The organism is Rhizobium sp. 57MFTsu3.2 (genome assembly GCF_012932765.1).
Lineage (GTDB): Bacteria > Pseudomonadota > Alphaproteobacteria > Rhizobiales > Rhizobiaceae > Rhizobium > Rhizobium altiplani.
Map to the genome: position 1 here is coordinate 57,672 of NZ_JDWI01000020.1, position 55,643 is coordinate 113,314.

Genomic DNA, 55,643 nt, shown 5'->3' on the forward strand with positions numbered 1-55,643 from the left:
ATCAGCCGGGCAAGAACGCCTTCACCCGCGGCCAGCCCGAGCATGGCGGCGACTTGGCGACCGAGCTCGAGCGCATCGTCACGCTACACGACGCTTCGACGATTGCCGCCGTCATCGTCGAGCCGATTGCCGGTTCGACCGGCGTGCTGATCCCGCCGAAGGGCTACCTGCAGAAGCTCCGCGAAATCTGCACCAAGCACGGCATCCTGTTGATCTTTGACGAAGTCATCACCGGCTTTGGCCGCCTCGGCGCGCCGTTCGCTGCCCAGTACTACGACGTCAAGCCGGACATGATCACCACCGCAAAGGGCCTGACCAACGGTGTGATTCCTATGGGCGCGGTCTTCGTGACCGCAGAGATCCATGACGCGTTCATGAGCGGCCCCGAGCACATGATCGAGTTCATGCACGGTTACACCTACTCCGGCAACCCGATCGCCTGCGCCGCAGCACTCGGCACGCTCGACACATACAAGGAAGAAGGCCTCCTGACCCGCGCCGCCGAGCTCTCGGATTACTGGGCCGACGGGCTGCACTCCCTGAAGGACTGCCCGAATGTCATCGACATCAGAAACACCGGCCTGATCGGCGCGATCGAGCTCGATCCGATCGCCGGCGAGCCGACCAAGCGCGCCTTTACCGCCTTCCTGAAGGCCTATGAGAAGGGCCTGTTGATCCGCACTACCGGCGACATCATCGCGCTCTCGCCGCCGCTCATCATCGAAAAGCACCACATCGACGAGCTCTTCGGAAAACTGCGCGAAATTTTGCAAAATAACATCTAAACGACGCGTTTTCGGGGCCCGCTTTTGTCAAATCAGGCAAAAGCGGGCCCTATTTCTTTATCTTCTTGCGAAATCGACGGTAAATTCCTAAGAAACTTGCAAAGCGTCCGTCGAAGCCAAATATGGAGGGCGGGTGTTTCGGCGCGCGGCTGCTCATCGTCTCTTGGCGCATCCCCCTGCAAGGGTTGTTGACGATCTGGGCTCGCCGCCGCGGCACTTAAATCGCGGGTTTTGATACCCACCCAAGGAGAAAGAAAATGAGTCTGAAGACTTTGTCGGCGGCCCTCGTCGCCTCGCTTGCCTTTGCGCCGCTCGCCCATGCTGACGTCACCATCGGCCTCATCGCGCCGCTGACTGGCCCCGTTGCCGCCTATGGCGATCAGGTGAAGAATGGCGCGCAGGCTGCTGTTGACGAGATCAACAAGAAGGGCGGCATCCTCGGCGAGAAAGTCATCCTCAAATATGCCGACGATGCCGGCGAACCCAAGCAGGGCGTTTCCGCTGCAAACCAGCTCGTCGGCGACGGTATCCGCTTCGTCGTCGGCCCGGTCACCTCGGGCGTCGCGATCCCGGCTTCCGACGTTCTTGCTGAGAACGGCGTGCTGATGGTCACCCCGACGGCAACCGCACCAGACCTCACCAAGCGTGGCCTCGCCAACGTCCTGCGCACCTGCGGTCGCGACGACCAGCAGGCCGAAGTCGCCGCCAACTATGTCCTGAAGAACTTCAAGGACAAGCGCGTTGCGATCATCAACGACAAGGGCGCCTACGGTAAGGGCCTGGCCGATTCATTCAAGGCCACACTGAATGCTGGCGGCATCAAGGAAGTGCTCGACGACTCCCTGACCCCTGGCGACAAGGATTTCAGCGCGCTGACCACCCGTCTGAAGGCCGAGAACGTCGATGTCGTCTATTTCGGCGGCTATCACCCGGAAGGCGGCCTGCTGGCCCGCCAGCTGCATGACCTGTCCGTCAAGGCCGTCATCATCGGCGGCGACGGCCTCTCGAACAGCGAGTTCTGGAACATCGGTACCGACGCAGCCGGCGGCACGATCTTCACCAATGCCATGGATGCGACCAAGAGCCCGGATTCGCAGGCAGCTGCAGATGCGCTGAAGGCCAAGGGCATCCCGGCCGAAGCCTTCACGCTCAACGCCTACGCCGCAGTCGAAGTCCTGAAGGCAGGTATCGAGAAGGCTGGCAGCGCTGAGGATTCCGAAGCAGTCGCCAAGGCGCTGAAGGGCGGCGAAGCGATCCCGACGGCAATCGGCAAGTTGACCTACGGCGAAACCGGCGACCTGACTTCGCAGAGCTTCGCGCTCTACAAGTGGGAAGCTGGCAAGATCGTTCCGGCCGAATAAGCCTTCGATCTTCCGATTTCGATCGCCGGGCGTCCCTCTGGGGCGCCCGGTTTTCGTTTGTGGACCGGCCGACAAAGCCGATCTCGCTTTGTCAGACACATGGGCTATAACTGGTGAAACGCCAGCACGAGGATGCCATGACCGCCAAGCTCGAACGCCTTATCGACCAAGGGACGGGCCGCCTGCCCGCCGACATCGTTCTGAAAGGCGGACGCTTCTTCGACCTCGTGACCGGCGAACTGGTGGCATCCGATGTCGCAATCGCACAGGATCGTATCGTCGGCACGTGCGGCAGCTACGACGGCGAAACCGAGATCGATATCTCGGGCAAGATCGTGGTGCCGGGCTTCATCGATACGCATCTCCACATCGAGTCGTCGCTGGTGACGCCGCACGAATTCGACCGCTGCGTCCTGCCCTATGGCGTAACGACAGTCATCTGCGACCCGCACGAGATTGCAAATGTTCTCGGCACCGAAGGCATTCAGTATTTCCTCGATTCGTCCCTCGAAACGATCATGGACATCCGTGTCCAACTCTCCTCCTGCGTGCCCGCCACGCATCTGGAAACATCGGGCGCAGATCTGCCGATCGAACGTCTCCTTCCATTTCGCCATCATCCGAAGGTCATCGGCCTCGCCGAGTTCATGAACTTCCCCGGTGTGATCCACAAGGATCCCATCTGCATGGCCAAGCTCGATGCCTTCCAGGGGCAGCATATCGACGGCCACGCCCCCCTGCTCTCGGGCAATGACCTGAATGGCTACCTCTCCGCCGGCATCCGCACCGAGCATGAATGCACCAGTGCTGCCGAAGCGCTAGAAAAGATGCGCAAGGGCATGCATATCCTCGTGCGCGAGGGTTCCGTGTCGAAGGATCTGGCGGCCCTGATGCCCATCATCACCGAGCGCCTGTCGCCGTACCTCGCCCTTTGCACTGATGACCGCAATCCCCTCGACATCGCCGAGCAAGGCCATCTCGACTACATGATCCGGACCGCGATCAAGAACGGCGTCGAGCCGCTGGCCATTTATCGCGCCGCGTCGATCTCGGCTGCCCGTGCCTTCGGCCTGAGGGACCGCGGTCTCGTAGCCCCCGGCTGGCGTGCAGACCTCGTGGTCATCGACAGCCTCGAAAACTGCCGCGCAGATCTCGTCTTTGCCGCTGGGCGCCAAGTGACCCCAGAGCTTTTCGCCACGCGCAAGCCCGTCGAACCGGTCGGCCTTGATAGCGTCAAGGCCCGGCCCGTCAACGCCGCGCACTTCGGCGTTCCCGTCGCCGACGGCGAAACCCCTGTGATCGGCGTCACGCCCGGCAAGATCATCACCGAACATCGCCGCTATCGGCTACCGGTGAAGGGCAACCAGACTGACGTCGATCTCGGCAATGACATCATCAAGGTCGCCGTCATCGAGCGGCACGGCAAGAACGGCAACCATGCCAATGGTTTCGTCCAGGGCTTCGGCCTGAAGAAAGGTGCGATCGCCTCGACCGTCGGGCATGACAGTCACAACATCTGCGTCGTCGGCGTCAGCGAGGATGACATGGCCCTCGCCGCCAATCGCCTCGGCGAAATCAACGGCGGCTTCGTTGTCGTCGAGGATGGCAAGGTCACCGGCGAGATCGCCCTGCCCATTGCCGGCCTGATGAGCCTCGAGACCTACGAGACGGTGCGCGACACGCTCCACCATCTACGCAATGCCGCCTACGCGCTCGGCACGACGCTTGAGGAACCCTTCCTGCAGGTGGCCTTCCTGCCGCTCCCGGTCATTCCGCACCTGAAGATCTCGGATCGCGGAATGGTGGACGTCGACAAGTTCGCCCTCGTCGGGTGAGCGTCTAGCCAGCCACCCGTGCGCAGAATGCATCGAGTGCGGCCAGCTTGATTGGACCGGTTCCGGCTGCCGCCGCGAAGCCCGGCATCGCCAGCCGTTCTCCGATCACCATTCCGGCCGGCGGCATGAACTGCGCGGGCTTGCGCGTCAGGTTGAAGACGAAGAGCAGCTTCTCGCTTCCCTTGCTGCGCGTGAAGGCGAGAAGGTCCTGATTGGTACCGATGAATTCCATAGTGCCATTGAGCAAAGCCGGGTGGCTTTTCCGGAAATTGAGCGTCTGCCGGTAGTGGTGCAACACGGAATTCGGATCGCTCTCCTGCGTATCGACGGAAAGCGCCGCCTGCTCATAAGGCACCGGCAACCATGACTTCTCGGCGCTCGTAAAGCCAGCATGCGCCTTGGCAGCCTCCCAGGGCATCGGAGTGCGGCATCCGTCACGTCCCTTGAACGCCGGCCAGAAGCGGATGCCATAGGGATCACGCAGATCCTCGAAGGCGAGCTCGGCCTCGGGAAGCCCAAGTTCTTCTCCTTGGTAGAGGCAGATCGAGCCGCGCAGCGTCGCCAGCACAGACATGGCGAGCTTGGCGATCACGGGCCGCTCTGCTGCCGTCTTGGCAAAGCGGCTCAGATGACGGTTGACGTCGTGGTTCGAGAACGCCCAGCATACCCACCCATCGGCAACCGATTTCTGGAAGGCATCGACGCAGTTTCGAATATGCGTCGCGGTAAAGTCCGGTCCGAGCAGGTCGAAGGTGTAGCACATGTTCAGCTTGTCGCCGCCGCCCGTATAGGCGGCGACGGTCTTCAGCGAGCGGGCACCGTCGCCGACCTCGCCGACCGTCGCGCGCGCCTCGTAGCGATCAAGCAGCGCCCGGAACCGCCGGAGGAAGCCGACATTCTCCGGCTGCGTCTTGTCGTAGAGGTGGTTCTGCATGCCGTACGGGTTGGTATCCGGCGCATCGAGACCGGTATCGCTCTCATCGGGCGCATGCGGAGGGTTGTCGCGAAGCAGCCTGTCGCAGAAGTAATAATTGACAGTGTCGAGGCGGAAGCCGTCGACGCCGCGGTCGAGCCAGAACTTCACGGTGGCAAGCACGGCATCCTGAACCTCCGGACTGTGGAAGTTGAGATCCGGCTGCGAGGTCAGGAAGTTATGCTGGTAATACTGCCGGCGCACGCCGTCCCATTCCCATCCTGGTCCACCGAAGATCGAGAGCCAGTTGTTGGGGGCCGTCCCATCCCGTTTCGGGTCCGCCCACACATACCAGTCCGCCTTGGGATTGGTCCGGCTCGAGCGGCTTTCGACAAACCAGGGATGAACATCGGAGGTATGGGAAATGACCTGATCGATGATGATCTTGAGGCCGAGCCCATGGGCGGCCGCCATCATTTCATCGAAATCATCAAGCGTGCCAAAGATCAGATCGACATCGCAATAATCCGAAACATCGTAACCCATGTCGGCCATGGGTGACTTGAAGAACGGCGACAGCCAGATCGCATCTACGCCAAGGTTGGCGATATAGGGCAATCTCCGGGTAATGCCCTTCAGGTCTCCGAGACCATCTCCGTTGGTATCCTGAAAGGATCGCGGATAGACCTGATAAATGACAGCACCCCGCCACCAGTCCGCCGTCTTGCCTGCAACCGACATCAGCCAATCATCTCCCGCATCACGCAATCATGCCAAGACTAAAGCGGGCGCGCCAAAAAACAACCTTCAGCCGGGATCCGTCGCACATCCAAGTTTCTGCATTCTGCGCTTTATCTTGTCGCGGCGCTTGATGTCCTTGCTCGGTAGCTTGCCGCCCACGGAGTTGCGCTCCTGCATGGCGAGTGTCTGGCAATCCATCTTTCGGCCCTTGCCTCCGCCGCGTGCGAAAGCGGGAATAGCTGAGAGGGATAGTCCCGCGATAAGTGAAATGGCGATCAGAGAAACTGGGATCTTCTGCATGAACATATCCCCATAGCTAGGCGCGTCATTATGCGCCCCGTCCACACGGTCAACAAATCCGGCCTAATGCCGCAGGCACATGCCGCTCGCGGCTTGTCAGGAAGGTGCTCTGCGCGTATCAGCGAAACGGGAAAATTCAGGGAGGCTTTCTGTGAGCGGGCGTTTTTTATCGATCGGTGAATGCATGGTGGAGCTTTCGCAGGCAGGCGCCGGATTGCTACGCAAGGGCTTTGCCGGCGATACGCTGAACACCGCCTGGTATGCTCGCGCCTGCCTGCCGGCAGATTGGTCGGTGGAGTATTTTACCGCGCTCGGCGACGAAGCCATGTCCGATGAGATGATCGCCTTCTACAAGCAGGCTGGCATCGGCACGGAATTTATCAGGCGCATCAAGGGTAAGGCGCCCGGTCTCTACATGATCAGCCTCAAGGACGGCGAGCGCTCCTTCAGCTACTGGCGCGACAACTCGGCCGCCCGCCAGCTGGCAGCCGATGCGGAGCTCCTGCGCGAGGCGATCGAGGCATGCGACGTCATCTATTTCTCCGGCATCACACTTGCGATCCTGTCTCGCAATGACGCCGATACGTTGCTCGCCGAAGTCCGTCGCGCCAAGGCCGCCGGCAAGATCGTGGCCTTCGACCCCAATATCCGCCCGCGGCTTTGGTCCGGCTATGACGTGATGCATGCGACGATCAGCGAAGGTGCGCGCGCCTCGTCCCTGGTGCTGCCGAGTTTTGACGACGAAGCAACGCACTTCGGCGACGTCTCGATCGCTGCGACGATCCAGCGGTATCGCACGCTTGGCGCGACCGATGTGGTCGTTAAGAACGGCGCAGAGGGAGCGACCCTGAGCTTCGACGGCGTGGAGAGCTTCGTCCCAGCCGAAAAGGTCGAACAGGTCGTCGACACGACCAGCGCCGGCGACAGTTTCAACGGCGCATTTCTCGCCCGCTATCTCGAAACGAAGGACGCCCCTGCTGCAGCGGCGTTTGCCGCGAAGGTCGCCGCACGCGTGGTTAGCGAACACGGCGCCCTCGTCGCATGGGAAAAGCTCGGCATCGACAAGACCTGAGCAACATCGAACGATCGGCGCAGTGCGACTGTAATATTTCCATCATCGACGACCGCCAGAATGTGAGGCGCGGGAATCGAGTCTCCGGGTCAGCCGGGAATTGGGCCGGCGCCCCCGCGGGCGCGGCATGGATGGGATTGGGGCGTGCTGCAACATATGTCGGATGTTGGAGGCAACGAAGGCCGGTATGCATCTCGGCTGGGCATGGCGGAACGGCTGGTGATTGTCAGCGATGCCTGGCATCCGCAGGTCAACGGCGTCGTCCGTTCGATCGAGAACACCAATCGCGAACTGGCGAAGATGGGCATCGACGTGGCGATGGTGACGCCGCAGGGCTTTCACAGCGTGCCCTGCCCCACGTATCCCGAAATTCGTCTCTCGATAGCGAGCTACCGCCGCGTCGCGCGCGAGATCAAGAAACACATGCCCTCCTACGTTCATATCGCGACGGAGGGCCCGTTGGGACTGACGGCGCGGCGCTGGTGTCTGAAGAATCGCATGCCTTTCTCCACCAGCTACCACACTCGCTTTCCGGAATACGTTTCGGCTCGCCTGCCCATACCGAAGAGCTGGCTTTACGCCTTCGTTCGCTGGTTTCACAACTCGGGCGCCGGTTGCATGGTCGCGACCCCAAGCCTCGCGCGCGAACTCTCCGAAAAGGGCATTCGAAACCTCATGCCGTGGAGCCGCGGCATTGATGCCGATCATTTCCGCCCCATGCCCCCGGAAGATGCGCCGTTCAGCCTTACCCGCCCGATCTTCATGACAGTCGGCCGCGTTGCCCTGGAAAAGAACCTGCCGGCCTTCCTGGATCTCGACCTGCCCGGATCGAAGGTCGTCGTCGGTGACGGGCCGGCCCGCACGGAACTCGAGAAACGCTATCCCGATGTGCATTTCACCGGCCTAAAAGTCGGCGAGGAGCTGGCAAAGGCCTATGCCCAGGCCGATGTCTTCGTCTTCCCGTCGCTGACGGATACGTTCGGCAATACGATCCTCGAGGCCCTCGCGTCAGGCGTTCCCGTGGCCGCCTACCCTGTCACCGGCCCGTTCGACATCATCGGAGACGACAACGAAGTCGGAGCACTCGACGACGACCTGAAAACGGCCTGCCTGACGGCATTGTCTGCTTCCCGCGAGAAAGCACGCGAACTCGCGCTTCAATATTCCTGGGAAGCGGCAACCACGCAGTTCATCAACAACATCCGCGCTGCCAACGGTGTCATTACGCCGAAATGGAAAAAGGCCTGGCAATTTGCCGCCAAGTCGCTGCCAAGAACGAAAAAGCCCGGCGAAGCCGCCGGGCCAGTCTCTTCGGGAACCTGAAGGCGTTACTTGCTGAGCGCCTCGCGCAGCGTCTGGCTGGCGACCGAGACCGCGCTGCGCACTGCCGGTGTCTCGGCAATGGCGTTCAGAAGCACGAAGTCATGGATCGTACCGTTGTAGCGGATGGAGGTTACCTTGACGCCGGCTTGCGTCAGCTTGCGGCCATAGGCCTCGCCTTCGTCGCGCAGCACGTCGTTCTCATCGGTAATAATCAATGCCGGCGGCAAGCCCTTCAGTTGGTCGAGCGATGCCTGGAGCGGCGAAGCGGTCGGCTCCTTGCGCTTGGCTTCGTCAGGCAGATAGGCGTTCCAAAACCACTTCATGGCCTCCTTGGTCAGCCAGGGACCATTGGCGAACTGGTTGTAGGAGCCGGTCTCGAAGTTGGCGTCGGTCACGGGATAGAACATGACCTGCTGATCGATTGCGGGACCGCCCCGCTCCTTGGCTAGAAGGGTCACTGCTGCCGTCATGTTGCCACCGACGCTATCGCCGGCCACTGCCAGGCGGCTCGCATCGACGTTGAATTCCTTCTGATGCTCAGCGACGTATTTCGTAGCGGCATAGGCCTGCTCGATCGCGATCGGATAGCGTGCCTCAGGCGAGCGCTCATAATCAACGAAGACGACGGCGGCCTTGGCGCCGTTGGCGATCTCGCGAACGAGCCGGTCATGCGTCTCGGCATCGCCGAGAACCCAGCCGCCACCGTGGAAATACATCACGACGGGCAACTTGCCCTTCGCGCCTTCCGGACGGACGACGCGCAGCTTGATGCTGCCGGTCGGACCAGCCTTGATCGTGAGGTTCTCTTCCTTGGCGGCGAGTTTCTTGACATCGCCCTTCTGCGCTCCGGCAAGTACGTCGCGGGCGTCGGACGGAGACAGCGTGTAGATCGGCTTGGCGCCGGCCAGCGCGTCGATGAACTTCTGCGTCGTCGGTTCCAATACCGGATCGGCAGCGGCGCCGAATGTGGTGGCTGCCAGGATCGTGGCTGCGGAGAGTGCGGTCTTGATGGTCGACATTGTCCAGTCCTCTTGGTTGCGGTTCGTCGTGAACACGCCATTTGTTTATCGCACGATTGTTTATCGCACGATAAATATTCTGGCATAGCTCCTATGCAACAAACTTGATTGCGATTATTTATTGCGCGATATAATTAGATCATTTCCGGAGAACACGACATGAGCGACGATCTCAACCTCGACGATTTTATGTGCTTCGCCCTCTACACCGCGAACCACGCGATGAACCGCGTCTACAAGCCGATGCTTGACGCACTGGATCTCACATACCCGCAATATCTGGTAATGGTCACTCTCTGGAAGGAAGACAGACAGACTGTCGGCGGCATCGGCGAGAAGCTGCATCTCGAGTCGAGCACCCTTACCCCCCTCCTCAAACGCATGGAAGCGACCGGCTACATCAAGCGGCAGCGCGGCAAGGAGGACGAGCGTGTCGTCATTATTGGCCTGACTGAGGAAGGCCGCGAACTCAGGAAGCGTGCGGCATCCATTCCAGGCTGCATTCTGGATGCATCGGGCCGGGAATTTGCAGAACTGAAGCGGCTGGCGGCAGATATCATCACACTACGCGATACGCTGTCGCGTTATGAGACGTAAGATTGCTCGCTTGATCAGCTCCGTCTTTTCTTCGATTCGTACGGATTTTCGGGCGAGCGGTAGTGAATGCGGATCGGCACGCTCGGCATGTCGAAATCGTTGCGCAAGCCATTGATCAGATAACGCGTATAGGATTCCGGCAACGCGTCCGAGCGCGTGCAGGAGATCATGAAGGCCGGCGGGCGAGCCTTCACCTGCGTCATATACTTGAGCTTGATACGGCGACCGGAGACTGCCGGTGGCGGATGCTGAACCTGCTGCTGCTCCAGCCAACGGTTGAGGCGAGCGGTCGAGATGCGCTTGTTCCAGACCTTGTCCGTATCGATGATCGACTGCATCAGCTTGTCGAGCCCGCGACCCGTCTGGCCGGAGATCGGTACGGCGCGGATTCCTCGCGCCTGCGGCAGCAGCCGGTCGGTCTTTTCGCGCAGGTCCGCGAGAACCGCCTGCGGCTCCTCGATCATGTCCCACTTGTTGAAGGCGAGCACGGCAGCCCGGCCCTCGCGCAGCACGAGATCGACGATGTGCAGATCCTGTTTCTCGAAGGGGATCGTCGCGTCAAAGACGATGACGACAAGTTCGGCGAAGCGGATGGCGCGGAGCGTATCTGCAACCGAAAGCTTTTCCAGCTTCTCGATCACCTTGGCCTTGCGGCGCATGCCTGCCGTGTCGAACATCTTGATGGTGCGGCCGCGCCAGTCCCATTCAACCGAGATGGAGTCGCGTGTGATTCCGGCTTCCGGTCCGGTCAGCAACCGGTCCTCACCCAGGAAGCGGTTGATCAGGGTCGACTTGCCGGCATTCGGGCGGCCGACGATCGCCACACGCAGCGGCTTGGTGTCGTCGTATACGGGTTCTTCCTCTTCCTCGCCTTCCTCGCCGGACGACTGAGGGATATCGACGTCGGTGACGGCGACATCTTCCTTCGGCGGAAACGCCCGGTCTTCGCCAAGCGCGGCAACGATCGCATCCCTGAGATCGAGCATCCCCTGCCCGTGCTCCGCCGAGATCGGAGTCGGCTCGCCAAGGCCGAGCGAATAAGCGTCGTAAAACCCAGCGTCCGAGCCGCGAGCTTCCGACTTGTTGGCCACGAGCACGACCGGCTTGCCGCGACGACGCAGCATTTCCGCGAGCGCCGTGTCGACAGGCGTCAGGCCCGTCTTGGCATCGACGACGAACAGAGAAAGGTCGGCTTCATCGATCGCCGCTTCGGTCTGGGCGCGCATGCGGCCCTGCAGGCTCTCTTCATGGGCCTCTTCAAGACCGGCGGTATCAACGATGGTGAAACGCAGGTCGACGAGCCGCGCCTCGCCGGGGCGACGGTCGCGGGTGACACCCGGCGTGTCGTCGACAAGCGCCAGCTTCTTCCCAACCAGGCGGTTGAAAAGCGTCGACTTGCCAACATTCGGGCGACCGACGATGGCGACCGTGAAGCTCATTGATATTCCTTACTTTCAGCCCTGTGCGGCGGGCGCCTTGCCGGATGCGGTGATGTTATCAAGCATCATCTGGGCGCGATTGGCAACATTGCGCGGGCTCTGCGCGTCGTCGGCGATCGCCTGGAACCACTGGCGTGCCTGCGGCATGTTGCCAGCCTTGTAGGCAGCAAGGCCGAGTGCTTCGCGGGCGGAGTGACGGAAGGCGTTGCCGGGAACAGCCATTTCCTCAACCTGGGCCGAGACCTGTTCGTAGGTGCCACCTTCGATCAGCAGCCAGCCGGCGCGCATTCTGGCGGCATCGCGCACAGCTGCCGGCGCGGCGTTATCCTTGCCGATCACCTCAAAGGCCGCCACAGCACCCGCCGTATCGCCCTTCTGGGCGAGGACGCTTGCGGCACGCATCCGCGCGAGGATCGGATAGGCTCCGTGGCCTTCCTTTTCGAGCGTCTCAAGCGCTGCCAGCGCCTCATCGTGCTTGTTCTCGTCGGCGAGTTTCATGGCAGCGATAAACTTGTCACCCGCGCCGGAGGACTGGTTGTCGTCCCAATATTCATAGACCTTGTAGCCGACGGTGCCGAGAACGATCAGGACGGCGAGCGCGATCAGGTAGCGGCCGAACCGGCGCCATGCGCCTTTCACCTGGTCGGAACGCAGTTCCTCATTAACTTCACGAATGAAGCTGTCGTCGTTGAATGCCATTCTCGTCTCCGGCCGCGGATATGCTTCGGCATGCGGGTTGCACGCACATTGTGGCGCCTTCTACCCCATTTTTCAGCAGTTGTAAGGGGGATTGGAAAGATTCGTCACATAACGATCGGAGCCACGCCAATCAATAGCTCGTGCAGCTTGAACGTGATGAGCGCCCAGGCGATCGCGCCGATGATGACGGCATAGAGATCATACTTGCCCGAGACGAACGGACGAAGGGTGAGCTCGCCGGCGCGCTCACGACGCTTCAGCGCAATCCGCAGGATCACACCCCATGCCAGGAAAGCACCAAACAGCAGTACCGAAGAGGTCTCGCCATTGGCCAGCAGGTGCGAGAAGGCCCAGATCTTCACCGAAAGCACCATCGGATGCTTCGCCTTGACGGCGATATACCCCGCCGGCAGCAGCGAGGCGACCAGACAGATCATTGCGAGCAGCATCAGGGTCAGGGTGATGTGCGCCATCCAGACCGGCGGCGTGTAGAGCAAGCCGGTCACCTGACGGGCCTGACCAAAGCCGTAAATCAGCAGGATCAGCGCGAGAATGCTGACGATGGAATACGCCAGCTTCCAGCCGTTCTCGCCGAGACTATCGATCATGGACTGTCGAAAGCCGGGCGCGATGACGCGTATGAGATGAAGTCCGAGGAAAATGATGATGCCGACGATAAGCAATGTCATGGCGATCTCCTGTGCGTTTTCCGAGACTTAGCCGGAGCCGCGCAAAAACGCCAGCGTCACCGCAGCTTCGCCGCATTTCTGTAACAGGAAAGCCGCAAACAAATTCTCGCGGTGTCCATGTTTCGTTCTTTTTTCCAGGCCTCCCTCGCCCTCTCTTTGTTTATTCCAGGCACAGCTGGCGCTGTCGACCAGCCGAAACAGCTGGTGATGATCTCGTTCGACGGTGCGCACGACAATGCGCTCTGGCAGAAAAGCCGTGAGATGGCCGCCAAGAACGGGGCCCATTTCACCTACTTCCTCTCCTGCACCTTCCTGATGAACCAGGCGACCAAGAAGGCCTATCAGGCGCCGCACCAGAAGCTTGGCAAATCCAATGTCGGCTTTGCCCAGGGCGACGACGAGATTCGCGAGCGGCTCGGCAACATCTGGCACGCCCACCTCGAGGGGCACGACATCTCGAGCCACGCCTGCGGCCACTTCGATGGACGGCAGTGGAGCGAGGCAGATTGGGGCAAGGAGTTCGCCACCTTCCACGCCACCTTGAAGAATGCCTGGAAGAGCGTCGACCTCGAAGAACCCAAGGGCTGGCAGGATCTGGTCGACCATGGCATCCACGGCTTCCGCGCGCCCTATCTCTCGGCAACGCCGGGCGCCGATATGATCGCCGCGGAAAGGAAGGCCGGTTTCACCTATGACGCCAGCCTGGTGACCAAGGGGCCGACCCTGCCGGTCGAGGAAAACGGCATCATCCGCTTCGGCCTGCCACTGATCCCCGAGGGCCCGCGCGAAAAACCGATCATCGGCATGGACTACAACCTCTTCGTTCGCCACTCCAACGGCGAGGAAGACAAGGCCGATTCGAAGGCATTCGAAGACCGCTCCTATGCCGCCTTCAAGGAAGCCTTCGACAAGCAGTATTCAGGCAGCCGCATCCCGCTGCAGCTGGGCTTTCACTTCGTCGAGATGAACGGCGGCGCCTATTGGCGCGCGCTCGACCGGCTGGTCAGCGATGTCTGCCGTCGCGCGGACGTAGCCTGCGTCAGCTATTCGGAGGCGATCCCGATGATCGAAGCGCGGGGTAAGCTGCAGGACCAGACGCAAACATCGGGTCTTTAAGCAGGCATTGCCATCCCTTCCGCCTTTTGCCGGCGCGGCCATCTGGTCCGTTTGCAATTAGCGCTTACGCGACTACCTTCTGTCCTACGCCACCCTCCTCGTAGTGGCGGAGAGAAGACGACCGGGAGCTAGTCATGTGCCGGAATATCAAACCCCTCTTCAATTTCGATCCGCCAGCAACGGACGAGGAGATCCATGATGCGGCGCTTCAGTTCGTGCGGAAGCTGAGCGGAACGACCAAACCATCGAAACGCAATGAGGCGGCGTTCGAACGTGCGGTCAATTCGATCGCGAAATGCGCCCACGAGTTGCTTGATTCACTGGAGACTTCCCAGCCTCCTCGTGACCGTGAAGAAGTGGCCGCAAAGGCTCGCGCGAGAACAGCGATGCGGTTCGCCTAAGAGGGCCTCACAGCCGACGACTCTAGCCGTCGGCGTGAACGATGCCAGCCTCGCGCTCCAGATAGCGTTGGTCGATATCCGGCAGCGGCTCGCCTTCGATCGCGGATTCGAAGGTGCGAAGGCGCTTGTAGATCGACAACAGCTCGACGATGGTCGTCCAGGAATTGACGAGATACTGGAACGAGCCGCGCACCTGGTCGAAGACGTTGTTGATCTGCGTCATCAAGCCGAGCGTCAGCTTGCCGGCGACGATCGACGGCACGAGCACGATCAGGCTGAAGAGGTTATCCGCCTGCAGATAGAAGATGCGGGCGACGTTGAAATACATGTAGTGGAAATAGAGCCGGAAATAGTTGCGGCGCACATTGGCGAAAAGCTCGGCGACAGTCGGCGGCGTCGCGCGGTCGGCATGGTCTTCGCCGTAGACGAGTTCCTTGCGGTAGGAGGCTTCGACGCGCTGGTTGCGGAACTCGAGGCCCGGCAGCTTGATGCCGACCAATCCGAGGAAGACTGTTCCGAAGATCGACCAGAAGATTGCGGCCCAGACGAGCGCGTGCGGCACCTCGCCGATCAGCGGCAACTCGGTGATATTAGCGCCGATCTTGAATAGCACCGGCAGAAAGGCGATCAGCGTCATGACCGAGCTGACGAGGCTGACGCCAAGGCTTTCGACCGTGGAGGAAAAGCGCATCGTGTCTTCCTGGACACGCTGCGAGGCGCCCTCGATGTGCCTGAGCTTCGGCCAGTGTGCCATGTAGTATTCGTTCATCGCCGTGCGCCAGCGGAAGATCCAATGGCTGACGAAGAAGAGGTTGAGCACGCCGACGGTGATCGCCACGAAGGCGATGCCGGCAAAGCCCAACATGCCGAGGTAGAGTTGCATTGCGGTCACCGGCGCCGTCTTTGCGAGCGCCTGCTGGATCAGGTCATAGAACGGTCCATACCACGCATTGATGGCGACGCTCACCTGAACCGAAAAGTAGGTGTTGAAGATGATCAGTGCCGAGCCGAGCACCGACCACATCTGCCAGCGATGCGGGCTGTAGGTAAACCAGAAGGCGGCGAAGAGCGCCACGGCCAAAGCATAATAGATGTAGAACCAAAGGAACGGAGCCGACCAGAAGACCGAAACACCGATTGGAGCCTCCGCCCCTGGAGCCAGCGGCGGGAGGCCGATCACCGAGCCTAGGCCGGAACCCACGAAATACCAAAAGAGAACGGCCAGAAGTGCCCAAGCAACAGCTGAGATGAAGAAAAGCCTGGGCCTGGGGAAATACGATACGAACACGGGAGAGCTTGCTTTCCTGAACTGGAGTCTTCGGTGTCTCTAAACAGACAGATTGCGGCGAAAACTACGGCAGTTCGCAAAGAGCGGCAATGGCCTCACCCCATTGTTACGCACTTGTAACGCGCTATGACAGCTTTTTGGCGACCGGCATCACCAGCATTGCGCACACCAGCAGCGCCGCCGCGGCAGCGTAAGTCGGCGTCGTAAAGCTGCCGGTTCGCTCTGCCATCCAGCCAGCAACAATGGGGCCCACAATCTGCCCGACTCCGAATGCTGCCGTCATCGTCGCCAATATCCGGCGCGGGCTGGCCGGCGAAAGTTTACGGCCGATCTGCAGGCCATAGGCGGTGATCGCGAGGAAGGTCGCTCCAAACAACGCTCCCCCAATCAGCGGCGCAACAGAGTGCGGCAGTAGAACAGTCGCCAACACACCGACCGCCTCGATAAGCAGCGCCGCCACGTAGACCCAGCCCAATCCTAGCGGACGGACGAACGGCTTCCATGCAAAAAGCGCGACCGAAGCTGTCAGGCCGGCGATGAACCAGCAGAGAAACTCAACCATCGGCCCGGCGGCATCCATGCGCGCGATCGTCACCAGAAATGTGCCTGTAATCACATAGCCGAACCCGAACAGGCCATAGGACGCCGTGACAAGCAGCATCGGCAGGCTCCAAGCGATCCGCGGTTCCTTGCCGGTCTGTGCCGCGGCAGCCGGGCCCGACGGCAGCAGCCACCAGACTGCCAGCAGGCTGAGAGCCGAATAGATCGCGCCTCCAACCCAGGACGCCCGCCAGGCGTCGCTGCTTCCATCAAAGAACAACCCGACCAGCAGAACCATCACCGATGAAAGCGCGATGCCGGCACCCGGGCCGCCGAAATGGGCTGCCTGCACATGGTCGTTACCGGCCATGGCTCCGTGGCTAAGTACAATCTGCGAACTGAATACGAGAGCAAAGGCACTCGCAACACCCGCCAGGAAGCGGATGACTGCAAAGACCATGACGGATGTCGTCGTGGCCATGGCAGCAAGAAGCAATGCTGTCGCCGCAAGCGCAAGGAGTGCGACCTTGCGCTCACATCCTGTTGCCCACCCGTAGGCGGCGAGAACAGCGCCCACCAGATAGCCGACGAAGTTCGCAGAGGCGATGAAGCCGGCATCGGCGGCCGAGAGCGGCACGCCGCTGATCATGCTCGGCAGGATCGGCGTGTAGGAAAAGCGTCCAAAGCCCATCGCGGCGGCCATGGCGATGGCGCCTGCAAGGCCAGTTCGAAACAAGTTTTCGGGGAAAGTTTCATTGCGTGCCAACATGGCGTGTTTATCGCGCTGCAACACGGCGCCGACAATCAAGAATTTCTGATCGATTGATCAATCTCACGAAATCATAAAGCCAGCCCTTGAAAGCGACTATCTTACGATATATGTTTTACGACATAGTGAAAGATACATCTTAGGAGTGACCTATGAGAGGTTTTAGAGGCGGAATGATGGGTGGTGGCGGTTTTCGCATGGGGCGGAAATTCGCATCAGGCGACCTGCAACTGGTGATCCTGGCCTTGCTGGTGGAGCAGCCCCGCCACGGCTACGAATTGATCAAGCTCTTGGAAGAGCGTTCGGGCGGCTTCTATGTTCCAAGCCCCGGCGTAATCTATCCGGCGCTAACCTACCTGGAAGAAACCGGCCTTGCCGACGTGGAGAGCGAAGGCACCAAGAAGCTCTACCGCATCACGGAGAGCGGCCGCAGGCTCGTCGAGGAGAACCAGTCGATGATCGACATGACGCTCGGAAAGCTGGAGAAAATCGGCGCGAAGATGGCGCATGTCCGCAAGATTTTCGACCCAGAAAGCCGCAATGGCGATCGGGACGAGGACGCATTTCCGGAAGACAAAAGCGAAGTCGCAGCTGCACGAATGCTACTGAAATCGGCCCTCCGGCTCCGCTTTCCCTGGTCGAAGGACGAGGCCAAGCGCATCGCCGGCATTCTGGAGCGCGCGGCCGGCGAAATTCTTGCCGGCGGACGTTCGGGCGAGTGAGGCCTCAGGCGCCGCCTTCCGGCAGCGTCAGGATCAGCGGGCCATTTCGCGTGGCGACGACCGTGTGCTCGTATTGCACGGTCGGGGCCTCCGGGTCCGCGTAGAGCGTCCAGGCGTCGTCGCCGCCTTCCGCCCATGTTGCGCCGAGCGAGAGGAACGGCTCGACCGTGAAGACGAGGCCTTCCGTGATCATTCGCTTCTCGGACGGATCCGGCCAGGTCGAGAGCTCGGCCGGCTCCTCGTGCAGCGAACGGCCGATCCCGTGGCTCGCCAGATTGGCAACGAGCGTATAGCGATTCTTCAGGGCGAAGGCGCCGACAGCCTGCCCGATCTTGGCCAGCGGCTCGCCCGGTTTCACCTGGTTAAGCCCAACCCACAGCGCCCTTTTGCCGTCGCGGCAGAGCTTTTCGATCTTGGACCTGTGCGGCGGAACACTGAACGACGCGCCGGTGTCGGAAAAGAATCCGTCCTTCTCCGCTGAGACATCGATATTGACCAGATCCCCCGGGCGAATGACGCGCGGGCCTGGAATGCCGTGGGCGATTTCCTCATTGACGCTGATGCAGGTCGCACCGGGAAACTGGTAGCAAAGTTCGGGCGCAGAACGCGCACCGGCATCTTCCAACACTTTGCGGCCGATCTGATCGAGCTCCAGGGTCGTGATACCCGGTTCAAGCGATGCGCTCATCACTTGCAGGGCATTGGCGCAGATTCGCCCGATTTCCTTTAGCTTGAGGAGTTCGTCTTCGCTTTCAATGATCATGAATGTCCACCCGGCCTTCTTCGGCCGGTCGGCCGGCTCTCGATCACGATGAGAGCACGACGGCGTTCAGAATCCAATTCATCCTTTACGGCATCATGCTCCAGCTTCAGGCGGTGGCTTTCGCCTCTTCGTCGCTTTCAGTCAATGCCTTTCTGACGAGCGGCGCGACTTTCGTGCCGTAGAGTTCGATCCCGCGCATGATCTGGTCGTGGGGCATCAAGCCGATCGCCATCTGCAGCAGGAAACGGTCGTTCTTGAACAACCGATGGTGCGCGATGATCTTCTCCGCGACCAATTCCGGATCGCCCACGAAGAGCGCGCCGCTAGGTCCGCGGGACATGTCGAAATGCGCCCTGTTCGTCGGCCCCCAGCCGCGCTCGCGGCCAATTCGGTTCATGACCTCGGCCTGCGGGCCGTAGAACTGATCGGCAGCAGCGTCCGTCGTATCGGCGATGAAGCCGTGCACGTTGATGCTGGTCTTGAGCTTCGATGCCTCCTGCCCGGCTCGGCGAGCCGCCTCGCGATAGAGGTCGAACAGCGGCGCGAAACGGCGCAGCTCGCCGCCGATGATCGCCAGTGCCACTGGCAAGCCCATCGCGCCCGCGCGCGCAACCGATTGCGGCGTGCCACCAACGGCGATCCACAAGGGCAAGGGGTCCTGCAGCGGCCGCGGGTAAACGCCACGCCCATTGATCGGCGCACGCAATTCACCCGACCAGGTGACCACTTCCTCGTCGCGGAGGGCCATCAGCAGGTCGAGCCTTTCCTCGAACAGTTGGTCGTAGTCCTCGAGATTGTAGCCGAACAGCGGGAAGGACTCGATGAACGAGCCTCGTCCGGCCATGATCTCGGCACGCCCGTTCGAAAGCAGGTCGAGTGTTGCGAACTGCTGGAAGACCCGAACCGGATCGTCTGAACTCAGCACGGTCACTGCGCTGGTCAGCCTGATGTTCTTCGTTTTCATCGCAGCGGCCGCGAGAGCGACTGCCGGAGCCGAGGCCGCATAATCGGGCCGGTGGTGCTCGCCCAATCCGAATACGTCGAGCCCCACCTGGTCCGCGAGTTCGATTTCATCGATCAGATGCTTCAGCCGCTCGGCCCCTTCCTCACCCTTGCTTCGGCTCGGGTTCGGGTTCACGTCGGCAAAGGTGTAGAGGCCCAGTTCCATCGCTCGCATCCCGTTGTATCTACTGATGGAGATAAGGACTGAGCGGCCTCAGGGCAAACATAAATTCTGGAACCGATCGTTCGAAAAATATCGATAAGCAGTACCGCCGCGACCTGGGATCGCGGCGGAACTTTGATTCTGAAATCAACGGTTTCAGCGCCTGAATGGAATCATTTTCCGAACGGCTTCGTATCTGAGATAAAGGCCACCCCATGCAATGAGCCCGAGATAGCCGCCGAACAGCAGATGGGAAAAGACCGGGCTCCCGACACGCAGATGCGTCGCTATCGCGCCTCCGAGCAGACCGGTGAGTAGGATTGCGCCGAGCACCGACGTCCGCGGAATTGCATAGAGCAGCGCGCACAACAGCGTCAGGGAACCGAGGCCGCGAGCAAGCATCGGGTCGCCCGAATAACCGAGCGCCGTCATAGTCTCCGTGACCGGCACGATCGGCACCAGCTTGATCGCGCCGTCGAACACCAGGAAGGCCACGATCAGCCCGCTCATGACAGTGCCGGTGACGGTCTGCCAGCGCGGAAGCCCGGCAGTTGAATCAACAATTGCAGACATGCCTCTATCCCCCTGTTTCGATTCTAGTCTCAGATCCTGGGCAGCAGCTCGGCGAGCTGGTCGGCGCATTTGCCCCAGCCTTCGTGGAAGCCCATCTGCTCGTGCTGTTCCTTGTCGGCCGCAGTCCAGTGCCGCGCCTTCGCGGTATATTTCGTCCGGCCGTTGCCGAGGTCTTCGAGCAGGATGATGCCGACGAAGAACGGCTTTTCGGATGGCACCCAGGCGCTGGTGAACGCATCGGTGAAGACGATCTTCTCGTTTTCGACGATCTCCAGATAGACACCGCGGTTCGGAAATTCCTGGCCCTCGGGGCTGCGCATGACGATGAGGTTCGAGCCGCCCGGCCGTGCATCGACTTTCACATCAGCAAGGGTCCAGGGACGTGGTACGAACCATTCCTTCATCAGGACAGGATCGGTCCAGGCCTTGAAGATCTTCTCGCGCGGAGCGTCGAATTCCCGGACGAGAACCAGTTCGTGTTGGGCTTCTGCGGTCATCTCGGCATTCCTCCTATTGAGTGAAACCTGTTTTCGATCAAGTTGTTACAAGGACGTGGGAGGTTTTCCGGTTCCGACAACCCGGCGCAATTATTTCTGGAATTATTTGGCGATCGGCTGCGCGGCCCCATGGGCGAGGCTGTCGATCTGCTGGCGGATATGCGCGGCTTCCGCTGCCGAATGAGCAAGTGCTATGGCGCGATCGAAGGCCTCGTGCGCCTCGCGGGCACGACCGATCTGCTTCAGCAGACCGCCACGCAGGCCGTGATAGTAGAAGTAGCCATCGAGCTTCTCGCCAAGCGTTTCGACGAGTGCCAGCGCCACGTCCGGCCCTTTGAGTTTGGAGACGGCGACGGCGCGGTTGAGCGTAATGACCGGCGACGGTTGAACACGCTCCAGCGCCCGATAAAGCAGCTCGATCTCTTCCCAGTCCGTATCCTCGGCGCGCCTGGCCCGCGAATGCAGGGCAGCGATCGCCGCCTGCAGCTGGTAAGGCCCCGGTTGGCGATGGCGGATCGCCTTGTCGAGCAGCGCCAGCGCCTCGTTGATCAGCTCGCGGTTCCACAGCGAACGATCCTGATCCTCGAGCAGCACGATATCGTCCTCACCGTTGAAACGGGCCTGGCGCCGCGAGATCTGCAGGAGCATCAATGCGAGCAGACCCATCAGTTCAGGCTCGCCGGGGAAGATGCGCAGCAGGAGCCGCGCGAGCCGGATCGCCTCGTCGCTGAACGCACAGGCGTCGTGCTTCGGATCCGCCTGGCTGTAGCCCTCGTTAAAGATCAGGTAGATCATTGTGCTGACGATCGAGAGCCGCTCGGCCCGCTCCTGCGCGTCCGGCGTCTCGAAGGGTACACCGGCCTTGGCAACGCGAGCCTTGGCCCGCGTGATCCGCTGCTCCATCGCGCTTTCGCCAACAAGAAAGGCACGCGCGATCTGCTGTACTGACAGGCCCGAGACGATGCGCAGCGCCAATGCGATCTGTTGCGTCGCCGGCAGATCCGGGTGGCAGCAGATGAAGAGCAGCCGCAGGATATCGTCGCGATAGTTGGAATCATCAAGCCGTTCGGCAATATCGCTCTCAGCATCGCTGGTATCGGAGATCAGTTCTTCATCAGGAAGTGCCTGCGTCTTCGAACGCTTGCGCACGGCGTCGATGCCACTGTTGCGGCCGACGAAGATCAGCCATGCCGTCGGATCGCGCGGCGGCCCCTTGTCCGGCCAGGTACGGATGGCGCGCAAACAGGCCTCCTGGAAGGCCTCCTCCGCGATATCGAGATCGCGGAAATATCTGAGCAGCGCACCAAGCGCTTTCGGTCGGGCCGAAGCAAGCGTCACGTCGATCCAGGCAATGTCTGTCATGCCGAAGAAACTCCCGGTCGGAACACGTAGAACGGCCGAATTTCGTAAGAGGTAGAACCCGGGTTGACCGTGGAGAGCTCCTTGGAAAACGCAACGGCTTCCTCCAGAGTGTCGAAATCAACCACGTAAAAACCGAGGAGTGCTTCCTTCGTTTCCGCGAAGGGGCCATCGAGAACGAGCGGTTCCTCCTTGCCCTTGCGCACGGTGGTCGCCGCTGTCGTCGGCATCAGCCGGCCGACAGGACCAAGCTTGCCGCGCTCGGCCAAAGGTGCCTGAACCGCATAAAGCTTCGCCATCACGGCGTCTTCCTCCTCCTTGGTCCAGGAGAACACCGTTTCTTCATTGGCGTAACAAAGGATTGCATAAAGCATGTCTTACTCCTCTTCCTGAATGACGAAGGAGTAGCGTGACATCCGACAGAACGCAGCAAAAAATTGCAGCGCGCAAAAGGAGATGCCGCCGCCCTGACGGCAGGGGCCGGCGTGCCGAATGCGGCAAACGGACGACGTCTGCGGTCGCAGCCTTTCTTGCTAAAACGGTCGGGCCTGACGAGCGCCAGCTATCTCCTCTCCATCTAGTCAGCCTGATCCGACGTTGATGGCCTCCTGCACGGCCAGCTCGGCCATCGCTAACGCGGCCTCGCGTGTCTTGGCTGCAGCGACGAATCGGCCGTTGTGGCAGAAGGTTGCGCCATCGACGCCGCAAACGGCCTCCAGATCGTGATTGGTCAGGCCGGCCCAGGCAGCAGGCAGATCCGCACGAAGTTCGAACCCCTCGTCCCCGCGGCGAATGCCGGTGACGCACCAATCCCTTTCTCGCGGATGAACGACAAAGAGCAGGTGATCGGCGCCCGCCTTGACGATCGCGGGACGGAAAGGCATTCCCATCGGAAGTTCGAGCACGCGCCCCTGCCCCGTACGCTCTATCGCCTGAAGCACGAGCGTCTCTGCCCGCAGTTTGGCGGCGCTTTGAGCGATCTTCGCCTCGACGAAACTGCGGGCGATGGCGACGGCATCCTGAAATCTGCGATCATCGGCATTCGCGTCCGTTTCGTCGAACACCGGCTTCAAGGTTTCCAGCAAGGTCGGTAGCGTCAGCCCGGCCAGCGGTCCGGACGGGCTGAGCGCACCATTGTCAGTCAGATCGACCGGCAGCACGAAGGTGAGGTCGAACGAGGCATGCAAGGCCGCGACGTGAGCCTCTGGAATGCCGGTGACAACAAGATAGTCGTGGCCGTAGTGCTTCCAGACCAGGCCGAACGAACTGTAGGGCTGCCCATCGTCACGCAGCGGTGCGCCACGCTGATGGTGGTCGAAGATACGCTGAGAGGCATCATACGCGCCGCCGACGTCATAGATGATGCGGTCGGCGCCCGGCTTGATCCACTCCGGCGCCCTGCTGCGGATCACTCGAGCCTGCGGGAAGAGCCGGGTGAGGATGACGCTCGACAGCACCTCATCCGCATGGAAGCCACCGGAATGAGTGACGAGGAACTCTGGAGTCATGCAGGATGCGCCCTTGTTGGTTTGCGGAAGCCGCTTGCGGTCGGCAGCTCATAGCCTTTGCTGGCGGTCATCTCAACCCGTCACTGCCCGTCGTGCCCGCTTCAGTTCCGGCTATAGGGCCTAGACTAGGCGGCATGCTCAATCGAAACTGCAACCCCACGCCCCAGCGAATTGGCGACCATGCAGACCTCCTTCGCCCGTTCGATCACACGTTCGGCGCCGTCGCCATCCTGCTTTTCGCAGAGAACGGTCATCTTGGCCGATTTGGCGAGCAGCGGGCTCCCCTCGAGCTCCAGGACTACCGAGACCGCAATCCTGCCAAGCAAGACGCCCATCTCTTCGGCGACATAGCGCAGGTCGTTGCAGAAGCACCCGCCGAGCGCCAGCGCCAAAAGCTGTGCGCCGTTGAAGCCGAGCCCCTGCCCACCGGCCTTCCCCTCCGGACGATCGACAATGATGGTGTGCGGACCGGCCCACTCCATCGCCGCTTGCGTACCCTCGACATTCCGCAGCTCCACCGTGACCGCAACCATGCCAACTCCTCCGTGACTGAAACAGGCAAGTCCGAACACGCCGCAGTTTCACGCGACCTGACGGGAAACTCGGTGCATATTATCCTCATCGATCCGACGGGAGACAAGGACATGACGCCTTCACCGTATTTGAATGACCCCAAGGTCTACATCGATACCGACACCTTCATTGACCTCGTCAGCAAAAAGACACGGTGCCTGATCTGCTGCGAACCCCTCGACAGTAGAGTGGTCAACCGGGAACACGTCCTGCCCAAGTGGATCCTGCGGAAGTACGACCTCTACGACAAGGAGGTCAGCCTGCCGCACGAATACCATGGTCGGCGATACGGTCGCCACACGATCCCCTGCTGCAAGGACTGCAATTCGATGCTCGGAAGAAAGCTTGAACAACCGGTGCGGCGATTAATGGAAGGCGGACACTCGAAACTTCTGCGCCATCTCGACGGTGACACACAACGCCTGCTGTTTGCCTGGCTTTCCTGGATCTTCCTGAAGTTCCTGATCAAGGACGGCGCCATCCCGATCAACCCCGATCACCGCGTGGAAGCGGTGATGCAAGACAAGAACACCGACTGGGCGACGCTGCATCACATTCATTGCCTCGCCAGGTCCCCCTACACCGGCGCGCATATCGCGCCAGAGGTGTTGGGCTCGATCGTCATCCTGGCGATTGACGACGATCGCTATCGTGAGGACTTCGACTTCGTCACCGTGCACGAAACGCAAACCATCATGATCCGTCTCGGCGATCTCGCCATCATCGCCAACCTGAGCGACAGTGGCCGCTCGATGGACATCATGCACCGGTTTGTTCTGCCCACAAGACAGGAGAGGTTTACGATCCTGCAGGCGCTTGAAATCTGCGCCGACATGTCGGCAACGACAACGCGGATCAAAGGCAAGCCAGTCTATTCCACGCGCGTCGAACAGGCGACGGGCCGCCCCTCGATCCACGCGGACCTACCCGTCTACGAGGCCAACCCTGTCGATCCGGGCACGCGCGCCGCAATATTCGAACTCGTTTACCGAGAGCATCTGCCACACCTGAAGATAGCGGGCAGCGACATGTCCGCCCTGCAAGCCATCAAGGAGAACCGTTTGACTTTTCTCGAGCATCGCATGAGCCGAGCCGCTGGCGAGATCGAGGAATAGCCGACCTACCTGCACCCTCAGCGAACGGGACCACGCTCGTCAGACGTCGGCAAGCGTGCGTTTGATGGCACTCCGCCATCCCTTCAGCTTCGCCGCACGCGTCTTCTCGTCCAAGCTTGGTTCGAAACGGCGGTCGCGTTTCCAACTCTTGGCAAACCCAACGCGGTCCGGCCAGACACCGGCCTTGCTGCCGGCAAGCCAGGCAGCGCCAAGCGCCGTGGTTTCGAGGATGACCGGCCGATCGACAGGCGCGTCGAGAATGTCCGCAAGCCGCTGCATCGTCCAGTCGGAGGCGACCATGCCGCCATCGACACGAAGGACGGTGCTCTCCACGCCGCCCTTCCAATCCTTGTGCATGGCATCGAGCAGATCGCGGGACTGGTAGCAGACCGCCTCGAGCGCGGCCCGAGCGAATTCCTTCGGCCCACTGTTGCGCGTCAGGCCAAAGATCGCCCCACGGGCGTTGGCATCCCAATGCGGCGCGCCGAGGCCGGTGAAGGCGGGAACCAGGTAGACCTCTTGCGTCGGATCCGCGGCATCGGCCAGCTCGCCGGTGCGCGAGGCGGTATCGATGATGCCAAGCCCGTCGCGAAGCCACTGCACCGCGGCTCCCGCGATGAAGATCGAGCCTTCGAGCGCGTAGGTGGTCTCGCCATTCAGCCGATAGGCGATCGTCGTCAACAGCCGGTTCTTCGAGCGAACCATGTCGCTGCCGGTGTTGAGCAGAGCGAAGCAGCCGGTGCCGTAGGTCGACTTCATCATGCCCGGCTCGAAGCAGGCCTGCCCGATGGTCGCCGCATGCTGATCCCCGGCGACGCCGAGGATCGGGATCTCCGCTCCGATGATTGCTTTCTCGGTCGTGCCGAAATCGTCGGCGCAGTCCTTTACCTCGGGCAGCATGGCTACCGGAACGCGCAGGATGTCGAGGAGATCCCTGTCCCACGTGTTGTCGGCAATGTTGTACATCAGCGTGCGAGAGGCGTTCGTCGCATCGGTCGCGAACACCTTGCCGCCGGTCAACCGCCAGATCAGGAACGTATCGACCGTGCCGAAGCACAATTCGCCCTTGGCGGCGCGTGCCCGTGCGCCCTTGACGTTCGCGAGCAGCCACGAAAGCTTGGTGCCGGAGAAATACGGATCGAGGAGAAGGCCGGTTTTCTTCGTAAAAGTCTTTTCGAGATCCTGTCTCTTCAGCTTGTCGCAATAGCTTGCGGTGCGGCGATCCTGCCAGACGATCGCGTTGTGGATCGGCTTGCCGCTCTCGCGTTCCCAGACCACAACCGTCTCGCGCTGGTTGGTAATGCCAAGCGCCGCAATGTCCTTTGCCGTGATCCTGGCCTCACGGATCGCCATCTTGATCGTCGAGATGACGGAATCCCAGATTTCCTCTGGATCGTGCTCGACCCAACCGGATCGCGGATAGATCTGGCGGAACTCCTTCTGGCCCGCACCGGCGATCTTCGTCTCGCCGTCGAAGACGATCGCCCGTGTCGACGTCGTCCCCTGATCGATTGCCAGAACATACCCGCTCATGCCAGCCCTCCCGCTGATCGTGATTGTCGGGAGAAATCAATAGGACAGGAGGGCGATTGAGGAAAGAACCCGCCATCGCTTCGACACAGGAGTTTTGCCTTGACCGCAATTGCCAGCAGAGATGCTTTGCGCATAACCTCAGCTCTATTGCGTCGCAAAACACCCTGAGGAGAAGCGCATGGCCAGAACAGTCGTCGTCACCGGATCCACCAGCGGCATCGGGCTTGCGATCGCAACAGCCTTTGCCGGCAAGGGCGACAACGTCGTCATCAACGGCTTCGGAAAGCCCGAGGAAATCAAGGCGATAGTCGAGAAGCTTGAATCAGTCTCGGAGGCAAAGGCGATCTACCATCCGGCAGACATGACAAAGCCGACCGAAATCGCGGATCTGATCGAAACGGCCGCCAAGACCTTCGGCAGTGTGGATGTGCTGGTCAACAACGCCGGCATTCAGCATGTCGAGAAGATCGAAGACTTCCCGATCGAAAAGTGGGACCAGATCATAGCCATCAATTTGTCCAGCTCGTTTCACACGATGCGGGCGGCGATTCCGTTGATGAAGGCAAAGAAGCTAGGCCGCGTAATCAACATCGCCTCCGCGCACGGGTTGGTCGCCTCACCCTTCAAATCCGCCTATGTCGCGGCAAAGCATGGTATATTGGGCCTGACGAAGACCGCCGCGCTCGAACTTGCCGAATTCGGCATAACCGTGAACGCGATTTGCCCAGGCTACGTGCTGACGCCCCTCGTCGAGAAGCAGATCCCGGATACGGCCAAGGCGCGCGGCATCACCGAGGAACAGGTCAAGACCGAGGTGATCCTAAAGGCGCAACCAACGCATGAATTCGTCAAGGCCGAAGAGATTGGCGCGCTCGCTCTCTACCTCGCAAGCGACGAGGCTCGGCAAGTGACCGGGACCCACATCTCGATTGACGGAGGCTGGACCGCGGCATAACCATTCAAAACAAAGATAAAAACCAGGGAACAATATGAACGACAGCATCCGCTTCATCCTGAATGGCGAGGACATCACGCTTGGCGATGTCCGGCCGACCGAGACGCTTCTCGATTATCTCCGGTTGAAGCGCCGGCTGACCGGCACGAAGGAAGGATGCGCGGAGGGCGATTGCGGCGCCTGCACCGTCCTTGTCGGACGGCTGATAGACGGCAAGCTACACTATGAGTCCGTCAACGCCTGCATTCGCTTCATGGGGTCGCTGAACGCCACCCATGTCGTCACTGTCGAGCATGTGGCCGCCAAGGACGGCACGCTTCATCCGGTACAGCAGGCGATGGTCGATTGCCATGGGTCGCAATGCGGCTTTTGCACGCCGGGCTTCATCATGTCGATGTATGGCCTCTGGCTTTCCAACGACAAGCCGAGCCGCGCAGACATCGAAAAGGCACTGCAAGGCAATCTCTGTCGTTGCACCGGCTATGAGCCGATCGTGAAGGCGGCCGAGCAGGTGAGCCACACCCGCCCGAGCGCGCTCTTTGATCCGCTGGAGAAAACCCGCTCCGAGATCATCTCGCGCCTCTGGGCGATGCGGAACAGTGAGACCGTCACGATCACCACGGCGGAGGGCCGACTGATTCTGCCAGGATCACTGGACGCGCTGGCCCGTGTGCTGTCCGAAGAGCCGAACGCCACGATCGTCGCCGGATCGACCGACGTGGGCCTCTGGGTAACCAAGCAGATGCGTGTCCTGGACCCCGTCGTCTTCATCAACCATCTGACCGATCTGCAGTCGATCACCGCTGGCGACGGCGGCTTCACGATCGGCGCGGGTGTCACCTACAGCCGCGCCTTCGAGACTATCGCCGGTAAGGTTCCGACGCTTGGCCGCCTCATCAACCGCATCGGCGGCGATCAGGTGCGCAACATGGGTACTATCGGTGGCAATATCGCGAATGGTTCGCCGATCGGCGATATGCCACCACCGTTGATTGCCCTTGGAGCGACGGTGAAGCTGCGCTCCCTGGCCGGAACGCGCATGCTGCGGCTGGAAGATTTCTTCATCGACTACGGCAAGCAGGATCGGCGCCCCGGCGAATTCGTCGAGAGCATTTTCGTGCCCTACCCGGCAGAAGAAACCCAGTTTGCGGTCTACAAGATCACCAAGCGCCGCGATGAAGACATCACGGCGGTTCTCGGCGCCTTCTATCTGACGCTGGACGGCGAAGGCGACGTTAACGACATCCGCATCGCCTTCGGCGGCATGGCCGCAACGCCGAAGCGTGCGCGCAACGTCGAGAATGCGCTTATGGGCCGGCCATGGAACGAACAAACGATCGAAGAAGTGCGTGCAGAGTTCGACGCCGACTTCCAACCGCTGAGCGATTGGCGCGCAACGGCCGAGTATCGTCAGTTGACGACGAAGAACCTGTTGACGCGCTTCTTCCTGGAAACATCCGGCGCACCAGCTGAGCTCCACCGCTTCGAGGAGGTGGCATAATGGACAAGTCGACTTTCGCCGATCCCAAATTCATCATCAACGGCGCGATGCACGATGCCTTGCGCCACGATTCCGCGCACAAGCATGTGACCGGATCGGCCGACTACATCGACGACCTTCCGGAGCCCGCCGGCCTGTTGCACGGCGCACTCGGCCTGTCCGACCGGGCGCACGCCGAAATCGTCAGCATGGATCTCTCGGAGGTCGAAGCGACGCCCGGCGTTGTCTGGGTTCTCACCGGCAAGGACGTTCCCGGCGCCAATGATGTCAGTTCCAACGGTAGCCACGACGAGCCGCTGCTCGCCGAGAAGAAGGTCGAATTCCACAACCAGCCGATCTTCGCCGTCATCGCCGAGACGCGCGAGATTGCCCGGCGGGCCGCCCGCAAGGCGAAGATCGAGTATCGCGACCTGCCGCATTGGAGCGATATTGACGGTGCGCTCGAGAACGGCAGCCCACTCGTCATCACGCCAATGACCCTGCAGCGCGGCGATGCGAAGGCGAAAATGGAAAATGCCCCGCGCCGGCTGAATGGCCAGATGCGGATCGGCGGCCAGGAGCACTTTTATCTGGAAAGCCATATCGCCGTGGCCATCCCCGGCGAGGACGACGACGTTGTCATCTGGTCGTCCACCCAGCATCCGAGCGAAATCCAGCATATCGTCGGTCACGTGCTGAATATTCCGTCGAATGCCATCACCGTCAATGTCCGCCGGATGGGCGGCGGTTTCGGCGGCAAGGAAACCCAGGGCAACCAGTTCGCGGCCCTGGCAGCGATCGCCGCCAAGAAACTGAAGCGTGCCATCAAGTTCCGACCTGATCGCGATGAGGACATGACGGCCACCGGCAAGCGCCATGACTTCCTTGTCGACTACGAACTCGGCTTCGATGATGACGGCCGCATTTACGCGGTCGACGCGACCTATGCGGCGCGCTGCGGCTTTTCTTCCGACCTTTCAGGCCCGGTCACGGACCGCGCTCTTTTTCATGCGGATTCCAGCTACTTCTATCCGCATGTTCATCTAAGCTCGAAACCGCTGAAGACCCATACAGTCTCCAACACTGCCTTTCGCGGCTTCGGCGGACCGCAGGGCATGCTCGGGGCCGAGCGCTTCATCGAAGAGATCGCCTATGCGATCGGAAAGGACCCGCTGGAGATCCGCAAGCTGAATTTCTACGGCCAGCCCGGCTCTGGCCGCACACTGACGCCTTACCACCAGGAAGTCGAAGACAACATCCTCGAACGCATCGTTGGCGAACTGGAAGAAGGCGCTGAGTACCAGGCGCGCCGCAACGCCATCATCGAGTTCAACCGCAATAGCCGCTACATCCGCAAGGGCATTGCCCTGACGCCGGTGAAGTTCGGCATCTCCTTCACCATGACCGCCTTCAACCAGGCGGGCGCGCTCGTGCATGTCTATCAGGATGGCTCGATCCATCTGAACCACGGCGGCACGGAGATGGGCCAGGGTCTTTACACCAAGGTCGCGCAGGTGCTGGCCGACAGTTTCCAGGTCGATATCGAGCATGTGAAGATCACGGCGACGACAACAGGCAAGGTGCCGAACACCTCGGCGACGGCAGCCTCCTCGGGTTCCGACCTGAACGGCATGGCCGCCTACGATGCCGCGCGCCAGATCAAGGAACGGCTAGTCGCCTTTGCCGCCGACAAGTGGGGCGTCCCTCCAACGGACGTCGTCTTCCTGCCAAACCGCGTGCGCGTTGGCGACAAGGAGTTCGCATTTGCGGATTTCGTCAAGCAGGCATACCTCGCCCGCGTCCAGCTTTCGGCTGCCGGTTTCTACAAGACCCCGAAGATCCACTGGGATCGGGCCGCCGGCCGCGGCACGCCCTTCTACTACTATTCCTATGGCGCAGCCTGCTCGGAGGTATCGATTGATACACTGACGGGCGAATACCTCATCGACCGCACCGATATCCTGCACGACGTCGGGCGTTCTCTGAACCCGGCGATCGACATCGGACAAGTCGAGGGCGCCTTCGTGCAGGGCATGGGTTGGTTGACGACGGAAGAATTGTGGTGGGATGAAAAGGGCCGGCTGCGCACGCACGCACCATCAACCTACAAGATTCCGCTCGCCTCTGACCGACCGAAGGTCTTCAACGTACGGCTTGCCGAATGGTCGGAGAATGCCGAGCACACGATCGGCCGCTCCAAGGCAGTCGGCGAACCGCCTTTCATGCTGGCGATTTCGGTGCTCGAGGCCATTTCGATGGCTGTCGCCAGCGTCGCAAATTACAAAGTCTGCCCGAAGCTCGATGCACCGGCAACGCCCGAGCGGGTGCTGATGGCCGTCGAGCGGATGAAGAGGGCCTGACATGACGGGCAGCACGTCGCGGTGCTGCCATCGTTCCCATCCCGGGCCCTACCGCCAGAACTCCCTGTCGTAGCGCGGCTCGCGTCCATCCATGAAACCAAGGTCGCGCTTCACGCGATCCGGCATACCCTCAAGCTCCAACCTGTCCCATTCCGAAAGCCGGCGCAGCAGCCTTCGGCCAAAGCCGGAGAGCCAACTGGAAGTCCCGGCAGCCCTTGCATGGCTCTCTTGTTCGATAACGGCGCAATCCATAACTTCACCTCAATAATCTGATCCGTTGAGTTGCAGATTGCGCCAATAAATGCTGCAATTCCAATCGAACAATCGTCGGACCACATAAAGAGAACTTATCCATGAAGCTGTCGAAGCAGTTTCCGTTGAACGCCCTGCGGGTCTTCGAGGCGGTCGCGCGGCTCGGCAGTTTTACGCGCGCGGGCGAAGAACTCGGCATGACTCAGACTGCCGTGAGCTACCAGATAAAGCTGCTGGAGGAGAATGTCGGCGAGCCGCTGTTCCTGCGTCGTCCACGTCACATCAGTCTGACCGAGACTGGAGAACGGCTGGCTCCACAGGTCACAGAAGCCTTCGAAATGCTGCAACTCGCGATGGCCGAGGCACGCGGCGAAACGGAGGTAACGCTACAGATCACCTGCCTGGCGACATTCGCGTCCCAATGGCTTGCGCGTAAGCTCGGCAATTTTCAGCTCGCCAATCCGAATATCGCCGTACGGCTCAGCACTTCGGATTCGCTGGTCGATTTCGGCCGCGAAGCGGTCGATGTCGGCATACGCTCAGGCAGGGGCGAGTGGCCCGGCCTGCGGGCGGACAAACTGATGGACGTCTACTTCACGCCTATGCTGAGCCCGGCACTCGCGGAAAGCATTGGCGGCATTCATGAGCCCGCCGACCTATTGAAGCTTCGGATTTTCGATCCCACTGATCCTTGGTGGCACCAATGGCTGGACGCAGCTGGTGTACCGATTCCCAGCCTCGAGAAGCGAAGCACAAGCTTCTACGGCGCTCAGGCCTATGAGGCCGCGGCTGCCGTCGCCGGCCAGGGTGTCGCGATCCTGACGCCCGACTTCTATCCGGAAGAGCTTGCAAGCGGGAAGCTGATCCGCCCATTCGAACTGCAATGCACCGATGGCCGAGGCTATTGGCTCGCCTATCCGGAGAACCGTCGCAACGTCCCCAAGATCAAGGCATTCCGAAATTGGATTCTTGCGGAAATGAACGCCGCCGGGATCGACGGCAGCTAATAGCCCATCTGTGGCGCGTAGAAACAGCGCGGCGTATCCTCGTTCGGGAACAGGCAGAGATGGTAGTCGCCATCGCCCGAACGCATCGCCTTGCCCATGGGAAGAAGGAACACATGCGCATGCGTGACAAGCCGGTGATCCCCCGGCAGCAGCGTCACTCGATAGCCGTGCGGCGTGATCGCTACGCTCTTTGGTGGGATCATCTGGCAGTCGCCGGTCTCGCTGTCACCATTGCAACAGAACGGCTCATAGCTCCAGCCCGACGGCGCATCATGCGCGTAAGCACAGGATGCGAATGCAATCATCACACACACAAGAATGCTGCGCATGGGCATCATCTCCGTTGATGAAAGCGCCGCCGGGACGAAGCGGTTTCCACCTCAGCCCGACGGCCTCAAAATGAAATTGTAATCGAAACGTGACATTTCAAGCCACTTTCCATGCTGCACAGCGGCGCTGACAGCCCCCTTTGTTCGGGGCGCCGTACCATTTCGCGCGCCCACCTCTCGACAGCCGGCAAGCGGTCTCTAGAGTGCCGAGCGTCGCCGGCACAGAGAGCATCCAATGAAAAAACGTCGACATGTTGGCCTAGTATGCTTTGTCTCGATGCCGCTCGCGCTGCATGCCCAGGAGCGCAGGCTTCAGGTAGAGGATCTGATGGCGATCGACGTCGGCGAGGTCCGCAAGGTGAGCAGCCCGGAAAACGGCGTTGATATGGTTTATGTATTGCAGCCTTATCAGGATCGGATTTTCTTCGCGTTCGAGGGCCGGGACAGGTCAACGAGACACTCGACACGATCGGTTACAAGGGCGACGAAGGCAGTTGGGCGGTGCTGTCCATCACCGGCTCCCACGTCGACATGCTCCGGGTAGGTCGCTCCCGCAACCTTGATCTCCTCAACGAACATGAAGGGAACCACCTGGCTCTACCGGCAGGTTTCGAGCCTCGAGCGTGCGCGGACGGATCGCACGCCGCCTTTTCAAAAGTTCGTTACCGTGATCGGCTCTACGTTATTCTCGGCAATAGCTCCGAGTAACCGCAATCCTCTTTCCTCCGGGCGCGTCTTTCTGCAAAGTGACGAGTCGAGGGAAGAACAGGGGAACTCTATGTATGAATATGCCATAGCGTGGGAATGGTTGGCTTTTGCGGCCCGCTGGTTTCACGTCATTACCGCGATTGCGTGGATCGGCTCGTCCTTTTATTTCATTGCGCTCGACCTCGGCCTAGTGAAGCGGCCGCACCTTCCGCCCGGCGCCTATGGCGAGGAATGGCAGGTTCACGGCGGCGGCTTCTATCACATCCAGAAGTATCTGGTGGCGCCCGCGCAGATGCCCGAGCACCTGACCTGGTTCAAATACGAAAGCTATTTTACCTGGCTCTCCGGCTTCCTGATGCTCTGCATCGTCTACTATGGCGGCGCCGATCTCTTCCTCATCGACCGCCATGTGCTCGACATTACCGCTCCGGTCGCGATCCTGATCTCGCTCGCCTCGCTTGCGGTTGGCTGGGTCATCTACGACCTCTTGTGCAAGTCGCCGCTCGGCAAGAACACCTGGGGCTTGATGGCGGTTCTCTACGCCGTGATCGTCTTCATGGGCTGGGGCTACACGCAGCTCTTTACCGGCCGCGCCGCCTTCCTGCATCTCGGCGCCTTTACGGCAACGATCATGTCGGCCAACGTTTTCATGATCATCATCCCGAACCAGAAGATCGTCGTCGCCGACCTGATCGCCGGGCGCACGCCCGATGCCAAGTACGGCGCGATCGCCAAGCAGCGCTCACTCCACAACAACTACCTGACGCTGCCCGTGATCTTCTTCATGCTGTCGAACCACTATCCGCTGGCCTTCGGCACCGCCTATAACTGGGTAATCGCCGCCCTCGTCTTCCTGATGGGCGTCACCATCCGCCACTGGTTCAACACGACGCATGCGAGGAAGGGCCGCCCGACCTGGACCTGGATCGTCACCGTGATCCTTTTCATCCTGATCATGTGGCTGTCCACGGTGCCGCAGGTGCTAACCGGCGAGAAGGATGCGCAAGCGGTTGCCCCCGCCTTTCAGCAATTCGCCGGCGACCCGCATTTCCCCGCGGTCAAGCAGCTTGTCGGCACGCGCTGTTCCATGTGCCATGCCGCCGAACCGGTTTATGAAGGGCTAGCGCGGCCGCCAAAGGACGTCGTCCTCGAAACCGATGCGGAAATTGCCGCTCATGCGCGCGAGATCTATATACAGGCGGGCCGCAGCCACGCCATGCCGCCCGGCAACGTTACCGATATCACCCCGGATGAGCGCAAGCTGCTCGTCGCCTGGTTCGAAAGCGCAGTCGAAGGCAAACAGGAATGATCTCAGCCGCCCTTCGCGCCCTGCTCCTCGCCGCCACCCTGACCGCCTGCGGGCAGAGCGGAGCGAATGCTTCGGGATCGGAGGGCGGCGCGGCACCAGCCGCTGGCAATTTTTCCGGCGATCTGAACGCCCTTGGCACCGAGCCCTTCTGGGCGATCAAGATCCGCACCGACGGGCTCACGTTCAGCCGTCCAGGTATCGAGGACGTCAAAAGCGCCAACTCCGGTCCGGTCATCGAGAACGATCGCGCCACGTGGACGATCGCCGACGGGCCGGCACCCTTCAAGCTGACGCTGACCAAAGGGGATTGCTCAGACGGCATGTCCGATCGTCACTACACGCTGAACGCGGTTCTGGCATTCGGAGACAAGACCATGTACGGCTGCGCCGACACTCCGGCGGCCATTGCCGCCCAGCCGGCGCCCTGACGCCAACGGCGCAACAAGAAGACAATCGACAGAGACAGAAAGCCATGACACATACCCTCCTCCGCGGCCGCCTGCTTTCCTTCCTGCGCGCACCCCAAGATCTTGGCGATAGTGGAAGCTATCTCTACGAAAGCGACGGCGCCCTCCTGATCAAGGATGGCCTGATCGTTGCCTGCGGCGCATATGACAAGGTGAGCCCGCACGCCCCCGCCGATGCCGTAACCGTCGACCATCGTCCTCATCTGATCATGCCTGGCTTCATCGACATGCACCTGCATTTCCCGCAGATGCAGGTCATTGCCTCCTATGCGGCAAACCTGCTGGAATGGCTGAACACTTATACTTTCCCCGAGGAATGCCGCTTCGTCGAAAGCGATCACGCCCAGCGCATCGCCACGCATTTCTACGATGAGCTCGTGCGCCACGGCACGACGACGGCCGTCGCCTACTGCTCCGTCCACAAGACCTCCGCCGACGCCTTTTTCGCAGAAGCGCTGAGGCGCAGCATGCGCATGATCGGCGGCAAGGTGATGATGGACCGCAACGCCCCGCAGGGGCTGCTCGACACACCTCAGATGGGCTATGACGAGACCCGCCAGATCATCGCGGACTGGCACGGCAAGGCGCGCTGCCACGTCGCCATCACCCCGCGCTTCGCGATTACCTCGACGCCCGCACAGATGGAGGCCACCCAGGCGCTTGCCCGCGAGTTTCCCGACCTCCACATCCAGACCCACCTCTCCGAGAACCACGACGAGATCAAGTTCACCTGCGAGCTTTATCCCGAGGCGATCGACTACACCGACATCTACGCGCGCTACGGCCTGCTCGGCGACAAGACGCTCTTCGGCCACTGCATCCATCTTTCGGATCGCGAGGCCGATGCGATGAGCGAAGCAGGCTCGGTCGCGGTGCATTGCCCGACGTCGAACCTCTTCCTCGGCTCGGGTCTTTTCCCGCTGAAGGCGCTTGCGCGCCGCGAAAAGCCGGTGCGCATCGGGGTCGCGACCGACATTGGCGGCGGCTCCAGCTATTCGATGCTGCGCACGATGGACGAGGCCTACAAGATCCAGCAGCTGCTCGGCGAACGCCTGAACCCGTTGGAGAGCTACTATCACATAACATTGGGCAACGCCCGGTCACTGTCCCTTGCCGACAGGATCGGTACGCTCGATGTCGGCTCCGACGCCGATATCGTCGTCCTCAACGCCGCCGCAACGCCCGCCATGGCGCTCAAGATGGAGGTCGTGAAGACGCTGCCGGAAGAACTCTTCCTGCTGCAAACCATGGGCGACGACCGCGCGATCGTGGAGACCTATGTGGCAGGCGTCGCCGCCAAGAGTGCGATCTGAGATCTGCCCGTTGAGGTCGGCATCCGTCCGCAGCGAGCAGGCGAATTTCGTATGCCTCACCCCCGGTAGCGAAGCGCATTGACCAGCAGGGCGAAGGCCGGCGACGTCTGCCGGCTGCTCGGATAATAGAGATGATATCCGGGGAACGGCGCACACCAATCCTCAAGGACGCGAACGAGCCGTCCATCGGACAGTGGCTGCCACACCAGCGCCTCCGGCATAAACGCCAGACCGAGGCCAGAAAGCGCTGCGTTCAGCCGTAACTGCGCGTTGTTGAACACCAACTGCCCCTCCACCCGCACCTTTACCTCTCGCCCTTCTTTCTCGAACTCCCAGGCATAGACCCCGCCATAGGTCGGCAGGCGCAGGTTGATGCAGTTGTGGTCGGTGAGTTCGGCAGGCGCCTGCGGCTTGAGCTGCCGGTCGAAATAGGCAGGCGCTCCGACGACAGCCATCCGCATGTCCGGCCCGATGCGCACAGCGATCATGTCCTTCGCCACCTGCTCGCCAAGGCGGACGCCGGCGTCATAGCGCTCGGCGACGATGTCGGTCAGCCCGTAGTCGACGATGATCTCGACATTGATATCGGGATAATCAGGCAACAGCCTCTCCAGCGCGGGCCAGAGTATGGCGTCAGCGGCGTGCTCTCCCGCCGTGATGCGGATCGTACCCGCCGGCTTCTCGCGAAATTCGCTGAGCGCAGCCAACTCGCTCTCGATCTCATCGAAACGCGGCCCGATCGAGCTCAGCAGACGCTCGCCTGCCTCCGTCGGCGACACGCTGCGTGTCGTGCGCGTCAGCAGCCGCAGGCCGAGGCGTGTTTCAAGGCCGCGGACGGTATGGCTGAGCGCCGATTGCGACACGCCGAGCTTGGCCGCGGCCTTCGTGAAGCTTCTCTCCCGCGCCACGGCCAGAAAGGCGATGAGGTCGTTGATCGATTGCCGCGTCATTCATGAATCTCACTCATAAGCTTATGCCGTTTATACCATCTAATCGCAGGAAAGCATCCGCACTAGATCTTCTTCCGAACGTCGGCCGAGCAGCACGCTCCTGAGCTCACGAAAGGACGAAAGATGAAAATCAAGCGAAACGGCTCCGATCCATCCGCCAAGGGACCGGCGGATTATTTCACTGGGACGGTCCGCATCGATGCGCCGTTCAACGGGGCGGCGCCAGCACGCGTCGGCGGTGCAACGGTGACCTTCGAGCCCGGCGCCCGCACCGCCTGGCACACCCATCCGCTCGGTCAGACGCTGATCGTCCTCTCCGGTACCGGCCGCGCACAGCGTGACGGCGGACCTGTGGAAGAAATTCGCGCCGGCGACATCATCTGGTTCGAACCGGGCGAAAAGCACTGGCACGGCGCATCCGCGACAACAGCCATGACCCACATCGCGATCGCCGAAGCCCTCGACGGCAAGGTGGTCGACTGGATGGAAACGGTCACCGACGAACAATACCAGGGCTAGGAAAGGGAAATTCCATGCAGAAGCGCACACTCGGAAAAAGCGGCCTCGAAGTCTCCGCGCTCGGCCTCGGATGCATGGGCATAAGCTATGGCTACGGCCCGGCAATGGACACCGCGGACGCGATCAAGTTAATCCGCGCCGCCTTCGAACGCGGCGTCACCTTCTTCGACACCGCGGAAGCCTACGGTCCCTACAAGAACGAGACCCTGCTTGGCGAGGCGCTGGCGCCATTCCGCGACAAGGTCGTCATCGCCACCAAGTTCGGCTTCAACTTCGGCCCGGATGGCGGCCAGAGCGGCATGAACAGCCGCCCTGCTCATATCAGAGAGGTTGCCGATGCGGCGCTGAAGCGCCTCAACACCGACGTGATCGACCTCTTCTACCAGCACCGCGTCGATCCTGACGTGCCGATCGAGGATGTCGCCGGCACGGTCAGGGACCTGATCAGCGAAGGCAAGGTCAAGCACTTCGGCCTTTCGGAAGCCGGCGCCAGGACGATCCGCCGCGCGCATGCAGTGCAGCCGGTCGCCGCGCTGCAGAGCGAATATTCGCTGTGGTGGCGCGAGCCAGAACAGGACATCCTGCCGACGCTCGAGGAGCTTGGCATCGGCTTCGTTCCGTTCAGCCCGCTCGGCAAGGGCTTCCTGACCGGCGCGATCAATGAGACGACCACCTTCGACAGCAAGGATTTCCGCAACGTCGTTCCGCGCTTTTCCGCCGAAGCCCGCAAGGCCAATCAAGCGCTCGTCGATCGCCTCGGCGAGATCGCCCGCGACAAGGGCGCGACCCCGGCACAGATCGCGCTTGCCTGGCTGCTGGCCCGCAAGCCCTGGATCGTTCCGATCCCCGGAACGACAAAGATGCACCGTCTGGAAGAGAACATCAGCGCCGCTGCCGCGCAGCTGACGGCGGAAAACCTTGCCGCCATCGAAACCGCGCTCGCCGGCATAAAGGTCGAGGGTGACCGCTATCCGGCACACCTACAGGCAAGGGTCGACCGCTGAGCGGTGACCAAGCGAAGGGAAAGGATCTGTCATGACTACAGTATCAAGGACAAGGTCGTCGTGATCACCGGCGCGAGCAGCGGCCTTGGTGAAGCGGCGGCCAGACACCTGGCGCGAGACGGCGCCAAACTCGTTCTCGGCGCCCGGCGTCTCGACCGGCTGAATGCGATCGCCGACGAACTCGGCCTCGGCAGCGACGCCGTCGTCGAGACCGACGTAACTAAGGTCGGTCAGGTCAAACGCCTGGTCGACCACGCCGTTCGGCTGCATGGCCGCGTCGACGTCATCATCAACAATGCCGGCCTGATGCCGCACTCTCCGCTGGAGCGCGGCAAGGTCGAGGATTGGGACCGCATGATCGACGTCAACCTCAAGGGCGTGCTCTACGGCATTGCCGCAGCGCTGCCCTATATGAAGCAGCAGAAGAGTGGCCATGTCATCAACGTCTCGTCGGTCGCCGGCCACAAGGTCAATCCGGGCGGCGCCGTTTATGCCGCGACCAAGCATGGCGTGCGCATCATTTCCGAAGGGCTGCGGCAGGAGGTAAAGCCCTTCAACATCCGCACGACGATCATCTCGCCGGGCGCCGTTGCGACCGAGCTGCCCGACAGCATCACTGAACCTGACGTCGCCGAGCGCGTCCGCAAGGTCTACGCAATGGCGATCCCGGCCGACTCTTTCGCGAGTATGGTTGCCTTCGCCATGAGCCAGCCGGAGGATGTCGACGTCAACGAGATCCTGTCAGGCCGACCAAGCAAGAATATTGACTAGGGGCGGCCGGCTCAGGCCGCCTCTTAGCCCCAACCACCTGCGCTATTGCCCACGGAAATGCCCGCAGCTGCTAGCCGGACCACGGAATCGACTTCAGCGCCTCCATCACAACCCGGATGATCGGCACGTTGCGGATGTCGGCATGGACGACGAGCCAGAACTCCCGAGTCAGCGGCTGCCGCTGAGGAATAGCCTCGACGAGATCATCACGACCCGCCAGCATGAAATTTGGCAGCATGGCGATGCCGCCGCCAGCGCGCGCCGCCGCCAGCTGGAATTCCAGCGTCGTTGCCCTTAGTGCCACCTTCCTTCCCTCAGTCGCGTCGGCGAGCCGGATCGACTGCGGTGCGCTCGCCATCGTTTCATCGTAGGCGATGAAAGTCCGCTGTTCCTCCAACGTCGCGGCCAGATAGGCAGCCGTGGCATAGAAGCCGAAGCCGACATTCCCAAGCTTGCTGATGACGAAATTGCCCTGTTCCGGCTTCGTCATGCGGACCGCAATATCCGCCTCCCGCCTGTCGAGTGACGCATAGCGGGTCTCGCCGACGATGGTGATACCAATATCTGGGTGGCGGGCTCGCAAGGCGACCAGCGCTGCCGGCAACATTGCAGCCGCGAGCGTCGGTGGCGCGCTGATCCTGACCTCGCCGGCAAGCGTCGCGCCGGCCGCAAGCCCCAAGCGTTCGATGGCCTGCGCCTCCTGCCCCATCCGCTCCGCCATGCCCGCCACCCGCTCGCCCTCCGGCGTCAGCACGATGCGCCGACCGCGCCGGTCGACCAGCTTCACACCCATCTGCTCCTCGAGCCCGGCCACTCGACGGGCAACTGTCGCGTGCTCCACTCCGAGGGCGCGCGCAGCTCCGAGCAACGTTCCGGCACGAGCGAGCGCCGCGAAGTAGCGAAGGTTTTCCCAATCGATCATTGTTCATTTTTTCCCATGCAATGAGAAACGATAGGGAATTTTCGACCATAACGCCATGGGCGATGATGGCTGCAGCAGCAATCGGAGAGCACGTTTCATGGATAAGGCCGTTACGCTTCTCGCACCAGGAGGCATCGAGCAACTACAGGTATCAGAACAGCAGCCGCAGGAGCCTGGCGCAAACGAGATCCGCATCCGTCACGACGCGATCGGTATGAATTTCCTCGATATCTACCACCGTCGCGGGCTCTACGCCCTGCCGGCCTATCCCGCCGTACTCGGGGTCGAGGGAGCAGGCACTGTCGAAGCCGTTGGAAGCGCCGTCACGAGACTGAAACCCGGCGATCGCGTAGCCTATGCCGGCGCGCCTGTCGGCGCCTATGCCGCGACAAGGCTCTTGCCGGCGGCCCGCGCCGTTCTCCTGCCCGATGGCGTACCTTCAAAGGTTGCGGCCGCGTCCATGCTCAAGGGGCTGACAGCGTACATGCTCTTGACGAAGACCTATCGCGTCGAGCCCGGAACGACCGTTCTCATTCATGCCGCCGCCGGCGGGCTTGGAAGTATTCTCGTGCGGTGGGCAAAGTATCTCGGCGCTACAGTCATCGGAACCGTGAGTTCGGAGGAGAAGGCCGATCTCGCCCGCAGCTACGGTGCGGACCATCTGATCATCGGCCGAGACGCAGATGTCGTCGCCGCAGTGAAGCGGTTGACGGACAGCCGCGGCGTCGATGTCGCGTATGACGGCATCGGGGGCGGCATGCTGGCAAAATCCATAGCGGCCGTTCGTCCCTTCGGTGTCGTCGCCACAATCGGACAGGCCGGCGGGCCGATCCCGCCTGTCTCAGTTGATGAGCTTCGCCCCGGAAAATCGCTGACACATCCCAGCGTCATGGCTTACATCACGGACACTGCAGCCTACCTGACGGCAGCTGAAGCCGTGGTCGGAATGCTGGCTTCAGGCATAACGTCGACAATTGCCCGCGAATACCCTCTAGAGGCGGCTGCGGAAGCCCAGCAATTCCTTGAGGAAGGACGGGCGGCAGGCAGCCTGATTCTTGTCCCATAGGCGACGAAAGAGATACACAAAGCCTCGGAAATCATGTTAAGGGCCATGGCGTTATTCAGATGTGAAAGTCTTATCCATGGCCACTCCTCTCACAATCGCCGACCTCAAGAGCCTCGCCCAGCGCCGCGTCCCGAAGATGTTTTTCGACTATGCGGATTCGGGTGCCTGGACGGAGTCGACCTACCAGGCGAACGAGAGCGATTTTGCCAAGATCAAGCTGCGCCAGCGCGTCCTCGTCGACATGACGAACCGGACACTTGAAACGACCATGATCGGCCAGAAAGTGTCGATGCCAGTGGCGCTCGCCCCGACTGGCATGACTGGCATGCAGCACGCAGACGGCGAAATGCTGGCAGCCCGTGCTGCGGAAGAAGCCGGCGTTCCCTTCACGCTGTCGACGATGAGCATCTGCTCGATCGAGGATGTCGCCTCGGTTACCACCAGGCCATTCTGGTTCCAGCTCTACGTGATGCGCGACAAGGATTTCGTGCTCAACCTGATCAACCGCGCCAAGGCGGCGAAGTGCTCGGCTCTCGTATTGACCGCTGACCTGCAGATCCTCGGCCAGCGCCACAAGGACCTGCGCAACGGTCTCTCCGCCCCGCCGAAGTTCACGCCGAAGCACATCTGGCAGATGGCGACACGCCCCTTCTGGTGCCTCGACATGCTGCAGACCAAGCGCCGCAGCTTCGGCAACATCGTCGGCCACGCCAAGAATGTTTCCGATCTCTCGTCGCTCTCCTCCTGGACCGCCGAACAGTTCGACCCGCAGCTCTCCTGGGCCGACGTCGCCTGGATCAAGGAGCAGTGGGGCGGCCCGCTGATCATCAAGGGCATCTGCGACGTCGAGGACGCCAAGGCAGCAGCAGAAACAGGCGCCGACGCCATCATCGTTTCCAACCATGGTGGTCGCCAGCTCGACGGCGCCCCCTCTTCGATCAGCATGCTGGAGCCAATCGTCGATGCGGTCGGCCACAAGATCGAAGTGCATCTCGACGGCGGCATCCGCTCCGGCCAGGACGTGTTGAAGGCAGTCGCCCTCGGCGCCAAGGGCACCTATATCGGCCGCCCCTTCCTTTACGGCCTCGGCGCCATGGGTAAGGACGGCGTTACACTCGCGCTCAGCATCCTCCGCAAGGAGATGGACATCACCATGGCGCTCTGCGGCAAGCGCGACATCAACGACGTCAATTCTTCCATACTGCTCGGTCGGCAGTAAGAAAAGAAGCTACGGCATCCAACCGGTCGCGAGCGCGCCTGCCCAATCCGGGCGGGCGTTTTCATTTGCGAGGCGCGACATGGCCATGTAGTCGTAGGCGACCGTGCGGAAGGCAGGGAGCCAGCCGGTCTCGCCCTTTTCCAGGATACAATAGGACGCCAGCGGGTGGCCGGTCTCGACCTTGTGGTAATGCGGTCGATCGTCGTCATAGGCCGGGCAGCCGACGCTGCCGGGATTGACGATCAGCCTGTCATCGCTGAGGCGAACCAGTCGCGGGATATGGCTATGGCCACAGAGGATCAGCGGGAAATCCGCGCCCGTGGCCAACGCCTCGATCTCTGCAAGCGGCTTCAGGAAGACATGGCCTTCCGTAGACACGGATTCCAGCCAATAGGTGCTGTCGTTCGCAGGCGTCGCGTGGCAAAGGTAGACCTCGCTCCGATAAACGGCGCTCGTCGGCAGGCCGCGCAACCATTGCAGGTCGTCCGCCGTCAGCTGATCAAACGCTGCCGTGTCCGAAAGATGCATGGCCTCGCGCCGCTGTTCGATCAGATAGCGATCGTGATTGCCGCGGACGGTTAGCATGTCTCGCTCCCGCAGAAGCTCCGCAGTTCGCCCTGCCGTCAGCGGGCCGCTGAAACAATCGCCGAGATTGACGATCTCGGTAACGCCCTGCGCCGCGATATCGGCCAGCACCGCCTCGAGCGCCAGATGGTTGCCGTGTACATCCGCGATCGCCGCAAACCGCATCACCTAGCTACCGCGATAGGTCGAATAGCCGTAAGGCGAGATCAACAAGGGCACGTGGTAATGCGCGGTGACGTCGGCAATACCGAAGCGGATGGGCACGAGATCCAGAAAGGCCGGGTGTGGCAGAGCAATACCCTCGGCGCGCAGATAGTCTCCGGCATGAAAGACGAGTTCATAAGTCCCCGCCTTGAAGCTATCGCCGATCAGGATCGGCCCGCCGTCGACGCGGCCGTCGGAATTGGTCTTGACCGTCTTCATATGGCGACGGACCTCTCCTTCAAGGTGAAAGAGATCGATCCGCAATCCCTCGGCCGGCTTGCCGGACGCGGTATCTAGTACGTGGGTGGTCAGTCCGGTCATAGGCTCGGCTCGCTGATGATGAAGGGCCTTTCGAAGAAGTATTCTTCCAGATTGTTGCCGGGTCCCTCGCGGTCGACAACAAGGAAATCGCTTACGGCGCCAAGCGACATCAACGGGTGGTGCCAGGTATTGCGGCGATAGTTCACGCCCTGATCGCCCCGCGCCAGAAACACCCGCGGACGACCGGGCTTGCCGCCCTCGTCCTCGGAGACGACGACGAGATAGGGGCGGCCGGAGATAGGCGAAAAACTCTGGCTGCCGAACGGATGCCGCTCCATCATGTCAACTTCATAGGGAAAGTGGCGCGGCTGGCCGCGAAACAGGTTGATGATGACACGCGCGCCCTCGCCTGCCGCTTCGGCAGCGGCAAGCGCATGGAAGCGCTCGGTCGTTCCGTTGTTGATATAGCGCATCGTTACCGGATCGGCTTCGATGATATCACCGAAGGGCGCAAAGGCGGATTTGGTCAGCGGAACAATATCGAGGATTTGAGACATGTCTTTATTCGCCTTCGGCACGCCAATTGCGCACGAGGTCAAGTCTGTAGAGCAGGTCGGGAACATCGTCTTTCGCGGTCGCCCAAATCTTGTCGAGATCGATGTCGAAATAGCCATGAGCAATACGATTGCGCATGCCTCGCATCGCGCCCCAAGGGAACTCGGGGTGCTCTACCATAAACTCGGGATGGATCTTTATGAGTTGTGCAGCGATCTCCGAAGCCATCAGGAGGCTCATTCCGACCGCCCGCTGAAGGATGATATCAGCCAGAAAGTGCTCCTTACTGACATCGGTGACCATTTGATGGGCATCGGTAGCGGCTTGCCGCATGCGCTCCAGCAGGTAGGAAATTCGCTCGAGGCTCATATGGGCTTCGCTTCCGAAAGGACACGGATACGCACGGGTTCGGGAAAGTCGCCGGGCGTCAGCAGATGGATGGACGTACCCAGCATCATCTGTTCCAGTGCGTCCTGCAAGCCGCCCAGCGTCAACAATGTGCTGCCCGGCAGCGCATCCACCAGAATATCCAGATCGCTGCCCGGCCGGTCCTCGCCGCGCGCCACGGAGCCGAAGACACGTGGGTTCGCCGCGTTGAAGCGCTTCGTCACTTCGCGGATCGCCTGCCTGTTCTTCTCCAGCACTTCGGATGGCCTCATGGCGCAACTATAAGTCACGGGCGCAAAAGAGAAAAGCACCAAGGAGCTGCCTGTCTCAACGCCCCGGCAGTATCATCTCAAGGCGCAGAAACGCGATACGCTCGACCTGTGCGGTGGCTGTTTCGAACTCTTCATCGCGCGTGTTGTCGATGCGCTTTTCGAAGGCAGCCAGAATGTCATCCTTGTTCAGGCCCTTAACCGCGATGATGAAGGGAAAGCCGAACTTTTCGACATAGGCCGTGTTGAGCTCGGTGAAGCGGCCATGTTCCGCGGCGCTCAGCCGATCGAGCCCGGCGCCTGCCTGCTCTTTCTTGCTGTCTTCGGTAAGCTCACCCGCTATCGCGAGACGTCCGGCAAGATCGGGATGGGCACTCAGCACGCCGAGCCGCTCCTCCGGACTCGCCGCCCGGAAGATGGCGACGAGCGCCGTGTGGACACGATCCACCGTCAGTTCGTCGCCGACGAAACCGTCGTCATAGGCACGCTCGGCAATGAACGGCGAATGTTCAAAGACACCGCCGTAGCGTGACACGAACTCGTCCCGCGAAAGCATCAGATTGTCTCCGGCTTGTGGTGGGCATGCCAATGCTGCGCGATCTCGATTCGCCTGGGTATCCACACCTTGTCGTGCTTCAGCACATATTCGATGAAGCGTTTCAACGCTGCGGCGCGACCGGGACGACCGACGAGACGGCAATGCAGGCCAACCGACATCATCTTCGGGCTGCCGGCCTTCCCCTCTTCATACAGCGTATCGAAGGCATCCTTGAGGTAAGTGAAGAACTGATCGCCGGAATTGAAGCCTTGCGGCGTTGCAAAGCGCATGTCGTTCGTCTCGAGCGTATAGGGTATGATCAGGAACGGGTTGTCATCGACACCCTTCACCCAAAACGGCAGATCGTCGGCATAAGAGTCAGAGGAATAAAGGAAACCGCCCTCTTCCATGACGAGGCGCAGCGTGTTGTCCGAAGGCTTGCCTTGGTACATTCCGTAGGGACGTTCGCCGGTCAGTTCCGTGTGGAGGCGCACGGCTTCCTGGATATGCTTGCGCTCGACGTCTTCCTGGAAGTCCTTGTACTCAAGCCAGCGGTACCCGTGGCTGGCGATCTCCCAACCGGCTTCCTTCATGGCCGCGACCGCCTCCGGGTTGCGCGCCATAGCAAGCGTCACCCCATAAACGGTGGCCTGAACCTTGAGCTCCGTGAACATGCGCCACAAGCGCCAGAACCCGGCGCGCGAGCCATATTCGTAAATCGATTCCATATTGAGGTTTCGCTGACCCGGCCAGGACGCGGCACCTACAATTTCCGACAGAAGGTTTTCGGAGGCAGGATCGCCATCGAGAATGCAGCTTTCGCCGCCTTCTTCGTAATTGATAACGAACTGAACGGCCACGCAGGCATCGCCCGGCCACTTCGGGTCGGGCGTGTTGCGACCGTAACCGATCAGATTGCGCGGATAAGTTTCGGATACCATGAAATCACCTTCCTGAAAGTCGGCGAAACGGTAGCATCCAGAGAAGGAATGTCGAGACGGAAAGTACGCAACAGAGTTTTGCCTTTGCGGCGCAAACTCTTAGGCCAGTGTAGGAACACGATCTCGACGTGCGCTGACCTTGCCCATCGGATGCAGCGAATGCACGCTAAACGGCCCGCCATTCCCCTCTTCGACCATCAGCGCGACATTGGCGACCTTGACGGGATCGGCGAGGACTGGCTCGAAGGCGTTCCGAAGCGCCTGCTCGACCCGTGGCATGTCGCAGTGGCTGACAGGACCGGTCAGCGGCATATGAAAGCGAAACTCGTCCATCACAAAAGGGCTGCCCCAGCGATACAGATTGGCGAACTGCGCCGCCGACAGGCCACCCGGGTCCGTCCGCTCGATTTCTGCCTCGCTCAACGGCGCCCGGAATCGGTCGAACTCTTGAACGACGGCACTGGAAAGATAGTGGACATGTTCGCAAGGCCGCGACGGAACGAGACTGTAGAATACACCGAGCCTCGCCACCTCAAGCTGATGGATGTGAAACGGCGTCAGCGTTCCACAGAAGCGCATCAGATCCCGCAGAAGTTGCGCCTCCGTTACGTCAGCGGCGAGGCGGAAGGGCGCCTTCAGAACACCTTGGAAGCCATAGCGGCGCGGTAGCGCCGTATGGAAGGCAATCTCGTGAATGCTCAGGCCGCGGATCGCTGTCGGCTCGACCATCTCGCCAGAGAACACGTTTCGACCCAACCAGTTTGCAGCCACGTGCGAAAGCGGGTCGCTCGCAGCGGGTGTAAAGCAAATGGCATAGCGCATCCAATTTCCTCCGTCGAACAAACGGCACAGCCCTCCGTCGGCGCCGCGGTTGCGCTAGCAGATAGGTGATTTGCATGACAGAATAACGAAAGGCAGGAGGTGCTAATTCACGTTTAGCGTGAAGCGACGCAGATGTGATTGGCGAGCAAGAAGCTTTCCGGCAGCGCGAAGGGCGGCTGGCGGCCGGCCGCGAGGTGGATCGCTGCCGCAGCCAGACGGTGCGCCAGGCCGAAGCTGACCTTGAAGCCGCCGGTCAATGCGATCAGGCCGGCATGGTCGGGATGGACGCCGATCATCGGATCACGATCGATCGCTTTCGGCCGCAGACCGGCCCACCGCTCAACAACGGGCGCGCCTCGCAACGCCGGCACCAATTGGGCAGATGCCTCAAGCAGCGCGTCGAGCTGCTCGTCCGTCGAGAATGGTTCGTCGAAGCGATTCTCGCTGGTGCTGCCGACGGCGACATGGCCGCCCTCATGCGCAACGATATACAGCCCGTCGCGAAAGATCGTCGGCAAGGACGGGGCTATGTCGACTTTCAGCAGGGCTGCCTGGCCTTTGACGGGCTGGCCCAGCGGCTTCACAAGGCCACCGGTATACCGCTGCAGCAATGGAAAGGATTGGTGGCCGGCAGCGACAATGCACTGTCTGAAAGCAATGTCACCTGCACTGGTAATCGCAACCTTGCGCTCAAGAGCGAGATCATCGACCGAAACGTTTTCGGTAACGCGGACGCTCCGTGCGTCGCGCAGTGATGCCGCTAGGAGCGCGATGAGCGACCGCGGCGCGACTCTGGCGGCAAGCGTGTCGTGCACGAAGCCGCTTTCACCTGCCGCTGCGTCCAGCCAGTTGTCCTGGGGAGGCTTGTCGAGCACGCGCCAGTGGTAGCGCTGCTCGCCGGCGATCCAGCGATGCTTGGCATCCCGGGAATGACCGAGCGCGATCTCGCGCAAATGCGGCTTCGGCAGCGGAATGAGGCGGCCCGAGCGCCGATAGCCGGCGGAAAGACCGGTCTGCCGTTCCAACGCTGCAATCTCCGCCTCCAGAGAAACGAGCGCATCGAACTGAAATTGCTTCTTGGCATTCCACTTGTCCGGCATGTGCGGCATCAGCGCCCCGAGCAGGCCGCCGCTCGCGCCGTGACCAAGCCGGCCGGCTTCGATGAGCCATGCATTGATGCCCAGGCGTTCCGCCTGAACCGCTGCCCATAGCCCCATGATACCGCCACCGATGATCAGCAGGGCAGTCGATGATTGACCGGAACGCGCGGTCGGACTATCGGCTTTTGGCATGACAGATACTGATCCCGAAAAGAGTGCTGGCCTCCACCAGCCGCTGGAGTGGCGCGACGGCGATATGCCCTATTCACCGGCCTTTGGCGACCATTTTTATTGCCAGACCGATGGCCGGCTGGAATGCGGACACGTTTTCCTCGCCGGCAACGGTCTGCCGCAGCGCTGGCAGGATAACGGCGACTTCCTGATCGGTGAGCTCGGCTTCGGCACAGGTTTGAATTTCGCCGAAACGTGGCGGCAATGGAAACTCTTTCGGCGCAACGGGCAGCAACTACACTTCATGTCGTTTGAACTTTATCTGATGCGGCGTGGGGAAATCGACCGTGCGCTTTCTCATTGGGCCGAGATCGACATCGAGCGGCAAGCCCTGGCGGCCGCCTGGCCGGAAACGCCGGAAGCAAGCGTCTTCCTGCGGCTCGATGACCAGACGTCGCTCAGCGTTATCCGCGGCCATGCTCTCGAAGGCGTCGCGGCCGCGCAAGCCGGCTTCGATGCCTAGTATCTCGACGGCTTCGCCCCATCGCGCAATGCCGACATGTGGTCTGAGGAATTGATGCGCCTCGTCTGCGAGAAGACGAAGCCAGGCGGAACCTTCGCGACCTATGCGGCGGCCGGCTTTGTCCGACGAAACCTGATCGCCGCCGGCTTTGCGGTGGAGCGTCGTGCCGGCTTTGCCGGAAAACGCGAGATGCTCTGCGGCATCAAATCCTAGACCCCGCGTGCTGCTCGCTCGCGCGCAGCCACAGCGCAAGCTTCTCTTCGAGCAGTTCCGGGCTGATCGGTTTTGACATGTAATCGTCCATTCCGGCGTCCAGGCAGAGATCGCGGTCGACCTCCAGCGTATGCGCCGTCACTCCGATGATCGGCACGCGATGACCTTGTACGCGTTCGCGATCGCGTATTGCGCGCGTCGCGTCGTGGCCGTTCATGACAGGCATCGAGACATCCATCATGATGATGCGTGGTGCGCAGCGATCCCATGCCTCGACCGCCTCCTCGCCGTTGCCGACGACGAGAAAACTGAGGCCGGTTTCCTGCAATATCTGCGTAAAGACGATCTGGTTGACTTCGTTATCTTCCGCAACCAGCACGTCGATGAACTCCGCCGGCGGCCATTCGGAAGGCTCAGCTTTGGCGAGCGGAGGCGGCGCTGCCTCCGGAACCGTCTTCCCCGCCGCAGCGATCTGTTTCGTGCGACTTGCCCGCACGACGTCAACGATGGTGTTTCGCAGCACGTTGGCCCGCGCCGGCTTCATCAAATAGGCTTGACCGTTAAGCGCGGCGAACTCTTTCTCCGTCCCGGAAATGTCCATTGAGGTCAGGAAGATGATCGGCAGCCGTTCAAAGCGGCTGTCGGCGCGCAGCTTCCGTGCGATGTCGGCGCCGTTCATGCCCGGCATCTGGTAATCCAGCACGACCGCATCGATCTCGATGCCCAACTCGTTCGCTGCGGCGATTATTGCCATGGCCGCCGGTCCGTCCTCGGCGGCGGCCCCATCGAAGCCCCAGAGGTCCAGCTGCTCGGCCAAAATCTGTCGGTTGACCGCGTTGTCGTCGACGATGAGAACGCGCGCACCCGTCACGTTGACCGGCAAGGGCTTTGGAGCAAGGCGCGCCGCTGCCACGGTGAGAGGCAGGTTTACCGTAAAGACCGAGCCCTCCCCCGGTTCGCTGTCCACCTCGAGGTAGCCGCCGAACAAGTCGACCAGCCCTGCCGTGATGGCAAGGCCAAGCCCGGTTCCCTCATGGCGACGCGTGGAGGATGAGTCGATCTGCGAGAACTTGTCGAAAATGGAGTCGAGCTTGTCGCCCGGGATGCCGATGCCGGTATCCTCGACCCGGATGCGCGCCATGATTTCGTCTTCCGCGCCCGGCGTAAAGCCGACGTCCACAAGGACGTGACCGCGCTCGGTGAACTTTATGGCATTGCCGACGAGATTGGCGATGATCTGGCGGAAGCGGCCGGCGTCACCGATCACGGCCGACGGCAAATCGGGTGCCGCGCGCACCAGCAGCTCTATGTTCTTCTCAGCCGCCGGCGAAGACAGGAGCGTTGTAACGTCCTCGATAGCCTCGACCAAATCGAACGTCGTGCGCCTGAGGGTCATCTGGCCGGCGTCGATCTTGGAGAAGTCGAGAATGTCGTTGATAATCGTCACCAAGGCGTTGCCCGACTTGGCGATGATATCGATGAACGTCTTCTGGCGCGTGTCGAGATTGGTCTTCGCCAGCAATTCGGCCATTCCGAGAACGCCGTTCATCGGCGTTCGGATCTCATGGCTCATATTCGCCAGGAACTCCGACTTGACGCGATCGGCGGCTTCCGCCCGGGATAGCAACCGCTCAAGCTCGGCCTCACGCTGCTTCGCTTCGGTGACATCGGTGAACAGCGCAACCCAGTGCTGCCGCTCGCTGATCGTCGCATCCAGGTTAACCCAGCGCTCTCCGGCGACATGGAACGGCGTCGAAATCGGCTTCTTGGCCGCGATCTTATCGCGCCAGCTCTGCAGGATTTCATCTTCCTGCCCGTTAAAGTCGCCACGTTCGGCGCAAAACCGGAACAGATCGATCCACCCCCGTCCAACTGCGAGATATTCAGGTGGTATGGCGAGGATCTCGCTGAGTGGCTCGCTGGCAAGCAGGATGTTGCCGTCCTGAACGATCAAGAGGCCCTGCGACATCGCCCGTGTCGCGTCCTCCATCAAGTCGCCGAGATGCGCGAGAGCCGCCCGCGTTTCGTGAATTTCCTTCTCCCGCTGGCGGACCGCAGTGACATCAGTATAGGAAAGCAGGACGCGACCGTTGGAAAGGCGGCCGCCCTCGAACAGGACCCGCTTGCCGTTAACCCAGCCCAGTTCTATTGGCGGCTGCTGTTCCGCAGCAAAATGCTTCTCGCGCCGGGCAAGGATCTGCTCCGGCGTGAGCCTGTCCCCATAGCGACCGAGTTGGTGATTGCGACGGATGACGTCGATGAAGGCCAAGCCGTCGAAGCGGTCGTCACGTGGTAGATCCCAGACATCGTAGAACTCGTCATTGGCGTAGAGGACGTTGCGCTCTTCGTCGAGGATCATGACACCGACTGGGAGAGCACGAAGAATGCCTTCAAGATCGTCCGTCAGCGCCCGGCTGCGAGCCAAGTCGGATGCCGAAAGGGTCGGCTTGGCCCCTGTCAGCTGATCGCCGCCGTCTTGATGTGGAGCTGTCCTTTCAAAAATACCGAGCACATAGACGCGGTCTTCGGACGGCGAGAAACTCTCGATCCGCACCCGCTCGCGCCCGAAGCCCCTGCTGTCCAAACAAACGGCACTTTCCTCACTCGCGAAGACGAGCGCGCGCCGCTCCTTGTCTTCGCGGGCCTCCTCTTCCGGCGTATCGATAAGTTCTCGGCTCCGGCAGCCGATGAAATCAGGGATCTCCCTTCCGAAGAAGGATGCATAGGCCTCGTTGACGGCCACATAGCGAAGCTCGCTGTTCTTGACATAGGCGGGGCGCTCCAGATCCGCGATCCGCCGGCAGGCCAGCTCGAGAAGGTCCCCGCTCGATGTCAAAGTTGGTCCTCAGTCAGGAAAAGCTTACTCATCGAGCAAGTATAACGGGCGCTCTTTAACAACCCTTTAACCATAATGCAGCGGCACCCTGCAGGACGCAGGTAACCTGTGCTCTAGCGCCGGCGCGGCCGCTGCGATGCAGCAGTTCAAACCGAATAAACCCTGCGGAACTGTGGTATAGTTTCACTCGTTTCTAAAATGAACTCGTTCAGTTGGCCCGTATACCCGAACGGTTTCGCCTGACGGCTTCAGGAACAAGCATCGTCTACGAAAGGAGACGACCATGTCCGTACTTCATAAAAGCATGGCGGCGGGCTTAATGGCATTGACCCTGACGGGTACAACCCTCATCCCGGCAACGCCCGCGAACGCCAATCATGACTTCTGGGGAGGCGTTGCCGTTGGAGCAGTCGGCGGCCTGCTGCTGTCGCAGGTTGGGCGCCCCTACGCCTATTACGGCTATCCGGGCCCATACTATCGACCGTACTATCGGCCGTATTACAGGTCCTACTATAGGCCGTACTACCAACCCTATTATGGGGGCTACTACAGGCCGGCATATCGGAGCTATTACAGGCCTTATTCGCGGTACTACTACGCGCCTCGGTGCCATATCGTATGGCGGCACAACGGTTGGGGCGACGCTTACCGGACACGGGTCTGCTACTGAGAACGGCGCTGGCATAGGGTGTCGCTGCGGTGGGCGTTGAGCCTGTGCTCTTGACTTTTGGCCCCAACTAGACCAAATGCAGGCCAGCTTTCACCTTCCGGCCGCCGCGTGAGCGTGCCCCTGCCAGCAAATAGGAGCAGGAAGAAGGGCAAAAGCGCATTTCGTACAGGCCGCATCCCAAGACGCGGGCAAGAAGCGCTGGAAAGCTTTTTCCAACAAGACAAGTTCCCACTTCACGCGGGGTTCTTGACGCCAGAATGACACCGGGCCGCATTTTGCGATCCGGCCGATTTTTTTGGCGCGCCCTAAAAAGGTTATGACTTGACCAATTTTGAATCGCTTGGCATCTCCAAGCCGATCGTCGCCACACTTTTCCAGCTCGGCATCGAAAAGCCGACCCCCATTCAGGAAAAGGCGATCCCGCTTCTTCTCGAAGGCCGCGACCTTATCGGCCTTGCTCAGACAGGCACCGGCAAGACGGCCGCCTTCGGCCTGCCGATCATCGAAAAGATCATCCCTGAAGAGCGGCGTCCGGACAACCGTACCACCCGTACGCTGATCCTCGCCCCAACCCGCGAACTGGTGAACCAGATCGCCCAGAACCTTAAGAACTTCCTGCGCAAGTCGCACCTGCGCATCAACGTCGTCGTGGGCGGCGTCTCGATCAACAAGCAGCAGCTGCAGCTCGAAAAGGGCACCGACATCCTCGTTGCCACGCCCGGCCGCCTGCTCGACCTCGTCGCCCGCCGCGCCATCGGCCTCACCGCCGTACGCTACCTCGTTCTCGACGAGGCCGACCAGATGCTCGACCTCGGCTTCGTCCACGACCTGCGCAAGATCGCCAAGATGGTGCCGAAGAAGCGCCAGACGATGCTGTTTTCGGCAACCATGCCGAAATCGATCGCCGAACTCGCCGGCGAATACCTGACGGACCCGGTCACCGTCGAAGTGACACCTCCGGGCAAGGCTGCCGACAAGGTCGAGCAGTATGTCCACTTCGTCAACGGCAAGAACGACAAGACGGACCTCCTAAAGAAGTCACTCACCGAGAACCCTGACGGACGCGCGATCGTCTTCCTGCGCACCAAGCACGGCGCCGAGAAGCTGATGAAGCACCTCGACCACGTTGGCTATTCGGTCACTTCCATCCATGGCAACAAGAGCCAGGGCCAGCGCGAGCGCGCCCTCAAGGCCTTCCGTGACGGCGACGTCAAGACGCTGATTGCGACCGACGTTGCCGCCCGCGGCATCGACATCCCGGCCGTCAGCCACGTCTACAACTACGACCTGCCGGAAGTTCCGGATGCCTACGTCCACCGCATCGGCCGTACGGCCCGCGCTGGTCGTGACGGCATCGCGATCGCCTTCTGTGCACCTGACGAAACCCGTCTCCTGCGCGACATCGAACGCCTGATGAACATCAACATCGCTGTAGCCAGTGGTGAAGCGCCTGCCAACATGAACGCCACTCCGCGCCGCGGCAATGGCAGTGGCAACAGCAATGGCAATGGCGGCAACCGCGGCCAGGGTCGTGGTGGTGAAAACCGTGGCGGTGAGCGCCGTGGCGAAGGCCATCGTGCAGGTGGCCGCCCGGAGCGTCGTCCGCGCCCTGAAGCTGGCGACGAAGTCCGCGCCAACAATGAGGAGCGCCGCGAGCGTCGTCCGCGTCCTGAGCGCCAAACCCAGCGCAACGAAGACTTCCGCGGCCAGCGCCGTGGCGAGGCTACGCCGATGACGTCCGGCCCCGACAACGATCTGGCGGCAACGTCGGACTTCCGTCCGGCCCGCAAGCCGCAGCGCCCCCAGCATGGCAACCATGCCAATGGCGAGAACCGTCATCATCCCGGCGGCGGCGCCCGCAATGCGCACGGCCGCCCGGCCCGCAAACACGGTGAAGATCGTGGCGCGCAGGCCCACGGCGGCGAACGTCGCGAAGGCAACGGCGGAAACCGTCGCGGCGGTCCGTCGCGCGGTGGCAACGGTCAGCGCCGTGAACGCGCCTAATTGAAAAAAGAAAGGGCGGGAGAAATCCCGCCCTCAGATTGCTGACAAACCCCTGGCACCGTCTGGGGGTTTGTGATTCATTGGGACATGTTGAAGAAACCTGCCCCCACCCAGACGGCTCTTGAGATGGTGACGCTCGACAGTCTGGTGCCGAAGGATCACCTGCTGCGCAAGATCGACGCGGTGATCGACTTTTCCTTCATCCATGATCGTGTTGCGGGGCTTTATTGCGCCGACA

Annotated in this window: 53 protein-coding genes and 4 pseudogenes (1 of these 57 only partly in view); 26 read left to right on the forward strand and 31 right to left on the reverse strand. The window is 61.2% G+C overall.

All coding sequences use genetic code 11. The annotated features are described in order from the left end of the window. The 3 genes from AF71_RS20185 to ade all read left to right on the forward strand — a co-directional run. On the forward strand, positions 1-785 hold the 3' portion of the coding sequence (locus AF71_RS20185; protein ID WP_018857564.1) for an aspartate aminotransferase family protein. Its footprint begins 544 nt before the window's first position; the window shows 785 of its 1,329 coding nt (coding positions 545-1,329); its start codon lies beyond the left edge, outside the window; its stop codon occupies positions 783-785. Between the two features lie 257 nt (positions 786-1,042). Beyond that, entirely contained in the window at positions 1,043-2,146 is a 1,104-nt protein-coding gene (locus AF71_RS20190) for a branched-chain amino acid ABC transporter substrate-binding protein (protein WP_018857563.1), read from the forward strand. A gap of 137 nt (positions 2,147-2,283) precedes the next feature. Further along, on the forward strand, positions 2,284-3,981 hold the full coding sequence (gene ade / locus AF71_RS20195) for an adenine deaminase (RefSeq protein ID WP_169682785.1): 1,698 nt from the start codon (positions 2,284-2,286) through the stop codon (positions 3,979-3,981). A 4-nt stretch (positions 3,982-3,985) separates the two neighbouring features. On the opposite strand, the gene AF71_RS20200 is transcribed toward ade, so the two are convergent. Together AF71_RS20200 and AF71_RS20205 are read right to left on the reverse strand one after the other, a co-directional pair. Further along, complete coding sequence (locus AF71_RS20200) at positions 3,986-5,635, reverse strand: alpha-glucosidase (RefSeq protein WP_018857561.1); 1,650 nt, start codon at positions 5,633-5,635, stop codon at positions 3,986-3,988. A 66-nt stretch (positions 5,636-5,701) separates the two neighbouring features. Next, a complete protein-coding gene (locus AF71_RS20205; RefSeq protein WP_018857560.1) occupies positions 5,702-5,935 on the reverse strand; it encodes a hypothetical protein in 234 nt (77 codons plus the stop codon). A gap of 151 nt (positions 5,936-6,086) precedes the next feature. Between AF71_RS20205 and AF71_RS20210 the strand changes: the two genes are divergently transcribed. Together AF71_RS20210 and AF71_RS20215 are read left to right on the forward strand one after the other, a co-directional pair. Continuing rightward, complete coding sequence (locus tag AF71_RS20210) at positions 6,087-7,007, forward strand: sugar kinase (RefSeq protein ID WP_018857559.1); 921 nt, start codon at positions 6,087-6,089, stop codon at positions 7,005-7,007. 210 nt (positions 7,008-7,217) lie between these two features. Continuing rightward, positions 7,218-8,330 (forward strand): annotated as a pseudogene (locus tag AF71_RS20215) (glycosyltransferase family 1 protein); the annotation flags it as partial. A gap of 5 nt (positions 8,331-8,335) precedes the next feature. On the opposite strand, the gene AF71_RS20220 reads toward AF71_RS20215, so the two are convergent. Beyond that, the gene (locus AF71_RS20220) at positions 8,336-9,349 is read right to left on the reverse strand and encodes an alpha/beta hydrolase (protein ID WP_018857557.1); all 1,014 of its coding nucleotides are present in this window, start codon (positions 9,347-9,349) and stop codon (positions 8,336-8,338) included. A 159-nt stretch (positions 9,350-9,508) separates the two neighbouring features. Between AF71_RS20220 and AF71_RS20225 the strand changes: the two genes are divergently transcribed. Next, entirely contained in the window at positions 9,509-9,946 is a 438-nt protein-coding gene (locus tag AF71_RS20225) for a MarR family transcriptional regulator (protein WP_018857556.1), read from the forward strand. 14 nt (positions 9,947-9,960) lie between these two features. On the opposite strand, the gene der is transcribed toward AF71_RS20225, so the two are convergent. The 3 genes from der to AF71_RS20240 all read right to left on the reverse strand — a co-directional run bounded on the left by der (position 9,961) and on the right by AF71_RS20240 (position 12,773). Further along, entirely contained in the window at positions 9,961-11,385 is a 1,425-nt protein-coding gene (der, locus tag AF71_RS20230; protein WP_018857555.1) for a ribosome biogenesis GTPase Der, read from the reverse strand. 15 nt (positions 11,386-11,400) lie between these two features. Next, positions 11,401-12,084, reverse strand: coding sequence for a tetratricopeptide repeat protein (locus AF71_RS20235; protein WP_018857554.1), 684 nt, complete (start codon positions 12,082-12,084; stop codon positions 11,401-11,403). Positions 12,085-12,188: 104 nt separating this feature from the next. Beyond that, on the reverse strand, positions 12,189-12,773 hold the full coding sequence (locus AF71_RS20240; RefSeq protein WP_113471102.1) for an NnrU family protein: 585 nt from the start codon (positions 12,771-12,773) through the stop codon (positions 12,189-12,191). Between the two features lie 117 nt (positions 12,774-12,890). Between AF71_RS20240 and AF71_RS20245 the strand changes: the two genes are divergently transcribed. Then, complete coding sequence (locus AF71_RS20245; protein ID WP_113471103.1) at positions 12,891-13,889, forward strand: polysaccharide deacetylase; 999 nt, start codon at positions 12,891-12,893, stop codon at positions 13,887-13,889. 134 nt (positions 13,890-14,023) lie between these two features. Then, positions 14,024-14,290 carry a DUF2277 domain-containing protein gene (locus AF71_RS20250; RefSeq protein ID WP_018857551.1) on the forward strand — a complete coding sequence of 89 codons (267 nt, stop codon included), beginning with the start codon at positions 14,024-14,026 and terminating at the stop codon, positions 14,288-14,290. A gap of 22 nt (positions 14,291-14,312) precedes the next feature. Here the strand turns inward: AF71_RS20250 and sbmA are convergent, their stop codons facing one another. Both sbmA and AF71_RS20260 read right to left on the reverse strand, forming a co-directional pair. After that, positions 14,313-15,578, reverse strand: coding sequence for a peptide antibiotic transporter SbmA (sbmA, locus tag AF71_RS20255; RefSeq protein WP_018857550.1), 1,266 nt, complete (start codon positions 15,576-15,578; stop codon positions 14,313-14,315). A 124-nt stretch (positions 15,579-15,702) separates the two neighbouring features. Next, entirely contained in the window at positions 15,703-16,911 is a 1,209-nt protein-coding gene (locus AF71_RS20260; RefSeq protein ID WP_025660435.1) for a YbfB/YjiJ family MFS transporter, read from the reverse strand. A gap of 128 nt (positions 16,912-17,039) precedes the next feature. Between AF71_RS20260 and AF71_RS20265 the strand changes: the two genes are divergently transcribed. Further along, positions 17,040-17,609 carry a PadR family transcriptional regulator gene (locus AF71_RS20265; protein ID WP_026371824.1) on the forward strand — a complete coding sequence of 190 codons (570 nt, stop codon included), beginning with the start codon at positions 17,040-17,042 and terminating at the stop codon, positions 17,607-17,609. A gap of 4 nt (positions 17,610-17,613) precedes the next feature. Here AF71_RS20265 and map read toward each other — a convergent pair whose 3' ends face one another. From map to AF71_RS20305, 8 genes are all read right to left on the reverse strand, one after another. Then, positions 17,614-18,372 (reverse strand): type I methionyl aminopeptidase, encoded by a 759-nt coding sequence (map, locus tag AF71_RS20270; RefSeq protein ID WP_018857547.1) that lies wholly within the window; start codon positions 18,370-18,372, stop codon positions 17,614-17,616. Positions 18,373-18,478: 106 nt separating this feature from the next. Continuing rightward, entirely contained in the window at positions 18,479-19,540 is a 1,062-nt protein-coding gene (locus AF71_RS20275) for an LLM class flavin-dependent oxidoreductase (protein WP_113471105.1), read from the reverse strand. Positions 19,541-19,693: 153 nt separating this feature from the next. Then, positions 19,694-20,110, reverse strand: coding sequence for a DoxX family protein (locus AF71_RS20280; RefSeq protein ID WP_018857545.1), 417 nt, complete (start codon positions 20,108-20,110; stop codon positions 19,694-19,696). Between the two features lie 29 nt (positions 20,111-20,139). Beyond that, positions 20,140-20,607: an SRPBCC family protein gene (locus tag AF71_RS20285; protein WP_018857544.1), complete on the reverse strand. Its 468-nt coding sequence runs from the start codon at positions 20,605-20,607 to the stop codon at positions 20,140-20,142. A 102-nt stretch (positions 20,608-20,709) separates the two neighbouring features. Further along, positions 20,710-21,969 carry an RNA polymerase sigma factor gene (locus AF71_RS20290; RefSeq protein WP_025660438.1) on the reverse strand — a complete coding sequence of 420 codons (1,260 nt, stop codon included), beginning with the start codon at positions 21,967-21,969 and terminating at the stop codon, positions 20,710-20,712. After that, positions 21,966-22,340, reverse strand: a complete 375-nt coding sequence (locus tag AF71_RS20295; protein WP_018857542.1) for a YciI family protein — start codon at positions 22,338-22,340, stop codon at positions 21,966-21,968. Before AF71_RS20295 ends, AF71_RS20290 begins: the two co-directional genes overlap by 4 nt. A gap of 207 nt (positions 22,341-22,547) precedes the next feature. Then, the gene (locus AF71_RS20300) at positions 22,548-23,474 is read right to left on the reverse strand and encodes an MYG1 family protein (RefSeq protein WP_169682787.1); all 927 of its coding nucleotides are present in this window, start codon (positions 23,472-23,474) and stop codon (positions 22,548-22,550) included. Positions 23,475-23,599: 125 nt separating this feature from the next. Continuing rightward, positions 23,600-24,007, reverse strand: a complete 408-nt coding sequence (locus AF71_RS20305; protein ID WP_169682790.1) for an OsmC family protein — start codon at positions 24,005-24,007, stop codon at positions 23,600-23,602. A 72-nt stretch (positions 24,008-24,079) separates the two neighbouring features. Here AF71_RS20305 and AF71_RS20310 point away from each other — a divergent pair, with 72 nt between their 5' ends. Further along, complete coding sequence (locus AF71_RS20310; protein ID WP_348644145.1) at positions 24,080-25,162, forward strand: hypothetical protein; 1,083 nt, start codon at positions 24,080-24,082, stop codon at positions 25,160-25,162. A 39-nt stretch (positions 25,163-25,201) separates the two neighbouring features. On the opposite strand, the gene glpK is transcribed toward AF71_RS20310, so the two are convergent. Continuing rightward, the gene (gene glpK, locus AF71_RS20315; protein WP_169682792.1) at positions 25,202-26,695 is read right to left on the reverse strand and encodes a glycerol kinase GlpK; all 1,494 of its coding nucleotides are present in this window, start codon (positions 26,693-26,695) and stop codon (positions 25,202-25,204) included. 178 nt (positions 26,696-26,873) lie between these two features. Between glpK and AF71_RS20320 the strand changes: the two genes are divergently transcribed. Genes AF71_RS20320 through xdhB form a run of 3 tightly spaced genes read left to right on the forward strand, consistent with a single transcriptional unit; the run spans position 26,874 to position 31,490 of the window. Continuing rightward, positions 26,874-27,650, forward strand: coding sequence for a 3-hydroxybutyrate dehydrogenase (locus tag AF71_RS20320; RefSeq protein WP_018857537.1), 777 nt, complete (start codon positions 26,874-26,876; stop codon positions 27,648-27,650). A gap of 34 nt (positions 27,651-27,684) precedes the next feature. Continuing rightward, entirely contained in the window at positions 27,685-29,151 is a 1,467-nt protein-coding gene (gene xdhA, locus AF71_RS20325) for a xanthine dehydrogenase small subunit (RefSeq protein WP_169682795.1), read from the forward strand. Further along, a complete protein-coding gene (gene xdhB, locus AF71_RS20330) occupies positions 29,151-31,490 on the forward strand; it encodes a xanthine dehydrogenase molybdopterin binding subunit (protein ID WP_169682797.1) in 2,340 nt (779 codons plus the stop codon). Before xdhA ends, xdhB begins: the two co-directional genes overlap by 1 nt. 48 nt (positions 31,491-31,538) lie before the next feature. On the opposite strand, the gene AF71_RS20335 is transcribed toward xdhB, so the two are convergent. After that, positions 31,539-31,742 carry a hypothetical protein gene (locus tag AF71_RS20335; protein WP_018857534.1) on the reverse strand — a complete coding sequence of 68 codons (204 nt, stop codon included), beginning with the start codon at positions 31,740-31,742 and terminating at the stop codon, positions 31,539-31,541. A gap of 101 nt (positions 31,743-31,843) precedes the next feature. On the opposite strand from AF71_RS20335, the gene AF71_RS20340 reads away from it, so the two are divergent. Further along, the gene (locus AF71_RS20340; RefSeq protein WP_018857533.1) at positions 31,844-32,749 is read left to right on the forward strand and encodes a LysR substrate-binding domain-containing protein; all 906 of its coding nucleotides are present in this window, start codon (positions 31,844-31,846) and stop codon (positions 32,747-32,749) included. Here the strand turns inward: AF71_RS20340 and AF71_RS20345 are convergent. Next, a complete protein-coding gene (locus AF71_RS20345; protein ID WP_018857532.1) occupies positions 32,746-33,078 on the reverse strand; it encodes a hypothetical protein in 333 nt (110 codons plus the stop codon). The two genes, AF71_RS20340 and AF71_RS20345, sit on opposite strands and share 4 nt — an antisense overlap. Positions 33,079-33,856: 778 nt before the next feature. Between AF71_RS20345 and puuD the strand changes: the two genes are divergently transcribed. Genes puuD through guaD form a run of 3 tightly spaced genes read left to right on the forward strand, consistent with a single transcriptional unit; the run spans position 33,857 to position 36,875 of the window. Next, positions 33,857-35,095, forward strand: coding sequence for a urate hydroxylase PuuD (gene puuD, locus AF71_RS20350; protein WP_018857529.1), 1,239 nt, complete (start codon positions 33,857-33,859; stop codon positions 35,093-35,095). Beyond that, entirely contained in the window at positions 35,092-35,523 is a 432-nt protein-coding gene (locus AF71_RS20355; RefSeq protein ID WP_169682800.1) for a hypothetical protein, read from the forward strand. The genes puuD and AF71_RS20355 overlap by 4 nt, the downstream gene beginning before the upstream one ends. 44 nt (positions 35,524-35,567) lie before the next feature. Further along, the gene (gene guaD / locus AF71_RS20360; RefSeq protein ID WP_018857527.1) at positions 35,568-36,875 is read left to right on the forward strand and encodes a guanine deaminase; all 1,308 of its coding nucleotides are present in this window, start codon (positions 35,568-35,570) and stop codon (positions 36,873-36,875) included. A gap of 56 nt (positions 36,876-36,931) precedes the next feature. Here the strand turns inward: guaD and AF71_RS20365 are convergent, their stop codons facing one another. After that, a complete protein-coding gene (locus AF71_RS20365) occupies positions 36,932-37,825 on the reverse strand; it encodes a LysR family transcriptional regulator (protein ID WP_025660448.1) in 894 nt (297 codons plus the stop codon). Between the two features lie 123 nt (positions 37,826-37,948). Here AF71_RS20365 and AF71_RS20370 point away from each other — a divergent pair, with 123 nt between their 5' ends. The 3 genes and pseudogenes from AF71_RS20370 to AF71_RS20380 all read left to right on the forward strand — a co-directional run bounded on the left by AF71_RS20370 (position 37,949) and on the right by AF71_RS20380 (position 40,115). Then, a complete protein-coding gene (locus tag AF71_RS20370) occupies positions 37,949-38,344 on the forward strand; it encodes a cupin domain-containing protein (RefSeq protein WP_018857525.1) in 396 nt (131 codons plus the stop codon). A gap of 14 nt (positions 38,345-38,358) precedes the next feature. Further along, positions 38,359-39,348, forward strand: a complete 990-nt coding sequence (locus AF71_RS20375; RefSeq protein ID WP_169682802.1) for an aldo/keto reductase — start codon at positions 38,359-38,361, stop codon at positions 39,346-39,348. Positions 39,349-39,372: 24 nt separating this feature from the next. After that, positions 39,373-40,115: pseudogene (locus AF71_RS20380) on the forward strand (SDR family oxidoreductase). 74 nt (positions 40,116-40,189) lie between these two features. On the opposite strand, the gene AF71_RS20385 reads toward AF71_RS20380, so the two are convergent. Beyond that, complete coding sequence (locus AF71_RS20385; protein ID WP_018857523.1) at positions 40,190-41,041, reverse strand: LysR family transcriptional regulator; 852 nt, start codon at positions 41,039-41,041, stop codon at positions 40,190-40,192. A gap of 97 nt (positions 41,042-41,138) precedes the next feature. On the opposite strand from AF71_RS20385, the gene AF71_RS20390 reads away from it, so the two are divergent. Both AF71_RS20390 and AF71_RS20395 read left to right on the forward strand, forming a co-directional pair. After that, entirely contained in the window at positions 41,139-42,107 is a 969-nt protein-coding gene (locus AF71_RS20390; protein ID WP_113471113.1) for a quinone oxidoreductase, read from the forward strand. A 76-nt stretch (positions 42,108-42,183) separates the two neighbouring features. Then, on the forward strand, positions 42,184-43,326 hold the full coding sequence (locus AF71_RS20395; protein ID WP_018857521.1) for an alpha-hydroxy acid oxidase: 1,143 nt from the start codon (positions 42,184-42,186) through the stop codon (positions 43,324-43,326). A 9-nt stretch (positions 43,327-43,335) separates the two neighbouring features. Here the strand turns inward: AF71_RS20395 and AF71_RS20400 are convergent, their stop codons facing one another. The 9 genes from AF71_RS20400 to AF71_RS20440 form a co-directional block, all read right to left on the reverse strand. After that, positions 43,336-44,076 carry a metallophosphoesterase family protein gene (locus AF71_RS20400; protein WP_026371823.1) on the reverse strand — a complete coding sequence of 247 codons (741 nt, stop codon included), beginning with the start codon at positions 44,074-44,076 and terminating at the stop codon, positions 43,336-43,338. A gap of 3 nt (positions 44,077-44,079) precedes the next feature. Next, on the reverse strand, positions 44,080-44,436 hold the full coding sequence (gene uraH, locus AF71_RS20405; protein ID WP_018857519.1) for a hydroxyisourate hydrolase: 357 nt from the start codon (positions 44,434-44,436) through the stop codon (positions 44,080-44,082). Further along, on the reverse strand, positions 44,433-44,933 hold the full coding sequence (locus tag AF71_RS20410; protein ID WP_018857518.1) for an ureidoglycolate lyase: 501 nt from the start codon (positions 44,931-44,933) through the stop codon (positions 44,433-44,435). The genes uraH and AF71_RS20410 overlap by 4 nt, the downstream gene beginning before the upstream one ends. Before the next feature lie 4 nt (positions 44,934-44,937). After that, on the reverse strand, positions 44,938-45,300 hold the full coding sequence (locus AF71_RS20415; RefSeq protein WP_018857517.1) for a HepT-like ribonuclease domain-containing protein: 363 nt from the start codon (positions 45,298-45,300) through the stop codon (positions 44,938-44,940). Then, positions 45,297-45,590 (reverse strand): nucleotidyltransferase family protein, encoded by a 294-nt coding sequence (locus tag AF71_RS20420; RefSeq protein ID WP_026371822.1) that lies wholly within the window; start codon positions 45,588-45,590, stop codon positions 45,297-45,299. Before AF71_RS20420 ends, AF71_RS20415 begins: the two co-directional genes overlap by 4 nt. 55 nt (positions 45,591-45,645) lie before the next feature. Further along, entirely contained in the window at positions 45,646-46,143 is a 498-nt protein-coding gene (gene uraD, locus AF71_RS20425) for a 2-oxo-4-hydroxy-4-carboxy-5-ureidoimidazoline decarboxylase (RefSeq protein ID WP_169682804.1), read from the reverse strand. Next, positions 46,143-47,066 carry an allantoinase PuuE gene (gene puuE, locus AF71_RS20430; RefSeq protein WP_018857514.1) on the reverse strand — a complete coding sequence of 308 codons (924 nt, stop codon included), beginning with the start codon at positions 47,064-47,066 and terminating at the stop codon, positions 46,143-46,145. Before puuE ends, uraD begins: the two co-directional genes overlap by 1 nt. 99 nt (positions 47,067-47,165) lie before the next feature. Next, complete coding sequence (locus AF71_RS20435; RefSeq protein ID WP_018857513.1) at positions 47,166-47,888, reverse strand: DUF1045 domain-containing protein; 723 nt, start codon at positions 47,886-47,888, stop codon at positions 47,166-47,168. 113 nt (positions 47,889-48,001) lie between these two features. Beyond that, complete coding sequence (locus AF71_RS20440) at positions 48,002-49,180, reverse strand: FAD-binding oxidoreductase (protein WP_018857512.1); 1,179 nt, start codon at positions 49,178-49,180, stop codon at positions 48,002-48,004. On the opposite strand from AF71_RS20440, the pseudogene mnmD reads away from it, so the two are divergent. Then, positions 49,179-49,895 (forward strand): annotated as a pseudogene (gene mnmD / locus AF71_RS20445) (tRNA (5-methylaminomethyl-2-thiouridine)(34)-methyltransferase MnmD). The gene AF71_RS20440 and the pseudogene mnmD overlap by 2 nt on opposite strands. Here the strand turns inward: mnmD and AF71_RS20450 are convergent. Then, positions 49,885-52,731, reverse strand: a complete 2,847-nt coding sequence (locus AF71_RS20450; protein WP_018857510.1) for a response regulator — start codon at positions 52,729-52,731, stop codon at positions 49,885-49,887. The pseudogene mnmD and the gene AF71_RS20450 sit on opposite strands and share 11 nt — an antisense overlap. Positions 52,732-53,014: 283 nt before the next feature. On the opposite strand from AF71_RS20450, the gene AF71_RS20455 reads away from it, so the two are divergent. The 3 genes and pseudogenes from AF71_RS20455 to AF71_RS20465 all read left to right on the forward strand — a co-directional run. Then, positions 53,015-53,401 (forward strand): hypothetical protein, encoded by a 387-nt coding sequence (locus AF71_RS20455; protein ID WP_082728539.1) that lies wholly within the window; start codon positions 53,015-53,017, stop codon positions 53,399-53,401. A gap of 321 nt (positions 53,402-53,722) precedes the next feature. After that, positions 53,723-55,405, forward strand: coding sequence for a DEAD/DEAH box helicase (locus tag AF71_RS20460; protein WP_169682806.1), 1,683 nt, complete (start codon positions 53,723-53,725; stop codon positions 55,403-55,405). A gap of 87 nt (positions 55,406-55,492) precedes the next feature. Continuing rightward, positions 55,493-55,643, forward strand: a pseudogene (locus AF71_RS20465) (IS5/IS1182 family transposase); the annotation flags it as partial.

What these genes read in the sequence shown, in the direction of transcription:
- AF71_RS20190 (WP_018857563.1), top strand. Translation starts at nt 1,043, where the DNA reads ATGAGTCTGAAGACTTTGTCGGCGGCCCTCGTCGCCTCGCTTGCCTTT.
- ade (WP_169682785.1), top strand. Translation starts at nt 2,284, where the DNA reads ATGACCGCCAAGCTCGAACGCCTTATCGACCAAGGGACGGGCCGCCTG.
- AF71_RS20200 (WP_018857561.1), bottom strand. Translation starts at nt 5,635, where the DNA reads ATGTCGGTTGCAGGCAAGACGGCGGACTGGTGGCGGGGTGCTGTCATT.
- AF71_RS20205 (WP_018857560.1), bottom strand. Translation starts at nt 5,935, where the DNA reads ATGCAGAAGATCCCAGTTTCTCTGATCGCCATTTCACTTATCGCGGGA.
- AF71_RS20220 (WP_018857557.1), bottom strand. Translation starts at nt 9,349, where the DNA reads ATGTCGACCATCAAGACCGCACTCTCCGCAGCCACGATCCTGGCAGCC.
- AF71_RS20225 (WP_018857556.1), top strand. Translation starts at nt 9,509, where the DNA reads ATGAGCGACGATCTCAACCTCGACGATTTTATGTGCTTCGCCCTCTAC.
- der (WP_018857555.1), bottom strand. Translation starts at nt 11,385, where the DNA reads ATGAGCTTCACGGTCGCCATCGTCGGTCGCCCGAATGTTGGCAAGTCG.
- AF71_RS20235 (WP_018857554.1), bottom strand. Translation starts at nt 12,084, where the DNA reads ATGGCATTCAACGACGACAGCTTCATTCGTGAAGTTAATGAGGAACTG.
- AF71_RS20240 (WP_113471102.1), bottom strand. Translation starts at nt 12,773, where the DNA reads ATGACATTGCTTATCGTCGGCATCATCATTTTCCTCGGACTTCATCTC.
- AF71_RS20245 (WP_113471103.1), top strand. Translation starts at nt 12,891, where the DNA reads ATGTTTCGTTCTTTTTTCCAGGCCTCCCTCGCCCTCTCTTTGTTTATT.
- AF71_RS20250 (WP_018857551.1), top strand. Translation starts at nt 14,024, where the DNA reads ATGTGCCGGAATATCAAACCCCTCTTCAATTTCGATCCGCCAGCAACG.
- AF71_RS20265 (WP_026371824.1), top strand. Translation starts at nt 17,040, where the DNA reads ATGAGAGGTTTTAGAGGCGGAATGATGGGTGGTGGCGGTTTTCGCATG.
- map (WP_018857547.1), bottom strand. Translation starts at nt 18,372, where the DNA reads ATGATCATTGAAAGCGAAGACGAACTCCTCAAGCTAAAGGAAATCGGG.
- AF71_RS20275 (WP_113471105.1), bottom strand. Translation starts at nt 19,540, where the DNA reads ATGGAACTGGGCCTCTACACCTTTGCCGACGTGAACCCGAACCCGAGC.
- AF71_RS20280 (WP_018857545.1), bottom strand. Translation starts at nt 20,110, where the DNA reads ATGTCTGCAATTGTTGATTCAACTGCCGGGCTTCCGCGCTGGCAGACC.
- AF71_RS20285 (WP_018857544.1), bottom strand. Translation starts at nt 20,607, where the DNA reads ATGACCGCAGAAGCCCAACACGAACTGGTTCTCGTCCGGGAATTCGAC.
- AF71_RS20290 (WP_025660438.1), bottom strand. Translation starts at nt 21,969, where the DNA reads ATGACAGACATTGCCTGGATCGACGTGACGCTTGCTTCGGCCCGACCG.
- AF71_RS20295 (WP_018857542.1), bottom strand. Translation starts at nt 22,340, where the DNA reads ATGCTTTATGCAATCCTTTGTTACGCCAATGAAGAAACGGTGTTCTCC.
- AF71_RS20300 (WP_169682787.1), bottom strand. Translation starts at nt 23,474, where the DNA reads ATGACTCCAGAGTTCCTCGTCACTCATTCCGGTGGCTTCCATGCGGAT.
- AF71_RS20305 (WP_169682790.1), bottom strand. Translation starts at nt 24,007, where the DNA reads ATGGTTGCGGTCACGGTGGAGCTGCGGAATGTCGAGGGTACGCAAGCG.
- glpK (WP_169682792.1), bottom strand. Translation starts at nt 26,695, where the DNA reads ATGAGCGGGTATGTTCTGGCAATCGATCAGGGGACGACGTCGACACGG.
- AF71_RS20320 (WP_018857537.1), top strand. Translation starts at nt 26,874, where the DNA reads ATGGCCAGAACAGTCGTCGTCACCGGATCCACCAGCGGCATCGGGCTT.
- xdhA (WP_169682795.1), top strand. Translation starts at nt 27,685, where the DNA reads ATGAACGACAGCATCCGCTTCATCCTGAATGGCGAGGACATCACGCTT.
- xdhB (WP_169682797.1), top strand. Translation starts at nt 29,151, where the DNA reads ATGGACAAGTCGACTTTCGCCGATCCCAAATTCATCATCAACGGCGCG.
- AF71_RS20335 (WP_018857534.1), bottom strand. Translation starts at nt 31,742, where the DNA reads ATGGATTGCGCCGTTATCGAACAAGAGAGCCATGCAAGGGCTGCCGGG.
- AF71_RS20340 (WP_018857533.1), top strand. Translation starts at nt 31,844, where the DNA reads ATGAAGCTGTCGAAGCAGTTTCCGTTGAACGCCCTGCGGGTCTTCGAG.
- AF71_RS20345 (WP_018857532.1), bottom strand. Translation starts at nt 33,078, where the DNA reads ATGCGCAGCATTCTTGTGTGTGTGATGATTGCATTCGCATCCTGTGCT.
- puuD (WP_018857529.1), top strand. Translation starts at nt 33,857, where the DNA reads ATGTATGAATATGCCATAGCGTGGGAATGGTTGGCTTTTGCGGCCCGC.
- AF71_RS20355 (WP_169682800.1), top strand. Translation starts at nt 35,092, where the DNA reads ATGATCTCAGCCGCCCTTCGCGCCCTGCTCCTCGCCGCCACCCTGACC.
- guaD (WP_018857527.1), top strand. Translation starts at nt 35,568, where the DNA reads ATGACACATACCCTCCTCCGCGGCCGCCTGCTTTCCTTCCTGCGCGCA.
- AF71_RS20365 (WP_025660448.1), bottom strand. Translation starts at nt 37,825, where the DNA reads ATGACGCGGCAATCGATCAACGACCTCATCGCCTTTCTGGCCGTGGCG.
- AF71_RS20370 (WP_018857525.1), top strand. Translation starts at nt 37,949, where the DNA reads ATGAAAATCAAGCGAAACGGCTCCGATCCATCCGCCAAGGGACCGGCG.
- AF71_RS20375 (WP_169682802.1), top strand. Translation starts at nt 38,359, where the DNA reads ATGCAGAAGCGCACACTCGGAAAAAGCGGCCTCGAAGTCTCCGCGCTC.
- AF71_RS20385 (WP_018857523.1), bottom strand. Translation starts at nt 41,041, where the DNA reads ATGATCGATTGGGAAAACCTTCGCTACTTCGCGGCGCTCGCTCGTGCC.
- AF71_RS20390 (WP_113471113.1), top strand. Translation starts at nt 41,139, where the DNA reads ATGGATAAGGCCGTTACGCTTCTCGCACCAGGAGGCATCGAGCAACTA.
- AF71_RS20395 (WP_018857521.1), top strand. Translation starts at nt 42,184, where the DNA reads ATGGCCACTCCTCTCACAATCGCCGACCTCAAGAGCCTCGCCCAGCGC.
- AF71_RS20400 (WP_026371823.1), bottom strand. Translation starts at nt 44,076, where the DNA reads ATGCGGTTTGCGGCGATCGCGGATGTACACGGCAACCATCTGGCGCTC.
- uraH (WP_018857519.1), bottom strand. Translation starts at nt 44,436, where the DNA reads ATGACCGGACTGACCACCCACGTACTAGATACCGCGTCCGGCAAGCCG.
- AF71_RS20410 (WP_018857518.1), bottom strand. Translation starts at nt 44,933, where the DNA reads ATGTCTCAAATCCTCGATATTGTTCCGCTGACCAAATCCGCCTTTGCG.
- AF71_RS20415 (WP_018857517.1), bottom strand. Translation starts at nt 45,300, where the DNA reads ATGAGCCTCGAGCGAATTTCCTACCTGCTGGAGCGCATGCGGCAAGCC.
- AF71_RS20420 (WP_026371822.1), bottom strand. Translation starts at nt 45,590, where the DNA reads ATGAGGCCATCCGAAGTGCTGGAGAAGAACAGGCAGGCGATCCGCGAA.
- uraD (WP_169682804.1), bottom strand. Translation starts at nt 46,143, where the DNA reads ATGCTTTCGCGGGACGAGTTCGTGTCACGCTACGGCGGTGTCTTTGAA.
- puuE (WP_018857514.1), bottom strand. Translation starts at nt 47,066, where the DNA reads ATGGTATCCGAAACTTATCCGCGCAATCTGATCGGTTACGGTCGCAAC.
- AF71_RS20435 (WP_018857513.1), bottom strand. Translation starts at nt 47,888, where the DNA reads ATGCGCTATGCCATTTGCTTTACACCCGCTGCGAGCGACCCGCTTTCG.
- AF71_RS20440 (WP_018857512.1), bottom strand. Translation starts at nt 49,180, where the DNA reads ATGCCAAAAGCCGATAGTCCGACCGCGCGTTCCGGTCAATCATCGACT.
- AF71_RS20455 (WP_082728539.1), top strand. Translation starts at nt 53,015, where the DNA reads ATGTCCGTACTTCATAAAAGCATGGCGGCGGGCTTAATGGCATTGACC.